The organism is Streptococcus sp. ZY171113, assembly GCF_057748235.1.
Window position 1 is genome coordinate 920,975 of the sequence record NZ_CM173243.1, and the last position, 57,671, is coordinate 978,645.

50 protein-coding genes, 1 tRNA gene, 2 pseudogenes and 1 other annotated feature (1 of these 54 cut by a window edge) are annotated in these 57,671 nt (G+C 48.6%); of the genes and pseudogenes, 47 read left to right on the plus strand and 6 right to left on the minus strand.

Annotation, left to right across the window (positions count from 1 at the left end; all coding sequences use genetic code 11):
- The first annotated feature begins 69 nt into the window (after positions 1 to 69).
- The 20 genes from AC3ARB_RS04285 (at position 70) to AC3ARB_RS04380 (ending at position 16,516) form a co-directional block, all read left to right on the plus strand.
- On the plus strand, positions 70 to 405 hold the full coding sequence (locus AC3ARB_RS04285; RefSeq protein ID WP_488321322.1) for a zinc ribbon domain-containing protein YjdM: 336 nt from the start codon (positions 70 to 72) through the stop codon (positions 403 to 405).
- 159 nt (positions 406 to 564) lie between these two features.
- Positions 565 to 1,206: an amino acid ABC transporter permease gene (locus AC3ARB_RS04290; protein ID WP_488321323.1), complete on the plus strand. Its 642-nt coding sequence runs from the start codon at positions 565 to 567 to the stop codon at positions 1,204 to 1,206.
- A 9-nt stretch (positions 1,207 to 1,215) separates the two neighbouring features.
- A complete protein-coding gene (locus AC3ARB_RS04295) occupies positions 1,216 to 1,845 on the plus strand; it encodes an amino acid ABC transporter ATP-binding protein (protein WP_488321324.1) in 630 nt (209 codons plus the stop codon).
- 11 nt (positions 1,846 to 1,856) lie between these two features.
- Positions 1,857 to 2,684, plus strand: coding sequence for an amino acid ABC transporter substrate-binding protein (locus AC3ARB_RS04300; protein ID WP_488321325.1), 828 nt, complete (start codon positions 1,857 to 1,859; stop codon positions 2,682 to 2,684).
- A gap of 86 nt (positions 2,685 to 2,770) precedes the next feature.
- Entirely contained in the window at positions 2,771 to 3,691 is a 921-nt protein-coding gene (locus AC3ARB_RS04305) for a bifunctional riboflavin kinase/FAD synthetase (protein ID WP_488321326.1), read from the plus strand.
- Positions 3,692 to 3,749: 58 nt separating this feature from the next.
- Complete coding sequence (locus AC3ARB_RS04310) at positions 3,750 to 4,163, plus strand: Spx/MgsR family RNA polymerase-binding regulatory protein (protein ID WP_488321327.1); 414 nt, start codon at positions 3,750 to 3,752, stop codon at positions 4,161 to 4,163.
- On the plus strand, positions 4,156 to 4,434 hold the full coding sequence (locus AC3ARB_RS04315; RefSeq protein WP_488321328.1) for a UPF0223 family protein: 279 nt from the start codon (positions 4,156 to 4,158) through the stop codon (positions 4,432 to 4,434). Before AC3ARB_RS04310 ends, AC3ARB_RS04315 begins: the two co-directional genes overlap by 8 nt.
- Positions 4,424 to 5,185 carry an inositol monophosphatase family protein gene (locus AC3ARB_RS04320; RefSeq protein ID WP_488321329.1) on the plus strand — a complete coding sequence of 254 codons (762 nt, stop codon included), beginning with the start codon at positions 4,424 to 4,426 and terminating at the stop codon, positions 5,183 to 5,185. The genes AC3ARB_RS04315 and AC3ARB_RS04320 overlap by 11 nt, the downstream gene beginning before the upstream one ends.
- A gap of 68 nt (positions 5,186 to 5,253) precedes the next feature.
- Positions 5,254 to 6,564: an RsmF rRNA methyltransferase first C-terminal domain-containing protein gene (locus AC3ARB_RS04325; RefSeq protein ID WP_488321330.1), complete on the plus strand. Its 1,311-nt coding sequence runs from the start codon at positions 5,254 to 5,256 to the stop codon at positions 6,562 to 6,564.
- Positions 6,565 to 6,637: 73 nt separating this feature from the next.
- Positions 6,638 to 7,504 (plus strand): phosphate ABC transporter substrate-binding protein PstS family protein, encoded by an 867-nt coding sequence (locus tag AC3ARB_RS04330; RefSeq protein WP_488321331.1) that lies wholly within the window; start codon positions 6,638 to 6,640, stop codon positions 7,502 to 7,504.
- 11 nt (positions 7,505 to 7,515) lie between these two features.
- Entirely contained in the window at positions 7,516 to 8,451 is a 936-nt protein-coding gene (gene pstC / locus AC3ARB_RS04335; RefSeq protein ID WP_488321332.1) for a phosphate ABC transporter permease subunit PstC, read from the plus strand.
- Entirely contained in the window at positions 8,441 to 9,328 is an 888-nt protein-coding gene (pstA, locus tag AC3ARB_RS04340; protein WP_488321333.1) for a phosphate ABC transporter permease PstA, read from the plus strand. Before pstC ends, pstA begins: the two co-directional genes overlap by 11 nt.
- 62 nt (positions 9,329 to 9,390) lie before the next feature.
- On the plus strand, positions 9,391 to 10,194 hold the full coding sequence (gene pstB / locus AC3ARB_RS04345; RefSeq protein WP_488321334.1) for a phosphate ABC transporter ATP-binding protein PstB: 804 nt from the start codon (positions 9,391 to 9,393) through the stop codon (positions 10,192 to 10,194).
- A gap of 9 nt (positions 10,195 to 10,203) precedes the next feature.
- Positions 10,204 to 10,962 carry a phosphate ABC transporter ATP-binding protein PstB gene (gene pstB, locus AC3ARB_RS04350; protein ID WP_488321335.1) on the plus strand — a complete coding sequence of 253 codons (759 nt, stop codon included), beginning with the start codon at positions 10,204 to 10,206 and terminating at the stop codon, positions 10,960 to 10,962.
- Between the two features lie 35 nt (positions 10,963 to 10,997).
- Positions 10,998 to 11,651, plus strand: coding sequence for a phosphate signaling complex protein PhoU (gene phoU, locus AC3ARB_RS04355; RefSeq protein ID WP_488321336.1), 654 nt, complete (start codon positions 10,998 to 11,000; stop codon positions 11,649 to 11,651).
- A gap of 66 nt (positions 11,652 to 11,717) precedes the next feature.
- Positions 11,718 to 12,221, plus strand: a complete 504-nt coding sequence (locus tag AC3ARB_RS04360; protein WP_488321337.1) for a GNAT family N-acetyltransferase — start codon at positions 11,718 to 11,720, stop codon at positions 12,219 to 12,221.
- Positions 12,222 to 12,333: 112 nt separating this feature from the next.
- A complete protein-coding gene (locus AC3ARB_RS04365; RefSeq protein ID WP_488321338.1) occupies positions 12,334 to 13,650 on the plus strand; it encodes an FAD-containing oxidoreductase in 1,317 nt (438 codons plus the stop codon).
- A gap of 52 nt (positions 13,651 to 13,702) precedes the next feature.
- On the plus strand, positions 13,703 to 14,350 hold the full coding sequence (locus AC3ARB_RS04370; RefSeq protein ID WP_488321530.1) for a GNAT family N-acetyltransferase: 648 nt from the start codon (positions 13,703 to 13,705) through the stop codon (positions 14,348 to 14,350).
- Positions 14,351 to 14,431: 81 nt separating this feature from the next.
- On the plus strand, positions 14,432 to 16,000 hold the full coding sequence (gene cls / locus AC3ARB_RS04375; protein ID WP_488321339.1) for a cardiolipin synthase: 1,569 nt from the start codon (positions 14,432 to 14,434) through the stop codon (positions 15,998 to 16,000).
- A gap of 9 nt (positions 16,001 to 16,009) precedes the next feature.
- Positions 16,010 to 16,516 carry a hypothetical protein gene (locus AC3ARB_RS04380; protein WP_488321340.1) on the plus strand — a complete coding sequence of 169 codons (507 nt, stop codon included), beginning with the start codon at positions 16,010 to 16,012 and terminating at the stop codon, positions 16,514 to 16,516.
- 264 nt (positions 16,517 to 16,780) lie between these two features.
- Here AC3ARB_RS04380 and AC3ARB_RS04385 read toward each other — a convergent pair whose 3' ends face one another.
- Positions 16,781 to 21,487 carry a S8 family serine peptidase gene (locus AC3ARB_RS04385; protein ID WP_488321341.1) on the minus strand — a complete coding sequence of 1,569 codons (4,707 nt, stop codon included), beginning with the start codon at positions 21,485 to 21,487 and terminating at the stop codon, positions 16,781 to 16,783.
- A 192-nt stretch (positions 21,488 to 21,679) separates the two neighbouring features.
- Here AC3ARB_RS04385 and AC3ARB_RS04390 point away from each other — a divergent pair, with 192 nt between their 5' ends.
- The 21 genes from AC3ARB_RS04390 (at position 21,680) to AC3ARB_RS04490 (ending at position 37,739) form a co-directional block, all read left to right on the plus strand.
- Positions 21,680 to 22,756, plus strand: a complete 1,077-nt coding sequence (locus tag AC3ARB_RS04390) for an aspartate-semialdehyde dehydrogenase (RefSeq protein WP_488321342.1) — start codon at positions 21,680 to 21,682, stop codon at positions 22,754 to 22,756.
- Positions 22,757 to 23,046: 290 nt separating this feature from the next.
- Positions 23,047 to 23,418 carry an ACT domain-containing protein gene (locus tag AC3ARB_RS04395; RefSeq protein WP_488321343.1) on the plus strand — a complete coding sequence of 124 codons (372 nt, stop codon included), beginning with the start codon at positions 23,047 to 23,049 and terminating at the stop codon, positions 23,416 to 23,418.
- A gap of 90 nt (positions 23,419 to 23,508) precedes the next feature.
- A complete protein-coding gene (locus AC3ARB_RS04400) occupies positions 23,509 to 23,688 on the plus strand; it encodes a hypothetical protein (protein WP_488321344.1) in 180 nt (59 codons plus the stop codon).
- A 34-nt stretch (positions 23,689 to 23,722) separates the two neighbouring features.
- A complete protein-coding gene (gene dapA / locus AC3ARB_RS04405) occupies positions 23,723 to 24,658 on the plus strand; it encodes a 4-hydroxy-tetrahydrodipicolinate synthase (RefSeq protein ID WP_488321345.1) in 936 nt (311 codons plus the stop codon).
- Between the two features lie 61 nt (positions 24,659 to 24,719).
- Positions 24,720 to 25,226 carry a GNAT family N-acetyltransferase gene (locus tag AC3ARB_RS04410; protein ID WP_488321346.1) on the plus strand — a complete coding sequence of 169 codons (507 nt, stop codon included), beginning with the start codon at positions 24,720 to 24,722 and terminating at the stop codon, positions 25,224 to 25,226.
- 104 nt (positions 25,227 to 25,330) lie between these two features.
- Entirely contained in the window at positions 25,331 to 25,669 is a 339-nt protein-coding gene (locus AC3ARB_RS04415; RefSeq protein ID WP_488321347.1) for an ATP cone domain-containing protein, read from the plus strand.
- 101 nt (positions 25,670 to 25,770) lie between these two features.
- Positions 25,771 to 25,842, plus strand: a tRNA-Arg gene (locus tag AC3ARB_RS04420).
- A 115-nt stretch (positions 25,843 to 25,957) separates the two neighbouring features.
- Positions 25,958 to 27,151 carry a CapA family protein gene (locus tag AC3ARB_RS04425; protein ID WP_488321348.1) on the plus strand — a complete coding sequence of 398 codons (1,194 nt, stop codon included), beginning with the start codon at positions 25,958 to 25,960 and terminating at the stop codon, positions 27,149 to 27,151.
- A complete protein-coding gene (locus tag AC3ARB_RS04430) occupies positions 27,145 to 27,690 on the plus strand; it encodes a GNAT family N-acetyltransferase (RefSeq protein ID WP_488321349.1) in 546 nt (181 codons plus the stop codon). The genes AC3ARB_RS04425 and AC3ARB_RS04430 overlap by 7 nt, the downstream gene beginning before the upstream one ends.
- A gap of 53 nt (positions 27,691 to 27,743) precedes the next feature.
- Positions 27,744 to 27,815: a sequence feature (ribosomal protein L21 leader region), on the plus strand.
- A 34-nt stretch (positions 27,816 to 27,849) separates the two neighbouring features.
- A complete protein-coding gene (gene rplU, locus AC3ARB_RS04435) occupies positions 27,850 to 28,164 on the plus strand; it encodes a 50S ribosomal protein L21 (protein WP_488321350.1) in 315 nt (104 codons plus the stop codon).
- Positions 28,165 to 28,197: 33 nt separating this feature from the next.
- The gene (rpmA, locus tag AC3ARB_RS04440) at positions 28,198 to 28,488 is read left to right on the plus strand and encodes a 50S ribosomal protein L27 (protein ID WP_488321351.1); all 291 of its coding nucleotides are present in this window, start codon (positions 28,198 to 28,200) and stop codon (positions 28,486 to 28,488) included.
- Positions 28,489 to 28,541: 53 nt separating this feature from the next.
- On the plus strand, positions 28,542 to 28,985 hold the full coding sequence (locus AC3ARB_RS04445; protein ID WP_488321352.1) for a hypothetical protein: 444 nt from the start codon (positions 28,542 to 28,544) through the stop codon (positions 28,983 to 28,985).
- Positions 28,986 to 29,116: 131 nt separating this feature from the next.
- Complete coding sequence (gene rpsU, locus AC3ARB_RS04450) at positions 29,117 to 29,293, plus strand: 30S ribosomal protein S21 (RefSeq protein ID WP_488321353.1); 177 nt, start codon at positions 29,117 to 29,119, stop codon at positions 29,291 to 29,293.
- A 70-nt stretch (positions 29,294 to 29,363) separates the two neighbouring features.
- A complete protein-coding gene (locus tag AC3ARB_RS04455; RefSeq protein WP_488321354.1) occupies positions 29,364 to 30,608 on the plus strand; it encodes a bifunctional folylpolyglutamate synthase/dihydrofolate synthase in 1,245 nt (414 codons plus the stop codon).
- A gap of 74 nt (positions 30,609 to 30,682) precedes the next feature.
- Positions 30,683 to 31,585, plus strand: coding sequence for a UDP-N-acetylmuramate dehydrogenase (gene murB / locus AC3ARB_RS04460; protein ID WP_488321355.1), 903 nt, complete (start codon positions 30,683 to 30,685; stop codon positions 31,583 to 31,585).
- A gap of 64 nt (positions 31,586 to 31,649) precedes the next feature.
- Entirely contained in the window at positions 31,650 to 32,804 is a 1,155-nt protein-coding gene (locus tag AC3ARB_RS04465; RefSeq protein WP_488321356.1) for an ABC transporter ATP-binding protein, read from the plus strand.
- Positions 32,788 to 33,582, plus strand: coding sequence for an ABC transporter permease (locus AC3ARB_RS04470; RefSeq protein ID WP_488321357.1), 795 nt, complete (start codon positions 32,788 to 32,790; stop codon positions 33,580 to 33,582). Before AC3ARB_RS04465 ends, AC3ARB_RS04470 begins: the two co-directional genes overlap by 17 nt.
- A gap of 1 nt (position 33,583) precedes the next feature.
- Positions 33,584 to 34,360, plus strand: a complete 777-nt coding sequence (locus AC3ARB_RS04475) for an ABC transporter permease (RefSeq protein ID WP_488321358.1) — start codon at positions 33,584 to 33,586, stop codon at positions 34,358 to 34,360.
- Positions 34,353 to 35,423, plus strand: a complete 1,071-nt coding sequence (locus tag AC3ARB_RS04480; protein WP_488321359.1) for an ABC transporter substrate-binding protein — start codon at positions 34,353 to 34,355, stop codon at positions 35,421 to 35,423. Before AC3ARB_RS04475 ends, AC3ARB_RS04480 begins: the two co-directional genes overlap by 8 nt.
- A 115-nt stretch (positions 35,424 to 35,538) precedes the next feature.
- Positions 35,539 to 36,915: an ATP-binding cassette domain-containing protein gene (locus AC3ARB_RS04485; protein WP_488321360.1), complete on the plus strand. Its 1,377-nt coding sequence runs from the start codon at positions 35,539 to 35,541 to the stop codon at positions 36,913 to 36,915.
- Between the two features lie 116 nt (positions 36,916 to 37,031).
- Complete coding sequence (locus tag AC3ARB_RS04490) at positions 37,032 to 37,739, plus strand: CPBP family glutamic-type intramembrane protease (protein WP_488321361.1); 708 nt, start codon at positions 37,032 to 37,034, stop codon at positions 37,737 to 37,739.
- Positions 37,740 to 37,773: 34 nt separating this feature from the next.
- On the opposite strand, the gene AC3ARB_RS04495 is transcribed toward AC3ARB_RS04490, so the two are convergent.
- Together AC3ARB_RS04495 and sppA are read right to left on the minus strand one after the other, a co-directional pair.
- A complete protein-coding gene (locus AC3ARB_RS04495; RefSeq protein ID WP_488321362.1) occupies positions 37,774 to 38,274 on the minus strand; it encodes an RDD family protein in 501 nt (166 codons plus the stop codon).
- Position 38,275: 1 nt separating this feature from the next.
- Positions 38,276 to 39,292, minus strand: coding sequence for a signal peptide peptidase SppA (sppA, locus tag AC3ARB_RS04500; RefSeq protein ID WP_488321363.1), 1,017 nt, complete (start codon positions 39,290 to 39,292; stop codon positions 38,276 to 38,278).
- A gap of 126 nt (positions 39,293 to 39,418) precedes the next feature.
- Between sppA and AC3ARB_RS04505 the strand changes: the two genes are divergently transcribed.
- From AC3ARB_RS04505 to AC3ARB_RS04515, 3 genes are all read left to right on the plus strand, one after another.
- Positions 39,419 to 39,784, plus strand: coding sequence for a ribosomal maturation YjgA family protein (locus AC3ARB_RS04505; protein WP_488321364.1), 366 nt, complete (start codon positions 39,419 to 39,421; stop codon positions 39,782 to 39,784).
- A 3-nt stretch (positions 39,785 to 39,787) separates the two neighbouring features.
- Positions 39,788 to 40,423, plus strand: a complete 636-nt coding sequence (locus AC3ARB_RS04510; protein WP_488321365.1) for an SGNH/GDSL hydrolase family protein — start codon at positions 39,788 to 39,790, stop codon at positions 40,421 to 40,423.
- 651 nt (positions 40,424 to 41,074) lie between these two features.
- Positions 41,075 to 52,798, plus strand: a complete 11,724-nt coding sequence (locus tag AC3ARB_RS04515) for a YSIRK-type signal peptide-containing protein (RefSeq protein WP_488321366.1) — start codon at positions 41,075 to 41,077, stop codon at positions 52,796 to 52,798.
- 170 nt (positions 52,799 to 52,968) lie between these two features.
- Here AC3ARB_RS04515 and AC3ARB_RS04520 read toward each other — a convergent pair.
- A pseudogene (locus tag AC3ARB_RS04520) lies at positions 52,969 to 54,411 on the minus strand (transposase).
- A 73-nt stretch (positions 54,412 to 54,484) separates the two neighbouring features.
- Positions 54,485 to 54,631 (minus strand): annotated as a pseudogene (locus AC3ARB_RS04525) (transposase); the annotation flags it as partial.
- A gap of 193 nt (positions 54,632 to 54,824) precedes the next feature.
- Between AC3ARB_RS04525 and AC3ARB_RS04530 the strand changes: the two are divergent.
- From AC3ARB_RS04530 to radC, 3 genes are all read left to right on the plus strand, one after another.
- The gene (locus tag AC3ARB_RS04530) at positions 54,825 to 55,643 is read left to right on the plus strand and encodes a Cof-type HAD-IIB family hydrolase (protein WP_488321367.1); all 819 of its coding nucleotides are present in this window, start codon (positions 54,825 to 54,827) and stop codon (positions 55,641 to 55,643) included.
- A gap of 81 nt (positions 55,644 to 55,724) precedes the next feature.
- The gene (locus AC3ARB_RS04535; protein WP_488321368.1) at positions 55,725 to 56,840 is read left to right on the plus strand and encodes an AI-2E family transporter; all 1,116 of its coding nucleotides are present in this window, start codon (positions 55,725 to 55,727) and stop codon (positions 56,838 to 56,840) included.
- Between the two features lie 42 nt (positions 56,841 to 56,882).
- Positions 56,883 to 57,566 carry a RadC family protein gene (radC, locus tag AC3ARB_RS04540; protein WP_488321369.1) on the plus strand — a complete coding sequence of 228 codons (684 nt, stop codon included), beginning with the start codon at positions 56,883 to 56,885 and terminating at the stop codon, positions 57,564 to 57,566.
- A 37-nt stretch (positions 57,567 to 57,603) separates the two neighbouring features.
- On the opposite strand, the gene AC3ARB_RS04545 is transcribed toward radC, so the two are convergent.
- Positions 57,604 to 57,671: the 3' portion of a gamma-glutamyl-gamma-aminobutyrate hydrolase family protein gene (locus AC3ARB_RS04545; RefSeq protein ID WP_488321370.1), read on the minus strand. Its footprint extends 628 nt past the window's final position; the window shows 68 of its 696 coding nt (coding positions 629-696); the start codon falls outside the window, past its right edge; its stop codon occupies positions 57,604 to 57,606.

Sequence of the window (57,671 nt, forward strand, 5' to 3'; positions counted from 1 at the left end):
CTTTTTTAACTTGTCAAGCTCTGCCATTTCCCCTATAATAAAAGGGAAACTAGCGAAAAGGAGTGCAAGATGTCATTGCCAAATTGCCCACAATGTGGGTCAGAATACGTTTATGAAGACGGTAGCCTCTTGGTCTGCCCAGAATGTGCCTATGAGTGGTCACCGAGCGATAGCTCAGCAGAAGACGAGGGCCTGGTGGTCGTAGATAGCAACGGCACCCGCCTGGCTGACGGCGATACGGTGACGGTTATCAAGGATTTGAAAGTTAAGGGAGCTCCTAAGGACATCAAGCAGGGAACTCGGGTAAAAAACATCCGCCTGGTTGAGGGAGACCATAACATTGACTGTAAGATTGATGGTTTTGGAGCCATGAAACTCAAGAGCGAGTTTGTTAAGAAAATCTAGGTCAAGAGCCTGCCAGTTGGCGGGCTTTTTGCTTACTGAGGTTGCGACAGGAGTAGTGGTGTGATTTTTTCAGAAAATTTTCGAGATTGTCGTTAAAATCTTGGCAAAATTCGGCAGTTTCTGATATAATAGACCGCAAACTATCATTTTGGAGGCGTTATGGCTTATCTTTTGGAGGTCCTGCCCAGCCTGTTAGCAGGGGCCTGGGTGTCCTTGCAGGTGTTTTTCCTGGTTATTATGTTGTCCCTGCCATTGGGGGCTCTGATTGCCTTTGTGATGCGGGCCAACATCAAACTGGTTAATTGGCTCTTTAATATTTACATTTGGATTATGCGGGGAACGCCCCTGCTCTTGCAGTTGATTTTCTTCTATTATGTTTTGCCAAGCGTTGGCATCACCTTTGACCGAATGCCAGCTGCGATTTTGGCCTTTACCATGAACTATGCAGCCTATTTTGCGGAGATTTTCCGTGGCGGTATCGGGGCTATTCCCAAGGGCCAATACGAGGCAGCTAAGGTCTTGAATTTCAGTCGTTTTCAGACCATCCGCTATATCATCTTGCCCCAAGTGGTCAAGGTGGTTTTGCCTAGCATCTTCAATGAAGTCATTAACCTGGTTAAGGACTCGTCTCTGGTGTACGTTTTGGGGGTGGGCGACCTGCTTTTAGCTTCCAAAACAGCTGCCAACCGTGATGCCAGTCTGCTTCCCATGTTTATCGCTGGAGGCATCTACCTCTTGCTGATTGGTGGCGTGACCATCTTGTCCCGCTATGTTGAAAAGAAATTTGACTATTACAAATAGGAGGTTGCTATGTTAGAACTCAGAAATATCAGTAAAACCTATGGTAATAAGCAGATTTTTGATCAGTTTAACCTGACGGTAGAAGAAGGTAAGGTCCTGTCCTTGGTAGGGCCATCAGGTGGTGGAAAAACAACCCTCTTGCGGATGTTGGCAGGCCTGGAGCCGCTGGATAGTGGAGAGATTATCTATAACGGCCAGTCGGTGCCCATTGACCATTTGGAGAACCAGCACTTGTTGGGTTTTGTCTTCCAAGATTTCCAACTTTTCCCACACCTATCTGTCTTGGAAAACTTGGTGCTCTCCCCTATCAAGACCATGGGCATGGCCAAAACTGAGGCAGAAGCCAAGGCCAAGGAGCTTTTGGCCAAGCTGGAGTTGACAGAACAGGTCAGCTCTTACCCCCACTCCCTCTCTGGTGGTCAAAAACAAAGGGTCGCCCTGGCTCGGGCCATGATGATTGACCCAAAAATCATCGGCTATGATGAACCGACCTCAGCTCTTGACCCGACCCTGCGTCAAGAGGTGGAGAAGTTGATTTTATTTAACAAATCCCAAGGGGTTACCCAGATTGTGGTGACCCACGACCTGCAATTTGCAGAAAACATTTCAGATACCATTTTGAAAATCAATCCTAAATAAAGGAGTTAAGCATGAAAAAAATTGCACTTAGCCTTTTAGCGATCATGACAGGCTTAGTCCTAGTTGCCTGCGGCAGCAAATCGGCGACTTCAGAAGACCAGTGGGCCACTTATGACAGCAAAAAGGAAATTACCATCGGTTTTGATGAGACCTTTGTGCCCATGGGCTTCAAGGAAAAATCAGGTCAATACGCTGGTTTTGACATTGACCTGGCCACAGCTGTTTTTGACCAGTATGGCATTGCCATCAACTGGCAGCCCATCAACTGGGATTTGAAGGAGACCGAGCTCAACAACGGCAAGATTGACCTGATTTGGAACGGCTACACCATGACCGAGGAGCGGGCTAAAAAAGTCCTCTTTACAGCTCCCTACATGGCCAACGAGCAGGTTCTGGTGGTTAAAAAGAGTTCTGGTGTGACCAGCTTTGCGGACATGGCTGGTAAGACTCTGGGGGCTCAGTCTGGTTCTGCGGGTTACGATGCCTTTACCAACAAGCCTGAGGTCCTCAAGGATCTGGTCAAGGACAATGACGCGACCCAGTACGAAACCTTTACCCAGGCCCTGATTGACCTCAAAGCTGACCGGATTGACGGCGTTTTGATTGACCGGGTTTACGCCAACTACTACCTGACAGAAGAAGGGGAGTTGGATAACTACACCATCGTTAAGAGCGAGTTTGACGGTGAAAACTTTGCGGTCGGTGCTCGCCAGAGCGACAAAACCTTGGTTGACAAAATCAACGCGGCCTTCCAGCAACTCTACAAGGATGGCAAGTTCCAAGAGATTTCTAACAAGTGGTTCGGCGAAGACGTGGCCACTGAGGACATCAAAAACTAACTATTTTAACAGCCTGGGACGTCCCAGGCTGTTTTTTAGCAAACTTTTTCACATGCAATTTATTGGATTTATGCTAAAATACTAGCATGAAGATTTTTACCATAAGAGATTACAAGGATTTAGTGGCTGGGGACCCTGTGGTTTTGGTCCTGGGCTACTTCGATGCCCTTCACTTGGGCCACAAGGCCCTTTTCGACCGAGCTAGGGCAATAGCAGAGCAGAAAAACTTGAAAGTAGCTGTTTTGACCTTCCATGAATCCCCAAAACTGGCCTTTACTCGCTTTACACCAGACCTCTTGCTCCATTTGACCTCTCCAGACAAGCGTTACGAAAAATTTGCAGCCTACGGTGTCGACGAGCTATATTTGACGGATTTTACCAGCGATTTTGCCAAGACCAGTTCTGATGACTTCATTGATCGTTATGTTCTCGGACTCAATACCCAGGCCATCGTGGTCGGGTTTGACTACCATTTTGGTCATAACAAGACCAATGCAGATTATCTGGCTCGCAACTGCCAGTTTGAGGTGGTCACGGTGGCTGAAGTTCAGGATGATGCTGAGAAAATTTCCTCGACCCGCATCCGTCGTGCGGTCAGCAAGGGGCATATTGAGACCGTTAACCGCCTCTTGGGCTATGAATTTTCAACCCGAGGCATCGTGGTGCACGGGGATGCCCGTGGTCGGACCATCGGATTTCCGACGGCCAACCTGGCTCCCATTGACCGAACCTTTTTGCCAGCTGACGGGGTCTATGTGGCGGATGTCATTGTCCGAGGGCAACGCTACCGGTCCATGACCAGTGTCGGTAAAAATGTGACTTTCGATGGCAAGGAGTTGCGACTGGAAGCCCACCTCTTTGATTTTAATGGGGACATCTATGGCGAGACCATCGAAATCCTCTGGTTGAGCAAGATTCGGGACATGGTCAAGTTCAAAAACATTGACCAACTGGCCAAACAACTAGAAATCGACAAAAAAATCTCAAAAACTTGGAAAAAAGGCTAGAAATCCGAGCAAAAAACTTGTATAATAGAATTAAGTATGTTAAAGGAGGGGGCAACCAATGATTACTTTATTCTTATCACCGAGTTGTACCAGTTGCCGAAAAGCTAGAGCTTGGTTGCAAAAGCACAAGGTGCCATTTCAAGAACATAACATCATCACCAACCCCCTAAGTCGTGCTGAATTGATGACGATTTTGTCCTTCACTGAAAATGGGACAGAGGACATCATTTCAACTCGATCCAAGATTTTCCAGAAATTGGATGTTGATGTGGAGGATTTACCGATTTCAGAGCTCTTGACCTTGATTACGAAAAATCCTAATCTTCTGCGTCGTCCGATTATCATGGACAAGAAGCGGATGCAGATCGGTTTCAACGAAGATGAAATTCGTGCCTTTTTGTCCCGTGATTACCGCAAGCAAGAATTAAAACAGGCCACCATTAGAGCGGAGATTGATAAGTATTATGAGTAAAGCCTATTCATACCCCCTAGACCTGTCTTGGAGCACTGAGGAGTTGACCGCAGTGCTTCATTTTTTGGGTCAAGTCGAGGAGGCCTACGAGGGTCAGGTATCTGCCCAAAAGCTGCTGGACAGCTATGCCATTTACAAAACCATCGTCAAAAGCAAGAGTCAGGAAAAGCAAATCGACCGTGAGTTTGAGCAAGTCAGTGGCTACTCAACCTATCGGGCGGTTCAGGCGGCTCGGCAGGCAGAGAGGGGTGTGGTGCGACTTGGACGCTAAGTTTGCCTTCGCCAAAGACCTGATTCGTGAGGCTGGTGCCTTGATTAAGGACCAGCTAGTCACTCGTTTCGAGGTCGAGGTCAAGTCTGATCCTAGAGACCTGGTGACCAACGTGGACAAGCTCAGTCAGGCTTTTTTGGTGGAGCAAATCCGTGCGGCCTACCCGACTGACCGATTTTTGGCTGAAGAGGAAGGGCTTCAATCGCCCTTGACCGATGGTGCTGTTTGGGTCATTGACCCCATCGATGGGACGGTCAATTTCATCACCCAAAAGCGGGATTTCGCTGTTATCCTAGCCTACTTTGAAGATGGGGTGGGGCGTTTTGGCCTTATTTATGACGTGATGGCTGATCAGCTCTATTGTGGTGGGCCTGGTTTAGGCGTGACCTGCAACGGTCATCCCTTGCCACAAGCAACAGACCGACCTCTTGACCAGTCTTTGGTGGCTTGCAACACCCGCCTTTACGCCCAAAATGCCTATGGGCTGGCGACTTATTTTAATCAGTCCTTGGGCATTCGAAACTACGGCTGTGCTGGCCTCAGCCTGGCTCGGGTTCTGTCAGGCCAGCTCTTTGCCTACGCTTCCAAGCTCTGCCCCTGGGATTACCTGGCTGCCAGCATCATGGGCCAGGAGCTGGGTTATGACCTTTTAACTCTGGACTTGACCGCTCCTGACGGCCACAGTCGCCAGGACATCATCGCCTTTCCTCGGACTTTTTTAGGGGAAATAGCCGAGCAGCTGAGCAAGTGAGACCATCTCCCTAGTGTTTCAAGCTAGGGAGTTTGCTTTTGCCTGTCAAGGTGTAGTATAATAGACCTATGTTATTACCAAGTGAGTTTAGTGACAAATACCGAGATATACTGGGGCAAGATGCCCAAGATTTTCTAGCCAGTTTTGACCAGCCAGCCGTGTCTGGTTTTCGGGTCAATCCCTTGAAGGAAGGCCAGAAAGACTTTCCTAATCCCATTCCTAACACCCCTTGGGGGCATTATGGCAAGGTGTCAGGCAAGTCAGCTGACCATGTGACTGGTCTGGTTTATTCCCAAGAGCCAGCTGCCCAGATGGTGGCCCAGGTGGCTGGGATTGAACCTGGCATGCGGGTCCTGGATTTAGCGGCCGCACCGGGCGGCAAGTCCACCCATGCCCTGGCCTACCTCAATAACACGGGCCTTCTGGTCAGCAACGAGATTTCCACCAAGCGGAGCAAGGTCCTGGTGGAGAACATCGAACGGTTTGGGGCCAGAAACGTGGTGGTGACCAATGAATCAGCCGACCGCTTAGTCAAGACCTTTAAGAGCTATTTTGATATCATCATCTTTGATGGGCCATGTTCTGGAGAGGGCATGTTCCGTAAGGACCCAGATGCCTGCCAATACTGGAATACCGACTACCCAACCTCTTGTGCCAGCTTGCAGCGGGAGATTTTAGAAGATGCTTTGACCATGTTGGCACCTGGTGGGACCTTGGTTTATTCAACCTGCACCTGGTCGCCTGAGGAAAACGAGGGCGTGGTGGCCTGGTTACTAGAGACCTATGACCATTTGGAACTGGTTGACATTCCCAAGGTAAATGGTATGGTTGCTGGGATTGGTCAGCCTGAAACGGCTCGGATGTATCCCCATTTGTTTGAGGGGGAGGGCCAGTTTGTGGCCAGGTTGCGTGATACCAGAGAACCCAACCGTCGGTTGGTCAAGCCTGCCAAGTCCAATCTGACTAAGGCTGAACTGACTCTCTGGCAGAGCTTTGCCAAGGAGCACCTCTTGGTGGATTTGGACGGGGTCTTGCAGACTTTCGGAGACCAGCTCTATCTTTTACCAGCTGATTTGCCAGCCCTGCAGGGTTTGAAAATCGCCCGCAATGGTCTCCACCTAGGCACCTTTAAGAAGAACCGTTTTGAACCCAGCTTTGCTATTGGGCTTGCCCTAAAACCTAGTGAGGTTAGGCAGTCTATCGAGCTGAGTGAAGACCAGTTTAGGGCTTATGTGAGTGGCTCGACGGTGAGTCTTGGCGAGAGCCTGAGCACGGGCTGGTACCTGCTGACGGTGGGCGGCAATGGTCTGGGCTTTGCCAAGGTGGTCGGAGACACGATCAAAAACCACTTCCCGAAAGGTTTACGGTTCAATAGTTAATCCTATACAAGTGGGACGAACTGTTATATAATGGAAATGAGGCGGTTAACGCCAAAATGAAAGGAAAACAATTGTGAAAAAATCATCATTGTTCATCAAGGCGACAGCAGTGGCCCTTTTAGGTCTGAGCCTGTCAGCCTGTGCCAGCTGGATTGACCGTGGGGAATCCATTACTGCAGTAGGGTCAACGGCCCTGCAGCCGCTGGTTGAAGCAGCTGCGGACGAGTTTGGTTCGACCAATCTGGGTAAGACCATCAACGTTCAAGGTGGCGGTTCGGGTACTGGCCTGTCTCAGGTTCAGTCAGGAGCGGTTCAAATCGGCAACAGCGACTTGTTTGCCGAGGAAAAAGACGGGATTGATGCCAGTGCCTTGGTTGACCACCAGGTGGCCGTTGCAGGTTTGGCAGTCATTGTCAACAAGGAAGTGACGGTGACCGATTTGACCACCGAGCAACTCCGCAAGATTTTTACTGGCGAATACAGCAACTGGAAAGAAGTGGGTGGCAAGGATTTGCCAATTTCCATCATCAACCGGGCATCTAGTTCTGGTTCTCGGGCAACCTTTGACAGTGTCATCATGGATGGTCAGGCAGCCAAGCAGAGCCAGGAACAGGATTCTAACGGGATGGTTCGTTCCATCGTGTCTCAGACGCCAGGAGCTATTTCCTATCTTGGTTTTGCCTACATTGACGATAGTGTTAAGCAGTTGAGTCTCAACGGCTTTGCGGCGACCACTGAGAATGTGGCCACCAATGCTTGGCCCCTCTGGTCCTACGAGCACATGTACACCAAGGGTGAGCCGACTGGTTTGACCAAGGAATTCTTAGATTACATGATGACCGAGGATGTCCAAGAGGGCATCGTGGTAACGACTGGTTACATCCCAATCGCTGAAATGCAGGTGGTTAAGGATGCTGACGGTAACGTGAGTCCAAAATAAAAGGAGACGTTGTGAAAAATCAAGAACTCGCAAAAAAATTGCTATCCCCGTCTAAGAACTCTCGTTTGGAGAAGTTTGGACGGTCTATCACCTTTGCCTGCTTGGCCCTGATTGTCTTTATCGTCTTTATGATTTTGATTTTCGTGGCCCAAAAAGGCCTGTCAACCTTCTTTGTTGATGGCATTAACCCCATTGATTTCCTCTTTGGTAAGGAGTGGCAACCTGGGGTCAAGGGGGACAATGGTAAGCCCCTCATGGGTGCTCTGCCAATGATTTCAGGCTCCTTCATCGTGACCATCTTGTCGGCCACCATTGCCACCCCATTTGCCATCGGTGCGGCGGTCTTTATGACTGAGATTTCGCCCAAGTACGGGGCCAAGATTCTCCAACCAGTTATCGAGCTTTTGGTGGGTATCCCGTCGGTTGTTTACGGCTTTATCGGTCTGCAAGTGGTCGTGCCTTTCGTCCGCTCCATCTTTGGCGGCACAGGCTTTGGTATCCTGTCAGGGATTTTCGTCCTCTTCGTCATGATTTTGCCGACCGTGACCTTTATGACCATCGACAGCCTCAAGGCGGTGCCTCGTCACTATAAGGAAGCTAGTCTTGCCATGGGGGCAACTCGCTGGCAGACCATCTGGCGGGTTATCCTCAATGCGGCCCGTCCAGGGATTTTCACGGCGGTTATCTTCGGCATGGCTCGCGCTTTCGGTGAAGCCTTGGCCATCCAGATGGTTGTGGGTAACTCAGCTGTTATCCCAACCTCTCTGACCACACCAGCTGCTACCCTGACCTCCGTCTTGACCATGGGTATCGGTAACACGGTTATGGGCACGGTTCAGAACAATGTCCTCTGGTCTCTGGCTTTGGTGCTCTTGGTCATGAGTTTGGCCTTCAACATGCTGATGAAATTGATTACAAGAGAGGGTAAGAAAAACTATGCACGCTAAACAGGTTAACAAGCTGGCGACAGGGATTCTCTACACCATCGCTGGCATCATCGTCACAATCTTGGCATCGCTCTTGCTCTTTATCTTGGTGCGGGGGCTGCCACACGTTAGCTGGAACTTCCTGACTGGCAAATCATCGTCTTATCAAGCAGGCGGTGGTATCGGGATTCAGCTCTATAACTCCTTTTTCCTTCTGGTCGTGACCCTGATCATCTCTATCCCCCTGTCAATGGGAGCTGGGATTTACTTGGCTGAATACGCTAAGAAGGGGCCTTTGACCAACTTTATCCGGACCTGTATCGAAATCCTGTCTTCCCTGCCATCAGTTGTTGTTGGTTTGTTCGGTTATTTGATTTTCGTGGTTCAGTTTGAGTACGGGTTTTCCATCATTTCTGGTGCCTTGGCCCTGACCGTTTTCAACCTGCCGCAGATGACACGGACGGTTGAAGATAGCTTGCGAAATGTCCACCATACCCAGCGGGAAGCTGGTTTGGCCCTGGGTCTGTCTCGCTGGGAATCGGTCATCCACGTGGTTATCCCAGAAGCCCTGCCTGGTATCGTGACGGGTATCGTCTTGGCCTCTGGTCGTATCTTTGGTGAGGCGGCAGCTCTCATCTACACGGCGGGTCAGTCAGCCCCAGCCCTGGACTGGAACAACTGGAACGTCTTGAGTGTTACCAGCCCTATTTCCATCTTCCGTCAGGCTGAAACCCTGGCCGTTCACATCTGGAAGGTTAACAGCGAAGGAACCATCCCTGACGCGGTTCAGGTATCAGCTGGTAGTGCGGCAGTGCTCTTGATTTTCATCTTGATTTTCAACCTCTCTGCCCGCCATATCGGTAAGACCCTTTATAAGAAACTGACCTCAGCGGAGTAAGCAGCTCTGCTATTTCCCAAAAGAAAAAGGGGAAGCCCTTTGACACAAAACAAGGAGTAGCCATGGCTAACTATAACTGGAACGAACGCCATATCATCACCTTTGACCCTGCGACCATTGCCCTTGAAACCAAGGATTTGCATGTCTATTATGGGGGCAAGGAAGCCATCAAGGGCATTGATATGCAGTTTGAAAAGAATAAAATTACGGCCCTCATCGGACCGTCTGGTTGCGGCAAATCGACCTATCTGCGTAGCCTCAACCGCATGAATGATACCATTGACATCGCCAAGGTAACGGGTGAAATCCTCTATGAGGGCATCGACGTTAACCGCAAGGACATGAACGTTTATGAGGTGCGTAAGCACATCGGGATGGTCTTTCAGCGGCCCAACCCCTTTGCCAAGTCCATTTACAACAACATCACCTTCCCGCATGAGCGGGCTGGGGTCAAGGACAAAAAAATCTTAGATGAGATTGTTGAGACCTCGCTCAAACAGGCGGCCCTTTGGGACCAGGTCAAGGACGACCTGCACAAGTCGGCCCTGCGGTTGTCAGGTGGTCAGCAGCAGAAGCTCTGTATTGCTAGAGCTATCTCGGTTAAGCCAGACATCTTGCTCATGGACGAGCCAGCAGCCTCTCTTGACCCCATTGCGACCATGCAGTTGGAGGAGACCATGATGGAGTTGAAGAAGAACTACACCATCATCATCGTGACCCACAACATGCAACAGGCGGCTCGGGCTAGCGATTACACGGCCTTCTTCTACCTGGGCGATTTGATTGAATACGACAAGACAGCAAATGTCTTCCAAAATGCCCAGTTGCAGTCCACACGTGACTATGTTACGGGCCGTTTTGGATAGGAGGGCAGCATGACCAATTCTATTTTAACCATCAACGACTTATCGGTGTATTTCGGCAAGAAAAAAGCCATGAACAGTGTGTCCATGGACTTCAAGGCCAATGACATCACAGCCCTTATCGGCCCGTCTGGTTCGGGTAAATCCACCTTGCTTAGGGCCATCAACCGCATGCACGACCTCAACCCTGAGGCAACGGTAACGGGCTCTGTGACCTATAACGGTCATAACGTTTATAGCCCACGAACCGATACGGTTGAGCTCCGCAAGGAAATCGGCATGGTTTTCCAGCAACCCAACCCCTTCCCCATGTCCATCTACGAGAACGTGGTTTATGGCCTTCGCCTCAACGGCATCAAGGACCAGGCTGTGCTAGATGAAGCGGTGGAACGGTCCCTGCGAGGGGCTTCCATCTGGGACGAGGTCAAGGATCGCCTGCATGATTCGGCCCTTGGTCTGTCAGGTGGTCAGCAGCAGCGGGTCTGTGTGGCTCGGGTTCTGGCCACCAGTCCAAAAATCATCTTGCTGGATGAACCAACGTCAGCCCTTGACCCGATTTCAGCGGGCAAGATTGAGGACACCCTTTATGGTCTGAAAGAGAACTACACCCTGCTTTTGGTGACGCGTTCCATGCAGCAGGCCTCTCGGATTTCTGACCGCACGGGCTTTTTCTTGGACGGCGAGCTGATTGAGTTCGGACTGACCAAGGAGCTCTTCTTGGGGCCTAAGGACCAGCGGACTGAGGACTACATCACTGGTAAGTTTGGCTAAGCCAACTGCCACGAGTTATAGAAAAGAGGTAGCGTATGTTACGTTCACAATTTGATGACGAATTAGCAAAATTGCACAACCAATTCTACGCCATGGGGACAGAAGTTTTGACCCAAATCAACAAGACGGTTCGGGCCTTTGTTAGCCACGACCGCGAATTGGCTAAAGAAGTGATTGAGGCCGATGAGGTGGTCAATAACTTTGAGACCAAACTGGAGAAGAAGTCTCTGGAAATCATTGCCCTCCAGCAACCCGTTTCCCACGACCTGCGGACCGTAATCACGGTGCTCAAGGCCTCAAGCGATGTGGAACGGATGGGTGACCACGCGTCAGCCATTGCCAAAGCCACTATCCGCATGAAAGGCGAGGAGCGTATCCCTGAGGTCGAGGCAGAAATCAAGAAGATGGGCAAGGCCGTCAAGTACATGGTTGAGGAGGCCCTTGAGGTTTACATGACCGGTGACGAGGAGAAGGCCTACGAGATTGCGGCCAAGGATGAAGCCATCGACCACATGTTCAAGGACATTCAAGCTCTTGCAGTTGAGCGAATCCGTGAGCACCCAGATACAGTCTTGGCTGGTAAGGAATACTTCCAGGTCTTGATTTACCTGGAGCGTATTGGTGACTACGCCAAGAACGTCTGCGAATGGGTGGTTTACCTGAAAACGGGTAAGATTATTGAGTTGTAAGATAAAAAGCCAGGGGAACCTGGTTTTTTTGCTGACAAATTTCAGTGTTCTTGCTAAAATAGTTTTATGATTATTAGACCCGTAACCCCAAATGACGCGGCGGCCATCGCTGCCATCTACGCCCCCTATGTGACCGACACCGCCATCACCTTTGAGATTGAGGTTCCGACAGCGGCCGACTTTGTCCAGCGGATTGCCACCATCACCAGCACCCACCCCTTTTTGGTGGCTGAGGATGCGGACGGGACTGTCGTCGGCTACGCCTACGCCAGCCCCTACAAGGGCCGAGCTGCCTATGACTGGACGGTTGAAGTGTCCATTTACATTGACCAGACCGTCCGCAGTCAGGGCATGGGCACAGCCCTCTACGATGCCTTGGAAGACCAGTTGATTGAGGCTGGGATGGTTAATTTCTTGGCCTGCATCGCTCTTCCTAATGACCCTTCGATTACTTTTCATACCAAGCGAGGTTATGAGCAGGTCGCCCATTTCAAGGGTGTCGGCTACAAATTTGACCGCTGGCATGACATCGTCTGGATGCAGAAACGGGTTGCGCCTGCAAGTGACTAACTCTAGAAAATCAGACTGCGGTCTGATTTTTTAGTCCCGTAGCGAAATTCTGACAAGCCTTTTAAAATTTGCTAGACTAATGTAAGAAGATTAAAAAATGGAGGTTGTCAAAATGACACATTACGACTTATTGGTGATTGGTTTTGGTAAGGCCGGCAAGACCCTGGCGGGTAAATTGTCGGCGGCTGGCAAAAAAGTTGCCCTGGTTGAGCGGGATGCGGCCATGTACGGCGGCACCTGCATCAACATCGGCTGTATTCCGACCAAGACCCTGATTGTGGCGGCGGAGAAAAACTTGGCCTTTGACCAGGTCATGGCCCAAAAAGAGACAGTTGTCGGCCGCCTGCGGGGCAAGAACGAGGCCGTCCTCAAGGGAGCTGGCGTGACCCTCTACAATGCTCAAGCTCGTTTTATCTCTAACACGGTGGTTGAGCTAGCAGCTGGTGAGGACCGTGAGGAAGTGACGGCTGACCTCATCGTCATCAACACAGGTGCTGTGACCAACAGCCTGCCGATTCCTGGCCTCTTGGACAGCGATAAGGTCTATGACAGCACGGGTATCCAAAGCCTGACCGAGCGTCCTGACCGCCTGGCCATCATTGGTGGCGGCAACATCGGCCTGGAGTTCGCTAGCCTCTACACCAAGCTGGGTAGCCAGGTGACCGTCTTTGAGGCTGCGCCAGCCATTCTCGGCAGAGACGAGCCAGAGGTCGCCAAACTGGCCCAAACCTACCTGGAGGAAGACGGCGTGACCTTTAAGCTGGGCGTGGCTATTTCGGCTGTCGCCAATAGCGGAGCAGAGGTCGTGATCAGTGCTGATGGCGAGGATTATGCCTTTGATGCGGTTCTCCATGCTACTGGTCGCAAGCCAGCCATCAACGGCCTGGGCTTGGAAAACACCGACATCCAGTTGACCGAGCGTGGGGCAATCCAAGTGGACGACTACTGTGAAACCACCGTGCCAGGTATCTATGCTGTCGGTGACGTCAATGGTGGCCCACAGTTCACCTACACCTCGCTGGATGATTTCCGCATTGTTTTTGGCAAGCTGACTGGCAATGGCGACTACAAACGCAGCGACCGTGGCCAGATTCCAACAACCGTCTTCATCGAACCAGCCCTGTCACGGGTCGGCCTGACGGAAAAAGAAGCCATCGAGCAAGGTTACGAGGTGGTGACTAACCAGCTCCCTGTGGCTAACATGCCGCGTGCCCATGTTAACAATGACCTGCGTGGCCTTTACAAGGTGGTTGTCGATAAGAACACCAGCCTGATTCTGGGAGCAAGTCTCTTGGGCACTGGTTCTCAGGAAATCATCAACCTGATCACCATGGCCATCGACAACAAGATTCCTTACACCTACATCAAGAACCAGCTCTTCACCCACCCAACCATGGCTGAAAACCTCAACGACGTCTTTAATTTCTAAGAGTCAGAAATCGCTTGCCCAGCAGGCGATTTTTTGCTATCATGAAGTCATGATTACGATTATTCCTTACACACCCGAATACGAAAAAGCCTGGGTTTACACCAAGGCTTTGGCCTATCTTTTTTCTGATTTCTTTGATGACAATAGCAGAGCTAAGGACAGTTTTCCATCAGATGTTTATGAAGACACCATTGAGCTGATTGCCCTAGAGGGTGACCAGCTGGTTGGCTTACTGGACATCGCCATTTATAACAGAGACTATAGCCGGTCTTACAAGTACCATCCTGCTGAGAAGGTTGCCTACTTTGCTAATCTGGCAGTTCACCCTGACCACCAAGGCAAGGGCATCGCTGGTCGTTTGTTTGAAGAGGCTGAGCGGTTACTCAGAGAAAAAGGGGTCCAAGCGCTAGCCATTTTTACCCGAGGCGGAGAAGCAGCCAACCACCTCTACCAGAAGTGGGGCTGCAAACTGGTCTGCCGGAACTGGCTAGTGGTGGGCATCCCTAAGGCAGAAGAGGGGGACTTTGTTTTTCAGGTCAAGCTGGACGAACAGCGGCTAGCCTTTGTTAAACCTGATGGGGAAGAGCAGCCCTACTACCTGCGGGAAGGCACCTATGTAGTGGCCAAGGAAGACCATTTGGCCCTCTTTGACATCGACCAGGTCTATGAGGAGCGAACTTATATCAAGGTTTATCGTTAAGTGATAAAGTGCGAGACCGCTGGCAAAAGCCAGCGGTTTTGTGGTATAATGAATTAACCTTGAGGAAGGAAAGGTGTGGCGATGAGTAGTAAGAAATTAAAAGCCGTTCGTCTCTTGAAGAAGGGCAATATGCTGAGGGCTATTTTTAGTCGGGCTACCCTTCTAATCATCTTGATTGGCCTGCAGGTTTGGTTTTTGACGGCCTTTTATGGTTGGTTCAGCCAGTACCAGGTGCATTTTCAGGTGGTGGAGGTCCTCTTTATCATCGGGTCAATCATTTACCTCATCAATAGTCGGATGGACAGCACCTCAAAAATCACCTGGCTCATGCTAATCATGCTGTCCCCCCTCTTTGGCTCTCTCTTTTTGCTTTACAGCAAGACGGATGTGGGCTATCGTTTTTTGAAAAAACGCCTGTCTGAGGTGGTGACCAAGACTTCTGGGCATTTGGCTCAAGATCAGGCTGTCTTGGCTGACTTAAAAGCTCAGAAAAGCTCTGCCCTTAATCTGGTTAGCTACTTCCAGCGACACGAGAACAAGTTTCCAGCCTATGCTGATACGGCGGTCACCTATTTCCCGTCAGGGGAGGAAAAGTTCGCTGCCATGAAAGCGGCTCTGCTTGAGGCCAAACGCTTCATCTTTTTGGAGTATTTCATCATCGATGAGGGGGAGATGTGGGGCGAGATTTTGGCCATCTTGCAGCAGAAGGTTCAGGAAGGTGTGGAGGTTCGGGTTCTCTACGATGGCATGAACGAGTTGTCCACCCTCTCCTTTGACTATGCCGAACGCTTGGAGAAACTTGGGATTCAGGCTCGGGCTTTTGCCCCCATTCGTCCCTTTATCTCGACCTATTACAACTACCGCGACCACCGTAAGATCTTGGTCATTGACGGCCAGGTGGCCTTTAACGGTGGCGTCAACCTGGCGGACGAGTACATCAATCGGATTGACCGCTTCGGCCATTGGAAGGACACGGCCATCAAGTTGGAGGGCCCTGCCGTGGATAGCTTCACCGTTTTGTTTTGGCAAATGTGGACCAGTATGGGAAGGGATGAAGACCTGAGTCCCTACCTTGGCTTAGCCAGTCCCCAAGAAGGGGCCAGAGGCTTGGTCATCCCTTACGGGGATTCGCCCCTAGACCATGACCAGATGGGGAAGAATGTCTACATTGACCTGCTCAATCAGGCCAGGGATTACGTCTATATCATGACCCCCTACCTGATTTTGGACAGTGAGCTGGAACACGCCCTCACCTTTGCGGCTGAGCGTGGCGTCACCGTTAAACTCATCATGCCAGGCATTCCTGACAAGAAAATCCCTTATGCTCTAGCCAAGACCTACTACTCCAACCTCATGGCTTCGGGGGTTGAGATTTACGAGTACAGCCCTGGTTTCAACCACTCCAAGGTCTTTGTCTCGGACGACAAGCGGGCTGTTGTCGGTACCATTAACCTGGACTACCGCAGCCTCTACCACCATTTCGAATGTGCGACCTACCTTTACCAAGTTGACGCCATTTCAGAGATTGCTGACGACGCCTTAGCGACTTTAGCCCTCTGTCATAAAGTGACCGAACTGGATCTGGAAGGTCGAAACCTGATGACCAAACTGACTGGCCTCTTGGCCAAAATCATTGCACCGCTATTATAGGAGGAAGAGATGTCATTGTTTGCAAAATTGTTTAAGAAAAATCAGGCTGCTGTTGATAAAGAGCAGGCAGCTCTTGTTGAAGATTTAGAAAAAGCCGCCTTTTGGGCAGCCGATAACCTAGAGGGATCAGGCTACCTGGCTGATTATAGTTTAGAGAGTTTGAAAGATTTGGACCGCTTTTTTGATGAGGAGCGACAAGGCCTGCTGGCTGAACATGAGGACAAGGGGATTATTTTGTTTACCCTGGGTGCTTATTTTGGTCAAGTAGCCATCAAGACCTATGGTGGGCAATGGGAAGCAGATGACCAAGACCCTCAGGTAGAATTGCATGTGGCTGTTCGTTTGACGACTGGCCAACGCTTTTTACCTGTCCAGGCCTGCATTCGTCGCTACAAACGGGCAGACAGCCAGTCCCTGTCTCAGTTTTTGGCTGGGTTAGTTCATGAAGCTGGCCACCAAAAACGCCAAGAAGAAGCAGGTGAACAGGCCCTTGAACAAGCTCTTGATTTGGATTAACTGAGCATTAGACTTTACAAAAAGTCGGCTTTTCGGTAGAATAAAACCATGCGATGAGCCGAATTTAGCCTCTGGCTAAGTTTACGCTAGGGAGGTCAGACCAGTTTGACTGGTCACGCAAGGAGCGGACCTTGAACACTTGTTGTGAACCCTGTGTTCTCATATCAGCTGATATGCCCTGTCCCCCTAGGGGGACTTTTTTGTTTTCAGTTATTAAAAATTCCCTTGGACCATAGGTTCAAGGGAATTGTGTTAGCTTAGGGCTTAGTTGTCTGTCTTGCGTTTGAAGGTCAAGATGGCCATTAAACCAAGTCCCAGGCCCAGCAGGCTGAGGAGGTGAGTGGTTTTCTCACCAGTTGCTGGCAGGGTTCGTGGGCGACTAGCCTGGCTAGAAGTTGGTGTCTCAGGGCTAGACTTGCTTGGGCTGACTGGAGATGTCAGGCCTTTACGAGTAGTGGTTGCTGCACCAGCCTGAGGCTTGCTCAGAAGAGTTTGAGTTGGTGTCTCAGGGCTAGACTTGCTAGTGCTGATAGGTGATGACATGTCCTTACCTGCACCAATCGCTGAATTAGCTTGTGATTGGCTCAGAAGAGTTGGTCTTGCACCTGTAGTTGGTTTGGTCTCAGTTTTGCCAGTTTCAGTCACCAGAGGGAAGACAGGCAGGTCATCAGCTGTTTCAGCAGCCCCATTCTTGCTCTGGTCACCTTTGGCAGTTTGTGGGAAATCAGCCTTGTCAGTAGGGTCAGTTCCCAGTGTCAGCTCTTCTTCAGAAGAGAAACCATCGCCGTCATGGTCAGCAGTAGGGACAAAGACAGGCAGGTCATCAGCTGTTTCAGCAGCCCCGTTCTTGCTCTGGTCACCTTTGGCAGTTTGTGGGAAATCAGCTTTATCAGTAGGGTCAGTTCCCAGTGTCAGCTCTTCTTCAGAAGAGAAACCATCGCCGTCATGGTCAGCAGTAGGGTCAAAGACAGGCAGGTCGTCAGCTGTTTCAGCAGCTCCGTTCTTGTCTTCTACGTCACCTTTAGCTGTTTGAGGGAAGTCGTTGGCGTCAAGTGGGTTGTGACCCAGGTTGAGTTCTTCTTCAGAAGAGAAACCATCACCGTCATGGTCAGCAGTAGAGTCAAAGATTGGCAGGTCATCAGCTATTTCAGCAGCTCCGCCATTTTCCTCAACATCGCCCTTGGCCCAAAGTCCCAAATCCTTGCGGTTGGTTCCATCAGGGACAATGCTGTAAGGGAAATCGTTTTCCGTCGCATGGTAGCCCTCCGGCAACTCAATGGCAATGGTGTAGTCACCTGTTACAATGTTTTTCTCAAAGATATCCTTGGTGTAGCGGCCTTGAGGGAGTTCAATCTTCTTGCCGTCCTTGTCAACCAGGTAAATCTTGGTGCCAACAGGTGGCTCGGTGTCAAAGTCAATGGTGAAAGCTTCACGTTTGAGAACTTGAACCTTGAAGCTGATTGCTTCGAGTGAGTTTTCTTCGGTGACGGTGAAGGTCTTGATACGCTCGTCAATCAGGTAGGCATTCTCCTCGTCGTGGAGGAAGAGTTCCACAGTGTAGGTGCCAAATGGCAGGATATGGTGGGTTGCTCCGCCACCAACTGAGGTGAGGTCGTGTACCAAATCGCCATCCTCGTTGCGAATCATGTAGCGAAGGTCCAGTTCAACCCAGTTGTCTGTTTCAGGATCGAGCAGACCAAATTGAACCATCGCCGACTCGTTACCGATTGGAAGAAACTCGGTAATGTTGGCCGCCAATTGAATACCAGCCAGGTTTTCAATGCGGTACCAGAAGGCGGAGAGGTTAAGCTCCTTGCCGTTTTCATCGTGGGTTGGTAAAGTGTAAACACCGTTTTCATCGGCTTCGATGTAAACCCGTTTCTCGTTGGAGTGGATGGTTTGACGACCAGAACCGTCTTCGCTTTCTGTTGAGCGTTCCGCAACTGGGATGGTGTAGTAAACACGCTCACGGTAGATGGCTGGCCCACCGTTGGCAATGCTTGGACGTGGTTTGAAGGTTCGAGCTTCTTCGTCAATGATGGCAGTTGTGGCCGCTGGACGAATGCTGTTAAGCTCGATGTTGAACGTCATTTCTTGCTCTTTAGCACCTGGTACGCGAGGGGAGTAAGTTACCACATAAACGTATTTGCCATCAGGCAGGATGTTTTTAGACTGGTCTTTACCGTCCCAGAAGGTTTCCAAAACAGCGGTAGCCTTAGCATTGCTTGGGTCGTTACCGTAGTGGTTTTTGCTACCAGAAACAGGGGTGCTCTTCCAAAGAGGGCTTGTTCGCTCAGTGTCATCAGCTCGATAAACAGTGGCAACCAAATCTTTGAAACTACGCAAGAAGACACCGCGGAACATGAGGCCGTCATGGGTATTGTCAGCGTTGCTTGGTGACAAAATCAGGTAAGGTTGACCATTTTCGTCACGTTTCAGGACAAAGTTTCCATCCTTATCTTCGTAGGTTCCAGCAATTTTTGGAACCTCAGGAAGGTAAGCTCCTTTTTCATGGTCCCAAATGGCTTCTGAGAAGAGAAGGGAGGTAAAAGGACGTTCTTCACTAAAAGGAAGTTCATCTGTTACTGCATCTTCAGCTTTGTCGTAGTAAAATGGCAGGTCACCATTGTTGATATCAAAGTCATAAACTGGTTTTTCGATGACTGGCAGGTTCTGGAATTCCCCACGGAAACCAACAAATGGAATGCTGACCAAATCACCGCCGTCAACCGCATCAAGGAAGCGGACAAAGCCTTCCAAGAAGTAGCCGTTGACCATGAGCTTGGACAATTCTTCGGCAAAAGTAGAAGCGTCCAAGGTGATTGGGATAGTAAGGCTAGAGTTAGCTTCAACAGTCACTTGGCTACCCTCTACCTTAGCCAGTTCACGTGGTTTGAGGGTGAAGCGACCATCCTCAACACCGTCAGTATTGAGGTGGGTGACGTAGGTAACAGTTTTTGCTTGATTGGAGATGTTATGGAGACGGACAGCAAAGCTAAAGGTATCTGCAACATTTCCAAGGGTAATACTAGAGAGGTCATCTAAACCAGTGACAATCAGGTCAGAGTGAATAGCATTATAGGTATCGGCAATACCAGCACCTTGACGACGTGGTGAGGTGTAGGCCTTGGTGTCCTCGTTGATGTGTGGGAGGGCTGTACTCATGAGGAGTTGTTTGAGGCGGGTTTGGAGCTCAGCTGGCGTCAACTCCGGCCACTTGTCTTTGAGGGCCTGTTTCATGAGGGCAACCACACCTGCGATGTGCGGTGAGGCCATGCTGGTACCGCTGCTTGAACCGTAGGTATTGTCGTTGTAAGAAGAGAAAATCTCCCCACCAGGAGCGGTCACATCAGGTTTCAACTCACCATCGATTGAAAGACCCCAGCTGGTGAAGTCAGCCATCTGACCAGCATCTGGGTTTTCAGCCACTTCGAAGCTACCGCTAAATTTAATTTTGTAGGTGCCCGTTCCAGCCTTGGCAGCCAATTCATCACCGAACTCCTTGGCGATGAAAACAGAAGGGAAAATAGCAGTTTCTGAACCAGGAATGGTCATGGTGAAGAGTTGGGTCTGGGTCACATTGTTAAAGACCACAGCACCAGCTGCACCAGCCTTCATGGCATTGGCAACCTTATCAGAGAAGTTGATTTCTCCGCGTTGAATCAGGGCAATCTTACCTTTGAGTTCCTTGCCTTCAAAGTCTTCTTCTTTACCAAGGTTAACGTAAACATAGTCGTATTCCTTGCCTGTTTGGAAATCTCGTTTGCTGTTTGAACCACGAGTAAAGGCAACATTACCATTGTTGAACGCCTCCATGCCCTCCATACCGACGATGTTGAGTACCTCGCGGGTCACATGGGTGTTGTTGTAGGCGGCAACAGCGATGCCATCACGGGCGGTCGCAGGAGAAGCGACAACACCAAAGTCAGGGTTGCTGGCGTAAGGGTGGGTTTGGCCACCAAAGTTGTAGTCGTTACCAGCAGCCATAACCACCGTAACCCCATTGGCACGAGCAGCTGAAATGGCACGGGTCAAATGGTCGCCGACATTGATGAGGGAACCGTTAGGGCTACCCAAACTCAGGTTGATGGTATCAGCTCCCAGTTTCACCGCATCTTCAATGGCACGAACATAGAGGAGGTCTTGGGTACCGCCACCACGCACATCTGAGAAGACCCGCATGAACATGAGCTGGGCTTCAGGAGCCACACCATAGATGTAGTTACCGCTGGCATCAGGTTTAGATGGGTTGCCGACAGCTGTACCAGACACGTGCATGCCGTGGGATTTGGCATTGCTTTCCTTGAGGTCGTCGTTGACATCGGTGTAGTTGTAGGCAAAAATCAGCTTGTCATTGTACCATTGGCCATAGGAGATGCCCACCTCAGCCTTTTTAGCCTCCATTTCTTCTTGGGACTTGAATTTTGCTGTTTCGACATTTGTCAGCTGGAGCACGTCATGCTCCACATCGATACCAGAGTCGATAACCGCAACGACGGTGCCCTGCCCCTTGTAGTTTTCGTCCCAAACCTTTGGCACATTGATGATGGTGTTGCTCTCCACACCATAAGGTTTGGCGGTTTGCTCGGACGAGGCGGTGTTAGCAGCTGTATTGCTATCGGTCAATGGCTGAGCGAAAGCAAAAACTGGCGAAGCTGAGCTTGTTTCAGCTGGGTGATTGTTCTCAGTATTTTCGGCTGACGCAGATGACGGAGTTTCAGTAGCCTTAGCAGCTTCTGAACCAGAATCGTCAGTTGCTGTTGTATCAGATGATGATTCTGTAAGTTCTGCCATCGGTTCAGTTGCCGAGTTAGTAGTAGACTCAACAGCTGTCGTCTGAGGGAGCGTGTCTTGTACAGACTGTGTAGTAGTATCCGCAGCAACAGTGACGCTGTTGAGGGACAAACCAAACAGTGTTGTCAAAATCATCGGTCCCCAGAGCTTAACTGGTGAAGGTTTGTGATGACGCATTGTCAATCCTCCTTTTTCGAAATCCCATATCCTAAATGATTGGGTTGATACAATTGTCGCACAATTCTCTATTTTCTGCAAGCAGTTTTTTAAGAAAAGTTTAAGAATGGTTTGTTTTTAATCTATTTTCTTTTCAAATTTTCTGAAAAATAGTATAATGGGAGCATTAAAAAGAAATGAACGAGGTAACTCATGGGCTATACAGTAGCAGTAGTCGGTGCCACAGGTGCCGTTGGAACACAGATGATCAAGATGTTGGAGGAATCAAGCCTTCCAATTGACCACATTAAACTCTTGTCGTCAGCTCGTTCAGCTGGCAAGGTCTTGTCTTACAAAGGACAAGAGGTGACGGTTGAATTGACCATGGAAGACAGCTTTGAAGGGGTGGACATTGCCCTCTTCTCAGCTGGTGGTTCAACTTCAGCCAAGTTTGCTCCGTATGCTGTTAAGGCTGGTGCCGTTGTGGTGGACAACACGTCATACTTCCGCATGAATCCTGATGTGCCTCTGGTTGTTCCTGAGGTTAACGCGGATGCCATGGACAGCCACAAGGGCATTATTGCCTGCCCTAACTGTTCAACCATTCAGATGATGGTAGCCTTGGAGCCCATCCGTCGCAACTGGGGCTTGGATCGGGTCCTGATTTCGACTTATCAGGCGGTTTCTGGTGCTGGAGCGCAAGCCATTGAGGAAACCAAGACTCAGCTTCGCCAAGTCTTGGTTGACGGCCTAGACCCTAAAGACGTGACGGCCAATATCCTGCCATCAGGTGGCGATAAGAAGCACTACCCGATTGCCTTTAACGCCTTGCCACAAATCGACCTCTTCACGGACAATGGCTACACTTATGAAGAGATGAAGATGACTAAGGAAACCAAGAAAATCATGGGAGACGATAGCATTAAAGTGTCAGCGACCTGTGTGCGGATTCCTGTCCTGTCAGGTCACTCAGAGTCGGTTTACATCGAGACCAAAGAGGTGGCGGACATCGCTGCGGTTAAGGAAGCCATCGCTAACTTCCCAGGTGCGGTTCTTGAGGACGATGTGGCCAACCAGGTTTACCCGCAGGCCATCAACGCTGTTGGCAGCCGTGATACTTTTGTCGGACGTGTTCGTCGCGACCTGGATATCGAAAACGGGATCCACATGTGGGTGGTCTCTGACAACCTGCTTAAGGGTGCAGCCTGGAACTCGGTGCAGATTGCTGAGAGCCTGCACCAGCGTGGCTTGGTGCGTGCGACCCAAGACCTGGTTTTTGAGTTGAAATGAGAGTGGGACAAAAATCGATAACCCGAAGGGTTCGATTTTGTCGTCCCGCCTCCGCACAGTTGAGTAGGACTTTAAAAGCTGATAACATCAGCGCCTTAAAGTCCACTCAACCACTGCGTTTTGCTTTTCTGATTAAATAACATTGAAAAGTTAGACCTTTTGCTCCAGCCTTGCTCTGAGGAGTTGAGCGAGCTTGGTGTCTTGCTCCCAGAAGATTCTGACAAAAGTCTAGCCAGGGCGAGCCATTTGCCTAGGCTAGCTTTTCTTGCATATGAGAGGGTTTAGATAAGATGGACATTAAAGTGATTGCTGGCGATTTTGCCATTTGTAAGGTGGCTGATTTTTCTCAGGTCAACTGGGACAGTCCCTACTGTTTTCCAGGTAAAACAGACCAGGAAAATTCCTTGGTCTGCTTGGTGGATGCTGTCCCAGCCAACGCCAGTCATGTTGATGAGGGCTGGTCGGCTTTTCGAGTGGAAGGGGAGCTTGATTTTTCCTTGGTCGGCATCTTGGCCAAGCTTTCTGGTCTCCTTGCCCAGGCTGGCATCTCGATTTTTGCCCTGTCAACCTACAATACCGACTATATCCTAGTCAAGCAGGATAGGTTTCAAGAGGCCCTTGACCTCTTGGCCGAAGCTGGTTACAAGATTATCAGCAACTAGTCGTTTTAGTCTTTGTCACAGAGGTTGGGCAAGCCCGATTAGCTAGCTGACGTTTATTATCGTAAGGAGACGTTTCTAAAGGAGGTTATTATGACCAAAAAATGGTGGTTTTATCTTTTGCATTTTGCCGTTGCGGTTGTGATTGTGGGTCTCTATGCCCTGATTAGCAACCAATTTTTCGGTGGCAGCAAGGACTGGATTGATGTGTTTGGAACGGCTGGTCTGGCCACCCTGATTTCCCTTGCCATCAATCATTTTCGTAAGAACTGACAAGCAGTAGTAAGATGTCTTAGGAGGAAAAATCATGTCTATTGATCAATTAAGAAATGCTAAAATTATTACAGCTCTGGTGACCCCATTTCATGAGGATGGGTCTATCAATTTTGAGGCCCTGCCAGCCCTGATTGAACACCTGCTGGCTCACCACACCGATGCCATCTTGCTGGCGGGGACAACGGCGGAAAGCCCGACCCTGACCCATGCCGAGGAGTTGGAGCTCTTTGCGGCGGTTCAGAAGATTGTCCAAGGCCGAGTACCTTTGATTGCTGGGGTCGGAACCAACGATACCCGAGATTCCATCGAATTTGCCAAGGAAGTGGCAAAGTTTGGTGGTTTTGCGGCTGGACTTGCCATTGCTCCCTACTACAATAAGCCCTCTCAGGAAGGCCTTTACCAGCACTTCAAGGCCATTGCTGACGCCTCTGACTTGCCCATCATCATCTACAACATTCCTGGGCGGGTAGTAGTTGAGATCACCCCTGAAACCATGCTCCGCTTGGCTGAACACCCTAACATCATCGGGGTTAAGGAGTGTACAACCCTGGCCAACGTGGCCTACCTGATTGAGAACCGCCCTGACGACTTCCTCATCTACACGGGTGAGGACGGGGATGCCTTCCACGCCATGAACCTGGGGGCGGACGGGGTGATTTCCGTGGCATCTCACACCAACGGTGATGAGATGCATGCCATGTTTGAGGCCATTGAACGTAACGACATCAAGGCTGCGGCCGCTATCCAACGCCAGTTTATTCCTAAGGTCAATGCCCTCTTTAGCTACCCGAGTCCTGCCCCTGTCAAGGCTGTTCTCAACTACCTGGGCTTCAAGGTTGGTCCCCTCCGCCTGCCCCTGGTCGCAGCACCAGCAGAAGATGCCAAACGCATCATCAAGGTCGTGGTGGACGGCGACTACGAGGCCACCAAGGCGACCGTTACTGGCGTTATTCGGCCTAAGTACTAGGATTTTTTATGACCATAGCAGAGCAGTCAGACGGCTGCTCTTTTGCTAGAGAGGATTTCTCATGACCATCACCACCCGTTTTGTCAGCCCAGCTGACGCGTCAGCCATTTGCGACATTTGCTCATCCGCCTGGCGGGTGACCTACACGGACCTCAATACACCTGCCTACATCGACCAAGTCATCGGAGACTTTTACAACCTGGACCGAGTGACCAGAGAATGCTCCACTAGTGACCAAAACTGGCACGGTTATATGGTTGCCGAACTGGACGGACAAGTCCTTGGAGCCATCGGTGGCGGTGTCAGTAGCGACAGCTTGGGCCATATCTATGTCCTCTATGTTCACCCAGACCACAAGGGCAAGGGACTGGGGCGAGCCCTGGTTGACTTTCTGACCGACCACCAGAAAAGGACCTATGGCATCAGCCAGCAACAGGTCACTGTCGCCCAAAACAATCAGATGGGCATTCCCTTTTACGAACGCATGGGCTTTGTCAACCAAGGTCTGATTTCAAATTGGTATCAGGCAGACGGCAAGGACAACCTGACCTTTGAACGGGAGGTATGAGTGATTCTTGAAATTCCATGAAAGTTTTAGCAAAAATCTCTTGACAAAGTGACTAAACTGTTAGATAATATAAGAAAGAAAACACTTTCAAAAGGAGGTTTGCCATGCAAATTATCAAACGTAACGGTCAATTGGCTGATTTTGACCCAGAAAAGATTTACCAGGCTATTATCAAGGCTGCTCAGACAGTTTATGTCATTGATGACGCCTGGCGGGAAAAGCTGGCGGAAGTGACCAAAAAAGTGGTCATTGATCTCCACGAGGCCAAGGTGGAGCGGTCGACCATCTCCATGATTCAGTCCATGGTGGAGTATCGTCTCATGGAGGCTGGGCACCTTAACATTGCTGAGCATTACATCGCCTATCGTCTCCAGCGTGACCTGGAACGCAACGGCTATGGTGATACCATCAGTGTCCACCTCAAATTTGAGCATATCCGCTAGGTTTCAATCACCTGATAGTTAGTTGTGTATTGGACATGTGATAAAAAATTTTTTCCTAAGTATTTTCAAATGACTAAAAATGTGTTATACTTAGGAAGTAGCCAGCCTTAGTGTAATGGATATCACGTAAGATTCCGGTTCTTGAGATAGGGGTTCGATTCCCTTAGGCTGGAGTGTTTCCCCCTGCTTGCAGGGGGATTTTTACTTTCCCCCAGTTTGAGAAAGTCTTTCCCTGTTTGCTCGTTCATTTTATCAAAGTATGTTATAATTAGGGAAAAGGAGCTGTTTATGAACCAATCACAGAAAAATATCATCTCTCTTTATTTAACAACTATTGGTTTGTTAGGTTTAGTTCTCATGAGTTGGTGGCCTTATCTGACCCTACAACCCCAGACAGTTGTAGAGGAGCAATCTCAGGAAACGCCTGTTGTTCAGACGGCACGAGTGGTGGCCAATGGTGATTTACTCTACCATGACCGCCTCTACACCAGTGCCCTTTACCAACATGGTGCTTATCATCTACATGACCATTACGCCTACGTCAGGGATTGGATTACAGGTGCAGATTTGGCTATTGGAGATTTCGAGGGCACCATTAACCCAGATATGCCCCTGGGTGGCTATCCCCTTTTTAATGCCCCAGTAGAGGCTGCTCATGCCATCAAAGAAGCCGGTTATGACGTGGTTGATTTGGCCCATAACCATATCTTAGACACCTACTTGGAGGGTGCCCTTAGCACCCATCGCATTTTTAGCGATTTGGGCATTAGCCCTATCGGGCTTTATGCCAATAGCCGAGCAGAGGACGGCCTCGTCATCAAAGAGGTTAACGGGATTAAGATTGCCATTTTAGGCTATGCTTATGGTTTCAATGGCATGGAAGCAACCCTGACCGATGAGGAATACAACCGCCACCTGTCTGACCTCAATGAGGAAAAGATGCAGGCGGAGATTGAACGAGCAGAAGCAGAAGCTGATGTCACCATCGTCATGCCACAGATGGGAGTCGAGTACGCCCTCGAACCGACCGAAGAACAGGTTGCCCTTTACCATAAGATGGTGGACTGGGGAGCCGACGTGGTCTTCGGTGGCCACCCTCATGTCCCAGAACCATCAGAAACCCTGGAAAAAGATGGCGACAAGAAGTTCATCATCTATTCCATGGGTAACTTCCTGTCCGATCAACGCTTGGAGACGGTGGATGACATCTGGACCGAGCGTGGGGTGCTCATGGATGTGACCTTTGAAAAAACTGGCGACAAGACCATTGTCAAGACCGTTCAAGCTCACCCAACCCTGGTTTGGGCAACGGGACTTGGAGCCTATGGGGTGGAGGGCTACGAGTATTTTGATTACCGGGTTATTGTTTTGGAGGACTTTATCGAAGGTGGCCGCTACCGAGACCAGCTGCCCGAACACATGCTGGAGCGGGTGGACACGGCCTATCAAGAGATTACCCAGCTGGTGAATGTCCAATGGTAAGGCTGATTTCCAAACCCGTCCTGCCCTTTTCCCAGGCTTCTCGTGACGTCAAGCAACTCTACCATGCCGCCTTTCCAGCTGAAGAACGGCCACCTTATGCCTTGTCCGTTCTCTTTTCCCTCCAGCCAGCCATTGACTTCCGAGCCTACTACGACGGCCCTGCCTTTATCGGCTTTGCCATCACGGAGCGGACGACGACCGCCCTCTTTGTCTTTCTCTTTGCCATTGCGGAGGACCAGCGGTCCCGTGGCTATGGGTCGGCCATTTTAGGAGAAATAGCAGAGCAGGCAACTGGTCTGCCCCAGGTCCTCTGCATTGAGCCCATGGACGCGTCAGCCCCTAACTACGCCCAACGTCAGCAACGCCTAGCTTTCTACCAGAAGAACGGCTATGTCCAGCAGCACCGCTATTTCCAAGAACTAACTGAAACCTATGAAATCCTAGCCACACCAGGGACTATCGACTATGAACAGTTGGACAAGGAGCTCAACCGCCTGTCGCTAGGGCTCTTACGAATAAAAATCGAGAAAAAAGACTAAAATCCTTGCCAAATCCCACCAGCTGTGGTAAAATAGGACTGTTGACTAGATGCACACCTGTGCAACCGCACGACTAGCGTTCCAAGTGGCCCAGCCCACGCTACAAGGCGAGTCTTCACACGGGGATTTCCCCAACCATATTTTTATAGGAGGTGCACTATGAGCACATACGCAATCATCAAAACTGGTGGTAAGCAAGTTAAAGTTGAAGCCGGTCAAGCCATCTACGTAGAGAAACTTGACATCGAAGCAGGACAAGACGTGACCTTTGACCAGGTTGTTCTTGTTGGCGGTGAGAAAACCATCCTTGGTGCTCCACTGGTAGCTGGCGCTACTGTTGTGGGTACTGTCGAAAAACAAGGCAAGCAAAAGAAAGTTGTTACTTTCAAATACAAGCCTAAAAAAGGTAGCCACCGTAAACAAGGTCACCGTCAACCTTACACTAAAGTTGTTATCAAAGCGATCAACGCTTAATAATAACCTGATCACGAAAGAGAGGACATTCTTATGTTGAAAAATCTTGAAAACTTGTTCTTGCTGGCCCACAAAAAAGGTGGGGGTTCAACGTCAAACGGACGTGACTCACAAGCAAAACGCCTTGGTGCTAAAGCTGCTGATGGCCAAACCGTAACTGGTGGCTCAATCCTTTACCGTCAACGCGGAACTCACATCCACCCAGGTCTTAACGTTGGCCGTGGTGGCGATGACACCCTCTACGCTAAAGTAGAAGGCGTTGTGCGTTTCGAGCGTAAAGGCCGCGATAAGAAACAAGTTTCTGTTTACCCAATCGCTAAGTAAGCTTGAGAAAACATCGACTGCGGTCGGTGTTTTTTGCTAAGAAAGGAAAGAAGATGCGTTTGATTGCGAAAGGTTGCGGTATCTTGTTGCTTGTGGTGGTGTCCATCTGCTTAGGGGTTATTATGGTGTTTGTATCTCATCAGAAGTCCAAGGATAAGCAGGATTGGGAGGAGTATCGTCCTTATATCGTCCAAGAGTCTGCCCTCTATATCTATAATCATTATGAAGGGGTTGAACGATTGGAATATAGCGATTTTTTGGTTGGCTCTTTTGGGTTAGGCAGTCATACCTATAATGTTGATATTTTGGTTAATAAGGACCATGAATTTAGTCTAGGTATGCTTTGGGATCGTGAGGTTTATGAGTCTGGGGCCATCTGGGCCTATGAAAATAGGGACCATCCGATTGCTAATTTACCGAGGAAAGACAAGCCGACCAGTTTTACAGAATTACCTGATTCGGTGATTTTGATCGATAAGACCGCTAAAGCCCAGTAAGGTCACCAGTAAAAGGTAAGCTGTTGTTAAAAATGTTAAAAACTAAAGGTTTTCTCTTGACTGCTCTGCTATTATCCTGTATAATACTAAAGAACGTGAAAATGTTACATTATCTTGAGGAGGTGAAAAATATGTCAAAAACAGTTGTACGCAAGAATGAATCGCTTGATGATGCGCTCCGTCGCTTCAAACGTGCGGTTGTTAAAGCTGGTACCCTTCAAGAGGCGCGTAAACGTGAACACTATGAAAAACCTTCTGTGAAACGCAAACGCAAATCAGAAGCAGCTCGTAAACGCAAGAAATTCTAATCTTGACCGAGCAATACTAGTTAAAAAGAGTTGGGGTTTCTCCCAACTTTTTTTATGAAGAGGAGTTTTTATGGTAAATTTTCAAGAGGCCTTTGACTGGTTGACCACGAGTTTAACCTTCGGCATCAATCCAGGTCTGGAGCGGGTCCAGTGGATTCTGCATGAGTTGGGCAATCCCCAGGACAAGATTAAAGGCATTCATGTGGTGGGGACCAATGGCAAGGGATCGACAGTTAACTACCTCCGTCACATCTTTCAGGAGGCGGGTTATGAGGTGGGGACCTTTACCTCACCGTCCATCATGGATTTTCGAGAGCGGATTTCCGTCAACGGCCAGATGATTTCTAAGAGCGACTTTGTGGAGGCAGTCCAGCTGCTCAAACCTGTGGTGGCTCGAATGGAAGCAGAAACTGACTTCGGACCTGCGACGGAGTTTGAGCTGATCACCCTCATCATGTTCCTTTACTTTGGTCACTTGCGGCCAGTGGACTTGGTGGTGGTTGAAGCTGGTCTGGGAGGCCGTTACGACTCGACTAATGTTTTCACCCCTCTGGCCCTTATCTGCACCTCCATCGGCTTGGACCACCAGAATTTCTTAGGCGACACCCATTTGGCTATTGCTGGGGAGAAAATCGGGGTCCTTAAACCTGGTGTGCCCTTGATTTTCTCAGAAAATCGGCCTGAGGTGCGTCAGCTATTTTACCAAACTGCTGAAAGCCTAGGGTCGCCCGTCTATGAGCGGGGTCAGGACTTTGACCTTGAGGCGGGTACCTTCCGTCATGGGGAGTTTGAGCTGACCGACCTGACTCTGGCCATGCCTGGTCGCCACCAGGAGTCAAACGCTAGTCTGGCCATCATGGCCAGTTTGCTGATTAAGGACGCCTTTCCTGCCTTGACCTTGGACCACTTCAAGGCGGCTCTCGTCAAGAGTTACTGGCTGGGGCGGACTGAGTTTATCAGGCCCAACCTCATGCTGGACGGGGCTCATAACGACGAGAGCGTGGCGGTTTTGGTGGACGTCCTCAAGACCCACTATGCCGACCGTCGCCTCCACCTGCTCTTTGCGGCCATTGACACCAAGCCTGTGGCCTCCATGCTGGCCCAGCTCAGGATTTTCCCTGACGTTAGCGTAACCAGTTTTGACTACCCCAACGCCTATGCCCTAGCTGCCTACCCCGAGGGCTTTCCTCGGGTGGCTTCTTTTGAAGAATGGCTGACGCAGGCAGATGACGCCGATGAGGCCGACCTCTTTGTGGTGACAGGGTCCCTTTATTTCATCGGCCAGGTTAGACGCTATCTGCTGGCAGAATCCTAGCCACTTGACCAAAATTTTGCTATAATAGTAGTGCTGGTAGAATCAGCAGAATGACTAGAAAAGAACGAATTGACATGACAGAAACACTGAAAGAGGCTTGGGCGGGGATTGACATCCGCTTTGACGAGCCTCTCAAAGATTACACTTACACTAAGGTCGGGGGCCGAGTGGACTACCTGGCCTTCCCTCGCAACAAGATGGAACTGGAACGCCTGGTCCGTGTGGCCAACGAGCAGGCTATTCCCTGGCTGGTTTTGGGCAATGCCAGTAACCTGATTGTCCGTGACGGCGGTATCCGTGGCCTGGTCATCATGTTTGACAAGCTCAACACGGTGACCGTCAATGGCTATGTGATTGAAGCAGAAGCCGGGGCCAACCTGATTGAGACCACCCAGGTGGCTCGTTTCCACAGCCTGACTGGTTTTGAATTTGCCTGCGGTATCCCAGGGAGTGTCGGCGGAGCGGTCTTTATGAACGCTGGTGCCTACGGTGGCGAAGTGGCTCACATTCTCCTATCCGTCAAGGTCATGACCAGAGAGGGTGACTTTAAGACCCTTGAGGCTAGGGACCTGCGGTTCGGTTACCGTCACTCTGCCCTCCAAGAGACAGGGGATGTGGTGGTATCAGCCAAATTTGCCCTCAAACCAGGTGACCACACCCAGATTAGTCAGGAAATGGACCGCTTGACCCGCCTGCGGGAGCTCAAACAACCCTTGGAATACCCATCTTGTGGTTCGGTTTTCAAACGCCCGCCAGGCCTTTTTGCAGGTCCGCTTATTGAGGCCGCAGGCCTCAAAGGCCACCGTATCGGTGGGGTTGAGGTCTCAGAGAAACATGCTGGCTTTATGGTCAATGTGGCAGGCGGAACAGCCCAAGACTACGAAGACTTGATTGCCCACGTGCAGGAGGTGGTTAAAACCAACTCAGGTATTGACCTGGAAACCGAGGTTCGGATTATCGGTGACCAATTGATTTAGAAACAGAAACTTGGTTGGGGACAAGCCCCAACCTTACTTAGATTAAACGGAGGAAGATTAGGAATTGACCAAACCCATCATCGCCTTTAAGAATGTCACCAAGACTTTCGAGGACAGCGGCACCCAGGTGCTGAAAAATATCAACTTTGAGCTGGAAGAGGGTAAGTTTTACACCCTCTTGGGGGCTTCAGGTTCAGGTAAATCAACCATTCTCAACATCATCGCTGGGCTTTTGGACGCCAGCACGGGTGATGTTTATTTGGATGGGAAGCGGATTAACGATGTACCCATCAACAAGCGGGACGTTCATACCGTCTTTCAGAACTACGCCCTTTTCCCTCACATGACCGTTTTTGAAAATGTGGCCTTCCCCTTGACCTTGAAGAAGGTGGATAAGGCTGAAATTGCTCGTCGGGTGCAAGAAGCCTTGAAAATGGTTCGTTTGGAAGGCTTTGAGAAGCGGCCGATTCAAAAACTGTCTGGTGGTCAACGCCAGCGGGTGGCCATTGCTCGTGCCATCATCAACCAGCCTCGAGTGGTTCTCTTGGATGAGCCTTTGTCTGCTCTTGACCTCAAGTTGCGGACAGAGATGCAGTATGAACTGCGAGAGCTCCAGCAGCGTCTGGGCATTACCTTTGTCTTTGTGACCCACGACCAGGAAGAAGCTCTGGCCATGAGCGACTGGATTTTCGTCATGAATGATGGTCAGATTGTCCAGTCTGGTACCCCTGTGGACATTTACGATGAGCCCATTAACAATTTTGTAGCGACCTTTATCGGAGAGTCCAACATTCTGCCTGCTGTCATGATTGAAGACTACTTGGTGGAATTTAACGGCAAACGTTTTGAAGCGGTTGATGGTGGTATGCGGCCAAACGAGGCGGTTGAAGTGGTTATTCGCCCAGAAGACCTGCGGATTACCCTGCCAGAAGAGGGCAAGCTCCAGGTTAAGGTGGATACCCAGCTTTTCCGAGGGGTGCACTATGAAATCATCGCCTATGACGATTTGGGCAATGAGTGGATGATTCACTCCACCCGTAAGGCAATTGTTGGCGAGGTTATCGGCCTGGACTTTGAACCTGAAGACATCCACATCATGCGTCTCAACGAGACCGAAGAAGAGTTTGACGCCCGTATCGAAGAGTATGTGGAAGTGGAGGAAGTGGAAGATGGCCTGATTAATGCCATCGAGGAGGAGCGTCATGAAGAAAAGCTCTAGTTGGCTCTCCCTGCCCTACTACCTCTGGCTCTTGCTCTTTGTTCTGGCACCTGTGACCTTAATTATGGGCCAGTCCCTCTTTGACATCGAAGGCAAGCTGACCCTGGCCAATTACCAGACTTTTTTCAGCAGCCAGACCTACCTTAAGATGGGCTTTAATTCCATTCTTTACGCGGGCATCATCACCCTGGTCACCCTCCTTGTGGCCTACCCGCTGGCCTTGATTTTGACCCAGCTCAAGCACAAGCAACTCTGGCTCATGCTGGTTATCCTGCCCACTTGGGTTAATCTTTTGTTAAAAGCTTACGCTTTTATGGGGATTTTCGGTCAGCAGGGCGGGGTTAACGGCTTTTTGACCTTTATGGGCCTAGCTCCCCAGCAAATCCTTTTTACGGATTTCTCTTTTATCTTTGTGGCCAGCTACATCGAGCTGCCCTTCATGATTTTACCCATTTTCAATGCCTTGGATGACATTGACAAGAACCTGATCAATGCCAGTCGAGACCTGGGAGCTACGGAAAGTCAGACCTTTACCAAGGTGACCTTTCCCCTCTCCCTTAACGGGGTTCGGTCAGGTGTCCAATCGGTCTTTATCCCAAGTCTGTCGCTCTTTATGCTGACACGTCTGATTGGGGGCAACCGTGTCATTACTCTGGGAACGGCCATTGAACAGCATTTCTTGACCACGGAGAATCGTGGCATGGGGTCAACCATCGGGGTAGTGCTGATTGCGGCCATGATTTTGACCATGTGGCTGACCAAGGAGAGGAGAAAATAAGATGAAAAAATTTGCAAAATTCTACCTGGCCTTGGTCTTTATTATCCTTTATGCCCCAATTTTTTACCTGATTGCCTACTCTTTTAATGAGGGAGGGGATATGAATGGGTTTACGGGCTTTACCCTGGAACACTACGGGGCCATGTTTGGTGACAGCCGCCTCATGTTGATTTTGGTCGAGACCTTTTTCCTGGCCTTCTTGAGTGCCCTTTTGGCAACGGTGATTGGGACCCTTGGAGCCATCAGCATCTACCAGGCCCGTCAAAAATACCAGACGGCCCTCTTGTCAGCCAACAATGTGCTGATGGTGGCTCCTGATGTCATGATTGGTGCTAGCTTTCTCTTGCTCTTTACGGTGCTGGGCTTCCAGCTGGGCATGGTATCTGTCCTGCTCAGTCATGTGGCCTTCTCTATCCCTATCGTGGTCCTCATGGTCTTGCCAAGGCTGAAAGAGATGAACGCTGACATGATTAACGCCGCTTATGACCTGGGAGCGACCCGTTGGCAGATGTTGCGGTCGGTCATGTTGCCTTACTTGACCCCTGGTATTATTGCAGGTTACTTTATGGCCTTTACCTACTCGTTGGACGACTTTGCGGTGACCTTTTTCCTGACGGGTAACGGGTTTTCGACCCTGTCGGTGGAGATTTACTCGCGGGCCCGCCAGGGGATTTCCCTGGACATCAATGCCCTGTCTACCATTGTCTTTCTCTTTAGTATCCTTTTGGTGATTGGTTACTACTTTATTTCTCAGGACAAGGAGGGCAAGCATGCGTAGATTATACTCGTTTTTGGCTGGGGTTCTAGCCATCGTTGCTCTGCTATTTGCCACAAGCGTCATCATGAAAAAAGCCAGCGATAGCGGCTCTAGCAACAAGTTGGTCATCTACAACTGGGGCGACTACATCGACCCTGAGCTTTTGACCCAGTTCACGGAGGAGACGGGCATCAAGGTCCAGTATGAGACCTTTGACAGCAATGAAGCCATGTACACCAAAATCAAGCAGGGCGGCACGACCTATGACATCGCCGTGCCCAGCGACTACATGATTGACAAGATGCGTCAGGAAGACCTCTTGGTCAAGCTGGACAAGTCCAAGCTGGTGGGCTTTGAGAACATTGGTCAGGAGTTTTTGGCCAAGTCTTTTGATGAGACCAACGATTACTCCATCCCTTATTTCTGGGGGACAGTGGGGATTGTTTACAACACGACCATGTTGGAGACCGCCCCTGAGCATTGGGAGGACCTCTGGCGACCAGACTACAAGAACCAGGTTATGCTCTTTGACGGGGCCCGTGAGGTCATGGGCTTTGGCCTCAATAGTTTGGGTTATAGCCTTAACTCTAAGGAGATGGCAGAGCTGGCAACTGTTGAAGAGCACCTCACCCAGTTGACCCCAAACATCAAGGCCATCGTGGCCGACGAGATGAAGGGCTACCTGATTCAAGGAGACGCTGCCATTGGGGTTACCTTCTCAGGTGAAGCCAGTGAGATGCTGGATGCTAACGAGGACTTGGTCTATGTGGTGCCAAGTGAAGGCTCCAACCTCTGGTTTGACAACCTGGTCATTCCCAAGACCGTCAAGCATACCGAGGAGGCTTATGCCTTTATCAACTTCATGTTGCGACCAGAAATTGCAGCTCAAAATGCCGAGTACATCGGCTATGCCACCCCAAACACCAAGGCTAAGGAACTCTTGCCAGAGGAGATTACCTCTGATGAGGCTTTCTATCCTAACGATGAAACCATTGCCAAGTTGGAAGTCTATGACAACCTAGGCAAGGAATGGACAGGTATCTACAACGACCTCTTCTTGCAGTTTAAGATGTATCGGAAGTAAATAGAGATGAGAAGACTAGGATTTGTTTCCTAGTCTTTTTCTGTCAGATTAATGCCTTAAAAACATTTACATATAGTGATGATAATGATAGAATGAAAGTAGAGGAGGTCATGCCATGAGCATCATGATACTGAATCAACTGAGATTAGAATTTGGTGACAAACTACTATTTGAAACAGAACGATTGACCATTGAATCTGGTGATGTCATTGGTTTGATTGGTAAAAATGGTGCTGGTAAAACCTGTCTTTTACGGCTCTTGGCTGGGCAGTTAGAGGGTTTTTCAGGTCAAGTTCTAGGTCAGGCCCACTGCTTGTTTAATGAAGTCACCTTAACGGAGGATGTGGTTAGGAGTGGTGGTGAAGTAGCCATTGCCAGTTTTTTGTCGACCTTGTACCAGCCAGCTGACCTATTTTTATTGGACGAACCGACGACTTTTTTAGATGCTAAACATGTTGATAAGGTCATTAAAACCATTAGACGATCACCAGCCGCTTTTTGTATAGCCACTCATGACCGGACCTTACTGTCAGCACTAGCGACCAAAATTTGGGTGATTGAACAAGGAAAAATCAAGTCTTATACTTGTTCTTATCCTGACTACCTCAAGGAGCGTGAGCTTGAAGCAGCTCAGTATGCTGCTGATGTGAAACAATATGCCAAGGAAAAGAAGAAACTCAAGCAATCCGTTCAAAGCATGAAAGAAAAAACGGACCAGAAAAATGGCAAGCCACGGAAACTGAGTGGATCAGAATACCGATTGCCCGGGACCAAGACAGCCATAGCCAGTAAGCAGAAAAAATTACAAAAGGCAATTACTCAGCAGGAAAATCGATTGGAGCAGTTAAAAGCTCCTGAACGTGTGACCGATGACTATGACGTGTCTTTTCTGAGTCGAGTTAGCCAACGTCCTAAACGCCAAATCCTGATTCCTGCTCATCAGGCGGTTGTTGAAGGAAGAACACTCTGGAAAATTCCTAGCCAGACCCTGAGAAGTGGTGACAAACTAGGTATTTATGGACCTAATGGCTCTGGCAAAACCACTTATCTGACTTATCTGCTTAGTCAGGTGTCGCCAGCTTATAAGGTGGGTTATTTTAAGCAGAACCAATTTTATTTTAAAGATGAGGAAGTGACTGTTTATGACGCAGTCATGGCAGAAGCGGGGCAGGAATTCGAAGAGAGCCAGATTAGGACACTTTTGGCTCTCTTGGATTTTAGGAGAGAAAAAGTCTTCCGGAAAATCAAGCAACTCAGCAGGGGTGAACGGGTTAAGGTTTCCCTTCTTACCTTACTGGTTAGTGATTTGGATGTTTTGGTTTTGGATGAAATCACGAACTTTTTGGACTTGAAAACCTTGGAAGCTGTTGAAAAGGTTCTTGTTAATTTTCCAGGTATTTTAGTCTTTGTCAGTCACGACAGAACATTTTTGAAACAGGTCGCAAGGGCGTTTTTGCCTATTGGTGACGACAAGAGTAGTGATTGGGCCTAATCATAGAAGATTACTTTCCTAATCAGGCTTGCCTATTCAAAACGTTCAAGGTCTTGACAAGATTTTGGCCAGGTGATAAACTAATCCTAAGAAATCTCAGGTGAAGGATTTTTGATATGAAGCGATTACAATACTTAGCCTGGTGGGATGTCTTGGTTCTAACCCTTATCTTGTTTGGTCAACCCATCTGGCTCTCAACAGAGCTTTACCTAACAGGAGAAGCAGCAGGGACAGCAGTCAGCACAGAACTCACAGCCAATCAAGATTATTACATGATTATGGTTCAGGGGGGAACTCTACTCCTGGCTTTTGCCTACCTTTGGCTTCGAAAATTTAACTTCAGGCAGTGGCTATTCAAGATTGACCTCAAATCGACCGCCCAAGCCATTGGTCTCTTTGTAGCCTTTTCAGCCTTGATGGAAGTCCTTTTTTGGTTTTTCTCTCCTGATTATGCCAGCTATTTCCTGGAGTCTCACCTGGATATTCCTGGTGGTTTTGCCTACTTTCTCTCCCAGGTTAGCCTGTCACGGGTCCTTTATGCCCTGCTCAACGGCTTTTATGAGGAGGTTTATTTCATTGGCCTAGCCCTGTCAGTCAAACCTGAGCACCGTCGCTGGTCCTGGCTCTTTTCCCTCCTGGTGCGGATTGCCTTTCACACCTATCAGGGCCTCCTATCAGCCTTGGGCATCGGCCTGATTTTGGGCATCGGCTACTACCTCTGGTACGAGAAACTGGGCAAGAAGAACCTTTACCCCATTTTCCTCTCCCATGCCATCGCTGATGTTTGGGGGCTTAACCTCTTGATTTACTTATTTGTTCAATAAAACTAGCCCTCCGAACCATCGGAGAGCTAGTTTTTTAATGGTGACCAGGAAAAACCAATTCGGTTTCCTTGGCCTTGTCAAAGTAGGCCATCTGCCGCAGGTCTAGGACTGCCGTGTCACAGAGAATGTCCAAGAGGTGCTGGCGTTGAGGGGTAACAATGAGAATCAGGGCCAAAAATGGGGCGAAGTAGAGAATGGTGCGGCCGGCCAATTCCCTCAGGAGCAGGGTCTGGCGGTCCAGTTGGCCGGTCGTGATGTTGACCACCTTCAAGCCAAGTAAGAATTTGCCAACGGTTTGACCATCAAGGACCAGACTGGTTCCGACAAAGTAGGACAGAAAGAGGGCCAGTTTAATCAGCTCGTACCACCAGCTACCTGCTGCTAAGTCTGGGCTTACCAGACGGTGGACGGTTAGGTTGAGGAGGATTTTACTGGCTGCCCCGATGAGGAGGCTATCAATCAGAAAGGCCCCATAGCGTTTCCAAAAACCGCCAAAGCAGGGCTTATGCCATTGGGAAAGGGGGAGTTGGGTCATCTTAGCGACCTCCTTCCATGCGGTACTCTAAACTCATGTTATCCAGGGACTGGATTTTCTCGATGGCTTGGTTGAGCTGGCCAGCTGGTGTGCTGGCTTGGTCCAAGCCCAGCTTGCCCAGAATGCTTGGGAAGTATTTGCCAAAGCCCAGGTCGCTTGGCTGGTAGCTGAAGACTTGGGCCCCTTCAAGGCCGTTTTCAGCCATGAGGTCGGCTAGGGCATCTGATTCGTAGCCCAGCTGGTCAATGAGCCCCAAGTTCTTGGCCTGTTGGCCGCTGTAAATCCGACCATCAGCCAGCTTGCGGACAGCCTCTTCCGACAGGCCTCGTCCCTCGACAACCACATCGACAAAGCGTTGGTAGGATTCGTCAATGTAGGTCTGGAGGACCTGGCGTTCTTCCTCCGTCGCGTCCCGTGACCCAGACATGATGTCTTTCATGGCACCAGACTTATAGACGACTGGTTTGACGCCCAGCTTGTCAAGGAGACCGGCCGTATTGTAGCCGCTCATGATGACGCCAATAGAACCGGTAATGGTTTCTTGAGAGCCGTAAACCTTGTCGCCCAACATGGCCAGGTAGTAGCCACCGCTGGCAGCTGTACTGCCCATGGAGGCATAGACAGGCAGATCAGTTTCGGCCTGAACCGCCTTCATGCGGTCGTAGAGTTCACGAGTGGCATAAACCCCACCACCAGGTGAATCGATGGACAGCAAAACGGCCTTGATGGTCTTGTCTTCTTTAATCTTATCAATGGAAGCTAGAAGATGGTCGTGTTGGTAGGTAGCACTCTCTTGGCCGATAACCCCCTCGATAGGGATAACGAGGACACGATTCTGCGTGTCACCATCTTGGATAATGTCCTCGGTCATTTGGTTAGCCAGATTAAAGAGCTGATTAAAGGTGGCCTTGTTCTGGTTGACCAGCTGGGCCTCATCGACTTGTGGGGTCTTGCTAAAGAGGGAACCAACCAGCACCAAACCAGCTAAACCAATCACAATTGCATGTTTCTTTTCCATAAGGAGACTCCTTTGTCTTGTTTTTCTTTATGATAACATGAAATTGTATGGTCGTCAAGTTGTTTTATTAAAATAGAACAACTTTTTTTGCCTCTTCTTCAAGGAGACTTATGGTATAATAAGGCTATGAAAGCAAGAACTGTCGTTTATTTGGGCCTGCTTGGTCTGACCATCTTTTTAGGTCTCTTGTCCCGTATGTTTCCTGCCCTGCCAGCTCAGACAGGGGATGCCCTCTGGGCCATCATGATTTACTGGGGCTTTCGGGTGCTGGCTCGCTCGCCCAAAGAGGCTGCGGTCCTGACCCTGATCATTTCTTACTTGGTCGAGTTTTCCCAGCTCTTGACCTGGCCTTGGCTGGTGGCTTTTAGAAGCACTCTGATTGGCCATTTGCTCTTGGGCCAGGGCTTCCTCTGGTCTGACCTCTTGGCTTATAGCCTTGGGGTGGTTCTTGCTGCTGCCTGCGACAGCTATTTTTCCAAAACGAAAGGATAAGCCATGATTAGTCCACAAGTTGACGCCTACTACGAGAAACTCCGCGAGGGCCGCCGTCAGGCCTACCGCCGCCAGAACGCCCAAACTCTAGTTTACCCCGAGCTCATTTTTGTGGGCGACTCCATCACCGAGTGGTTTGATGTTGAGAAATGGCTGACGCTGACCAGAACATGGGCCAACCGGGGCATTGCCGCCTCCAACAGCCAGCATGTTCTGGACCATGTCGATGTGCTGGTTTTTGGGGCCTCGGTCAGAGAAGTGGTGCTCCTGATTGGAACAAACGACTTGGGCTATTCCCTGCCGCTGGCGCAGACCATGGACAACGTCCAACAGATTATCGAGACCATCAAGGCTGATTATCCCCTGGTGACCATCCACCTGCTAGAAGTCCTGCCAGTCAACGAGTCCGGCCAGTTTGCTGAGACCGTTGATGTTCGTACCAATGCCAATATCCAGGCCCTTAACCAGGCCTATGCGGACCTGGCAGACCAGTATGACTATGTCAATCTGGTCCCGACCTACCAGGCTTTTTTGGATGACCAGGGCCAGTTGGCTGTCGAGTTAACCAAGGACGGCCTCCACCTGTCTGACCAAGGTTATGCGGTCTTGTCTGAGATTCTTGGAGAGGTGGTGCGGTAGGTGGGTGCGGCAACTCAATTTTATCCTGTAACAGAGCTTGAGATACAAGAAGCAGAGGCAAATCTTTGATTTTCATTGCCAGAGGATTTTGAAAAGAGCCCCTTATAATGGACAGTATAAATACTGTTCTTAATAAGGTGGTTCTTTTTATCGACTAAAAACTCAGCAATCCCTACAACTTTCCTCGGAGTTTGAACGACCAGGTGGGCGTGTATTTCGCACTCAGTCGTTTTATCCCTAGTTAAACGTGCTCCAGTGCTTGAGTGCTGCAAGCTCTACAAGTTCCGACATCCTGTTCTATGAGCAACAAAAGTTAGGGAATTGCAACCTTGCGTTTTATGGCAGGAGGTCCAACGGTCAGCTAGGTTCATCATAAACCGAGAAAACCATCTATTATAATATATTCTTTAGTCAATCTATCATAGACGACACCTTGTCAGATTTCAATGACATGATGAGTCAGGAAAAAGACTTATTTTAAGGGAATTTTAAGCAAAAATAACATATATCAATATCAAAAAAAAAAAAAAATAAACGTCGTTATTTTTTATTTGTTTTTTCAAAGGAAATTTGTTAAACTAGTCATTGTATGATGGGATGTTTGTAAACTCCCACATAACGTTTTTAATATTTGGAAGGAGTTTTTCTTAAATGGAAACTAACAAGCGATTGCGTCGGGTAGACAAGCGTGATAAACGCGAGCGGTTCTCGATTCGTAAATTCAATGTTGGTGTTGCTTCGGTTGCCGTTGCCGCTTTTTGGTTGGTGACAGGTAGTCAGGCAGTAGCAGCTGAGCAAGTCTCAACAGCTACCACTGCTGAAGTAACAACCACAAGTACGACCACCAGCTCAGAGGAGGAGACGCCTGAAGCTGAGACGGAAACAGAAGGCGAGTCGGCCATTGCCCTTAAAACTGACGAGACGTCAGAGGTGACTAGCGAAGCGTCAGGACCAGCAGAAAAGGCTGTGGAAACTAAGGAAGCAAGTGAGCCAAGTGCTGAAACTGCTGAGGCTAAGACCGAGGAGGCTTCTAAAGAAGAGGCGAAACAAGACGAACTTAAAGTTGAGGAAACAGCACCTTCAACTGAGGCTAAGGATGAAGTTCCAGTTGCTGAATCCAGAGCAGCTCTGCCAACCCGTGATGTGGCCACAACATACCGAGTTCAGTACGTTGACGAAGAAACAGGTGAGCAAATCAAGCAACAAAACTATTCGGTTTCTGAGAAAAGCTCGACACCAGCTGGTCAACCGCACACTTTCAATATCACAGTTAAACTTGACTTGCCAGAAGGTTATGTGGCTGTAGGTGCAGCCAATAACGCGGGTACAGCTTTTGATGTGGTTAACAATGCCATCGCAGCGGCCATCGTAGAGCGTGATTCATCAACCCGTACCCTCAAGGTAACGGTTCGTCGTGAAAATGCTGCTGCCCCAGCACCAGAAACTGGTTCTGGTTTCCGTAGCACGGTTCCAGTGACAGATGCAACAGCTCGTCCAGCTAATCCAGCTCAGAAGATTACCGCAGGCGATGAAGCCAACAATGGTAAGGATCCTAAACAATTGGGTCAACAAATTTCATGGATCAACTTTGCTGACTCTGCTGCTTGGACTGGCTTGAACTCGCTCACTGCCCTGAATGTGGGGGCAACATATACCAAAGAGATTGCTCCAGGCTACATTGTCACAGCTAAAATCAAGGCTCTCCAAAACTTTGGTGCAACGGATACCTATAAGGATCGTGGTGGGCCAGTTATCGATACACAAAATATCGGTATCTCAACGAATGGTGCACAAGCAAATGCTAACCAACCCGTTAATCTCGTTGCCGTTCGTCAGAACCAGTGGGCAGTTGTTCGTAATATTCAGGGGGCAGATGGTTCAAGACCGTTTAACACCGGTACAGCAGCAACTGTTATTCGTTCGGCTAAGGATGGTGCCAACGTTGGTATTGTATTTGAATTATCAGCGACTTATAATGGCGAACCAACGAAACCATCTGTTATTACGGTAACAGGTGAGGAAGCTCACGCTGGTGAGGCGGAAATCTCGACGACAACAGGCGGAAATTGGGCACTGTTGGGTCTGTTCGGTGAAGGTGCTAACACGTACTCAACAGCGAATGCTGGAACCTTGACACCAACTTCACCAGCAGGTTTGACCGGCTATAATGGTTTTGGTCGTGAAGATACGGCTCGTGTGGCGACAATTTATAAAGACACTCCAGAAGTTGGTCGTGCTTACGCAAGTCCAGACCAAGTAACTGGTGGTCTAGGAAGCCAAGTTTTTGGTCCAGTACAAGGACAAGGACGAGCTAAAGCCTTTGTCGTATCCACAAACACAGATGAGCTGGGGGTTTACATTGCGTCAACAGGTCAGCAAGGTGTTATGGTTGGTTTTGTTTTCACCGATACGGGTGATGCACCAGCTTCTTATGGTGATGCCATTCACTTGTTGAGCACTGTTTCTTCTATCGATGGTACAGCGATTCAACAGCCACAATTGGGATCTATTAAAGCAGATACTGAAAAGTCAATTTCAGGTACAGCTTGGCGTAAAGACGACGAAGAGTTTACAGCTGATGAGGGCGTTCGCCAATTGATGGGTGAATTTACCGAACCTGGCAACAACTACACTTTGAAACGTGCTGACACTGGTGAATATAGCCTGAAAATTTTTGCAAATGCTAACGGTGCTGCTCCAGCCTACACACGTGGTTTTGTTGATTTTAACAATGATGGTGACTTTACTGATGAAGGTGAAGCGTCTGATATTGTTACTGTTAATGGCGATGGCAATAGCTACACCTTGACATGGAACACAACCAAACAAATCGTAGACACTAACATTCAGAAACTGGGTGTTCGTGTCCGTATTGCGACGAATGAGAATGACATTAAATTGCCAACAGGTACAGCTTACTCAGGTGAGGTTGAGGACTTCCAAACTCAGGTTATCCATCCACCTCGTGGTGAGCGTGAAGAAACATCAGGTGGTCCAGGTGAAACACAACGTGCGAAGATTGATTTTACAGCGTATGGTACCTTGTCTTATGATGACAGCAAGACCAACGCAATTGATACGACGGTTGATGTCAAAATCGTTGCTCCAGACGGTAGCCTTGTGTCAGAATACACTGAGCCAGGAGAAGGTAAGTATACAGTTGATGGTTCAGGAAATGTAACCTTTACCCCAGAACCAAGTTTTGTGAACAAAACAGCTAAGGGAGTTGCTTTACGTGCAACAGATAAAAACGGCTTAACAACTGGTTGGACAGCTGATGTACCTGAGAACCAACTTGGAGACAACAAAGTTGTGAATGTCAACGATGGCACGCATACTCTTGCGACAAAAACCATGGACTCAGTCTACATTCCACGTGTAACAGAGCCTATGGTTGATACGGTTGATAAGCGTACAGAAGGATTGCAGGGTCAGCCGCAGAGCGATACTCCTGAGTTTAAGCTGAACGATACAAGTTCAGAGACTGATTCAAATGCGACCTCTAAACGTGAAATCTCTGGTTACGCTCTTCAAGGTGCAGACGCTGAAGGTAAGGTTGTTGTTCCAAACCAAGGGACTTACACCATCGATTCAGCAACTGGTAAGGTAACCTTTACCCCACTACCAACCTTCACAGGAACTGCAACACCAGTAACGGTTGAAGCGACTATCAAGGTAACCAACGCTGATGGTACAAGTGCTGAATTGCCAGAAAAAGCGACAGCTACTTACACACCACGTGTTGAGCCAATCAAGCCAACAGCAGAACCAGCTCGTACAACTGACAAGCAAGGCGTGAAACAGTCAAGCGACGCTGACGCCCTCTTCAAAGAAGGTGATAAGGTTGCCCCTATCCAAAACGACACCATCACGCTTCTTGGTGCAGATGGCCAACCAACAAACCAACCAGTTCCAGCGACCATCGATGACCCAGAAAACCCAGGTCAGAAGAAAACCGTTGGTACTTACAGCCTTGTTAAGGGTGCAGATGGTCAGGTAACGGTTGAGTTCCAACCAAACCCAGACTTTGTTGGTACACCAGACCCAGTTAAACTGCGTGCAGCTGATAAGAACGGTACCACAGTTGACACAACTTACACGCCAACTGTAACGCCAATCACACCAACAGGCACACCAGACGAGACCACAGGTCTTCAAGGTCAACCACAAACGTCTGAACTTGTCTTTACACCTGGTGATGACTCAGCTCCGATTACCATCACAGAAGATCAACCAGCTAAGTTTATCGACCCAACAACTGGTAAGGAAACAGACGCTAAGGAATTGCCAGCCATGAAAGATGGTGAGCGAGTTGGTACTTACACTATTGATCCAACAACTGGTCAGGTAACCTTCCAACCAAATCCAACCTTTGTTGGTACAGCAGACCCAATCACTGTTCAGGTTAAGGACGCTAACGGCACTCCAGCGACAGCTAAGTACACGCCAACTGTAACCCCAGTTAAACCAACAGGCACACCAGACGAGACCACAGGTCTTCAAGGTCAACCACAAACGTCTGAACTTGTCTTTACACCTGGCGATGACTCAGCACCAATTACCATCACAGAAGATCAACCAGCTAAGTTTATCGACCCAGCAACTAAAGAAGAAACTAACGCTAAAGAATTGCCAGCCATGAAAGATGGTGAGCGAGTTGGTACCTACACCATCGATCCAGCTACAGGCCAGGTAACCTTCCAACCAAATCCAACCTTTGTTGGTACACCAGACCCAATCACTGTTCAGGTTAAGGATAAGAACGGCACACCAGCTAAAGCTGCGTACACACCAACTGTAACGCCAGTTAAACCAACAGCAGAACCAGCTCGTACAACTGATAAGCAAGGCGTGAAACAGTCAAGCGACGCTGACGCCCTCTTCAAAGAAGGTGATAAGGTTGCCCCTATCCAAAACGACACCATCACACTTCTTGGTGCAGATAATCAACCAACAGACCAACCAGTTCCAGCGACCATCGATGACCCAGAAAACCCAGGTCAGAAGAAAACAGTTGGTACTTACACTCTTGTTAAGGCTGCAGATGGTCAGGTAACGGTTGAGTTCCAACCAAACCCAGACTTCGTTGGTACAGCTGATCCAGTTAAACTGCGTGCAGCAGATAAGAACGGCACCACAGTTGACACAACTTACACGCCAACCGTAACGCCAATCACACCAACAGGCACACCAGACGAGACCACAGGTCTTCAAGGTCAACCACAAACGTCTGAACTTGCCTTTACACCTGGCGATGACTCAGCACCAATTACCATCACAGAAGCTCAGCCAGCTAAGTTTATCGACCCAACAACTGGTAAGGAAACCGACGCTAAGGAATTGCCAGCAACTAAAGATGGTAAGGAAGTTGGTAAGTACACTATTGACCCAACAACTGGTCAGGTAACCTTCCAACCAAATCCAGACTTTGTTGGTACACCAGACCCAATCACTGTTCAGGTTAAGGACTCAAACGGTACACCAGCTACAGCTAAGTACACGCCAACTGTAACGCCAGTTAAACCAACAGCAGAACCAGCTCGTACAACTGACAAGCAAGGTGTGAAACAGTCAAGCGACGCTGACGCCCTCTTCAAAGAAGGTGATAAGGTTGCCCCTATCCAAAACGACACCATCACGCTTCTTGGTGCCGACGGTAATCCAACAGACCAACCAGTTCCAGCGACCATCGATGACCCAGAAAACCCAGGTCAGAAGAAAACTGTTGGTACTTACAGCCTTGTTAAGGGTGAAGATGGTCAGGTAACGGTTGAGTTCCAACCAAACCCAGACTTTGTTGGTACAGCAGACCCAGTTAAACTGCGTGCAGCAGATAAGAACGGCACCACAGTTGACACAACTTACACGCCAACTGTAACGCCAATCACACCAACAGGCACACCAGACGAGACCACAGGTCTTCAAGGTCAACCACAAACGTCTGAACTTGCCTTTACACCTGGCGATGCGACAGCACCAATTACCATCACAGAAGCTCAGCCAGCTAAGTTTATCGACCCAGCAACTGGCGAAGAAACTGACGCTAAGGAATTGCCAGCAACTAAAGATGGTAAGGAAGTTGGTAAGTACACCATTGACCCAGCTACAGGCCAGGTAACCTTCCAACCAAATCCAACCTTTGTTGGTACACCAGACCCAATCACTGTTCAAGTTAAGGATAAGAACGGCACACCAGCTAAAGCTGCGTACACGCCAACTGTAACGCCAGTTAAACCAACAGCAGAACCAGCTCGTACAGAAGACAAGCAAGGTGAGCCACAAAACACTGACGCTAAAGCACTCTTCAAAGAAGGTGATAAGGTTGCCCCTATCCAAAACGACACCATCACGCTTCTTGGTGCCGACGGTAATCCAACAGACCAACCAGTTCCAGCGACCATCGATGACCCAGAAAACCCAGGTCAGAAGAAAACAGTTGGTACTTACAGCCTTGTTAAGGGTGAAGATGGTCAGGTAACGGTTGAGTTCCAACCAAACCCAGACTTTGTTGGTACAGCAGACCCAGTTAAACTGCGTGCAGCAGATAAGAACGGCACCACAGTTGACACAACTTACACGCCAACAGTTACTCCAGTTGCTCCAACAGCAGAACCAGCAACAACTGAAGACAAGCAAGGTGTGACTCAAAACACTGATGCTAAAGTTCTCTTCAAAGAAGGTGACGCGGTTGCTCCAATCGACAACAGCACCATCACTTTGGTTGACGCTGGCGGTAAAGAAGTCAAAGAATTGACTGTTCCAGGTGAGGGTACTTACACCCTTAAAGAAGACGGCACCATCGACTTCAAACCAGAACCAACCTTTACAGGTACAGCAACTCCAGTTACTGTTAAAGCTAAGGATGAAAACGGCACACCAGTTACAACAACTTACACGCCAAAAGTGACACCAGTTACCCCAACAGCTGAACCAGCTGAAACAACTGATGTTCAAGGTAAGAAACAAAACGGTACACCAACCTTTACAGAAGGTGATGCCGTTGCTCCAATCAATAAGGCCAGCCTTACTCTTGTTAACGCTCAAGGTGAAGAAGTTAAGGAAATCGTTGTTCCAGGCGAGGGTACTTACACGCTTAAAGAAGATGGCAGTGTTGATTTCCAACCAGAGCCAACCTTTACAGGCCGTGCTAAGGGTGTAACCGTTAAGGCTAAAGACACCAACGGTACCCCGGTTACAACCACCTACACGCCAACTGTAACCCCAGTAAGGCCAACAGCTGAACCAGCTGAAACGACTGACAAGCAAGGTGTGAAACAAACTGGTAAACCTGAGTTCAAGGCTGGTAACGACGCTGTTCCAATGAATGACACTGTTCCAGCAACCTTCGAAGATGGCACAACAGAGAAAGTTGTTCCAGGTGAGGGAACTTACACAGTTGCTCCAGACGGCACAGTAACCTTCACACCAGAGAAGACCTTCACAGGTCGTGCTAAGGGTGTAACGGTTAAACGAGTTGACACCAACGGTACGCCAGCGACAGCGACTTACACGCCAACCGTAACCCCAGTAAGGCCAACAGCTGAACCAGCTGAAACAACTGATGTTCAAGGTAAGAAACAAAACGGTACACCAACCTTTACAGAAGGTGATGCCGTTGCTCCAATCAATAAGGACAGCCTTACTCTTGTTAACGCTCAAGGTGAAGAAGTTAAGGAAGTCGTTGTTCCAGGCGAAGGTACTTACACGCTTAAAGAAGATGGCAGTGTTGATTTCCAACCAGAACCAACCTTCACAGGCCGTGCTAAGGGTGTAACCGTTAAGGCTAAAGACACCAACGGTACCCCGGTTACAACCACCTACACGCCAACTGTAACCCCAGTAACGCCAACAGCAGAACCAGCTGAAACAACTGATATTCAAGGTGCTAAACAAACTGGTAAACCTGAGTTCAAGGCAGGTAACGACGCAACGCCAATCGACGAAAAAGTTCCAGCAACCTTCGAAGATGGTACAACTGAGAAAGTTGTTCCAGGTGAGGGAACTTACACAGTTGCCCCAGACGGCACAGTAACCTTCACACCAGAGAAGACCTTCACAGGTCGTGCCAAAGGTGTAACGGTTAAACGAGTTGACACCAACGGTACGCCAGCGACAGCAACCTACACGCCAACCGTAACCCCAGTAACACCAACAGGAGAGCCTAAGGAAACAACCGGTCCTCAGGGTGAAGAACAATCAGACAAGCCAGTCTTTAAGCCTGGTAATGAAGCTGTTCCAATGGACGACACTGTACCAGCAACCTTCGAAGATGGCACAACTGAGAAGACTGTTCCAGGCGAAGGTGTCTACACCGTTGCCCCAGACGGTACAGTAACCTTCTCACCAGAGAAGAACTTCACCGGTCGTGCTAAAGGTGTAACAGTTAAACGTGTTGACACTAACGGTACGCCAGCGACAGCGACTTACACGCCAACTGTAACGCCAGTTGTTCCAACAGGTACACCGGTTGAGACAACTGATCTTCAAGGTAAGACACAAACTGGTAAACCTGTCTTTGAACCAGGTGATGAGTCAACACCAATTGACTTGAAAGAGCCTGCAACCTTTGAAGATGGCACAACTGAAAAAGTTGTTCCAGGTGAAGGTACTTACACAGTTTCTCCAGACGGCGTTGTGACCTTCGTTCCTGAGAAAGACTTCACAGGTCGTGCCAAAGGTGTAACGGTTAAACGTGTTGATAACAACGGCACGCCAGTTACTGCGGATTACATCCCAACTGTAACGCCAGTAACACCTAAGGGTGAGCCAGAAACAACTAAAGATGTTCAAGGTAAACCACAATCTGCTAAGGTTGAGTTCACACCTGGTAACGAGGCTGTTCCAATGGACGACACTGTTCCAGCAACCTTCGAAGACGGCAAAACTGAAAAAGTTGTTCCAGGCGAAGGTACTTACACTGTTGCTCCAGACGGCACTGTAACCTTCACTCCAGAAGAGAACTTCACTGGTAAGGGCACAGGCGTGACTGTCGTTCGTCAAGACGTTAACGGCACCAAGGCCACTGCAACTTACACACCAGAAGTAACGCCTAAGACAACATCTTACGTTGATGAAGCAGGTAAGAGCTTGATTCCAACGGTTGATGGTACCTTCGACCCAGCGAAATTGGCGGACTACTACGTCAAAGAAACTAAGGTTGATGAAGCAACAGGTAACACCACTCACGTCTACGCTAAGAAGACAACCGAGCATGTCGCTGAGAATGGCACAGTTCTTAAACCTAAGGAAGACGGTACTAACCCAACTGAAACCTTTGACGGCTACTACGTCAAAGAGACTAAGGTTGATGAAAATGGTAACACCACTCACGTTTACGCTAAGAAGACAACTGAGTATGTGACTGAAGATGGTACTGTTCTCAAGCCTAAAGAAGACGGCACACTTGACCCATCAACCTTTGACGGCTACTACGTTAAAGAAACCAAGGTTGACGAGAAGGGTAACGTGACTCACGTTTACGCTCCAGTTCAAACGACTTACGTTGATGAAGCTGGTAAGCCAATCAAAGACCCAGCAAACGGTCAAGATCCAAACGCTCCAATCGAAGGCTACGAGATTGTGTCATCAGTGACAGACCCAGAAACTGGTAACGTTCGCAACGTTTACAAGAAAGTTCCTGTGACGACTTACGTTGATCTTGACGGTAAGGAAATTTCACCTGAGAAAGCTGGTTCTAACCCTAATGAACCAATCGAAGGCTACGAAATTGTTACAAGCGTAACCGACAAAGATGGTAATGTTCGTAACGTTTACAAGAAGACTGTAACGCCAACAACAACCTTCGTTGATGAAGCTGGTAACCCAATCAAGTCACCAGAAGAAGGTACCAACCCTAACGCTCCAGTTGAAGGTTACACTATTGTGTCATCAACAACTGACAAAGACGGCAATGTTCGTAACGTTTACCGTAAGGTTGTAACGCCAGTTACTCCAGTAACCACATTCGTTGACGAAAAAGGCAATACCCTTTCACCACAGAAAGATGGTTCTAAGTCTTCAGAAACTATCCCAGGTTACGAGTTGGTAACAACTGAGATTGCTGAGAATGGCGATGTGAAACACGTTTACCGTAAGGTTGAAACGCCAGCTACTCCAGTTACTACTTTCGTTGATGAAGCTGGTAACCCGATCAAGACACCAGAAGAAGGTCAGAAGACAGGTGTTCCTGTTGATGGCTACACCATCGTGTCAACAACGATTGACCCAGTTACAGGTAACGTGAAGAACGTTTATAAGAAAGTTGTTCCACCAACAACAACCTTCGTTGACGAGTCTGGTAACCCAATCAAGTCACCAGAAGAGGGTACTAACCCTAATGTTCCAGTTGAGGGATATGAGATTGTTTCAGTAACAACCGACAAAGATGGTAACGTGAAGAACGTTTACCGTAAGGTAACACCACCAAGCACAACTTACGTTGACGAGAACGGTAACCCAATTCAAGACCCAACAGAAGGTCAGCATCCAAACGCTCCAATCGAGGGCTACAAGGTTGTCTTGACGGTAACAGATGCCAAAGGCAATGTGGTTAACGTTTATAAGAAAGTTGTTCCACCAACAACCACTTATGTTGACGAGAATGGTAAGCAAATTCAAAACCCAACTCAAGGTCAAGATCCAAACGCTCCAATCGAGGGTTACGAGATTGTTTCAACGACAACAGATCCAGATGGTAATGTGGTTAACGTTTATAAGATGATTCCAACACCGAACACAACTTATGTAGATGAAGCAGGTAACACTATTTCACCTCGTAAGGACGGTCAGGATCCAAACGCTCCACTCCCTGGTTACGAAATCGTTTCAACTCGAACTGACGAGGCTGGCAATGTGGTCAATGTTTACCGTAAGATTGTAACACCAACAACGCCTTCAACCATCTTTGTTGATGTGAATGGAAACCCAATCAAGTCACCAGAAGAAGGTGCGAAACCAAACGTTCCAATCGAGGGCTACGAACTTGTTTCAAGTGTTCCAACACCAAATGGCGATGTGGTTAATACTTACAAGAAAGTTGTTAAGACCAACTATGTGGATGAAGCGGGCAACCCAATTCAAGACCCAACTCAAGGTCAAAATCCAAATGCTCCAATCTCAGGTTACGAGATTGTATCGACTGAGACGGATGCTGATGGCAATGTGAAGAACGTTTACCGCAAGGTAACACCGCCAAGCACAACTTACGTTGATGAGAACGGTAACCCAATTCAAGACCCAACTCAAGGTCAGAATCCGAATGCTCCAATCTCAGGCTACGAGCTTGTATCGACTGAGACGGATGCTAAGGGTAACGTGAAGAACGTTTACCGTAAGGTAACACCACCAAGCACAACTTACGTTGATGAGAACGGAAACCCAATTCAAGACCCAACTCAAGGTCAAAATCCGAATGCTCCAATCTCAGGCTACGAGATTGTATCGACTGAGACGGATGCTAAGGGTAATGTGAAGAACGTTTACCGCAAGGTAACGCCACCAAGCACAACTTACGTTGATGAGAACGGTAACCCAATTCAAGACCCAACTCAAGGTCAAGATCCAAACGCACTAATCCCAGGTTACGAGATTGTTTCAACCACAACTGATAAGGATGGCAACGTGATTAACGTTTACCGCAAGGTTAAGACCCCATCTAAACAAGTTGTGACCAGCTTCCTTGATGAAAATGGTCATCCAATTCAAGTAACAGAAGGTGGTAGCCATCCAAACGCACCAATCCCAGGTTACGAGATTGTTTCAACCACAACTGACAAGGATGGCAACGTGATTAACGTTTACCGCAAGGTTAAGACCCCAACTAAACAAGTTGTGACCAGCTTCCTTGATGAAAATGGTCATCCAATCCAAGTAACAGAAGGTGGTAGCCATCCAAACGCACCAATCCCAGGTTACGAGATTGTTTCAACCACAACTGACAAGGATGGTAACGTGATTAACGTTTACCGCAAGGTTAAGACCCCATCTAAACAAGTTGTGACCAGCTTCCTTGATGAAAATGGTCATCCAATCCAAGTAACAGAAGGTGGTAGCCATCCAAACGCACCAATCCCAGGTTATGAGATTGTTTCAACCACAACTGACAAGGATGGTAACGTGATTAACGTTTACCGCAAGGTTAAGACCCCAGCGAAGCCAGCTACTCCTGAAACATCAGTTAAGCCTGTGACACCTGCTCAGTCAGAAGCTCCAAAAGCTCCTGCCGCAGTTGCTCAGCCAGCTCCGAAAGCAGCTGAGAAAGTCGCTAAGGCTCTGCCAAGCACTGGTGATTCAAGCTCGCTTGCTACTCTTGTGGGCACTAGCCTCTTAACAACGGCTCTCGGCCTTGTAGCCCTGCGTCGTCGCAAGAAAAATTAAGTCTGAATAAGACAAAGAAGAGATGATCCTTGGATCATCTCTTTTTGGTTTTTAACACCTAGAGAGGACAAATTTTGGAGCCCACTGAAAAAATAAAAGCTTTATCGTCTACCTGAAACGAAAAAGAGGAATATATCTCATGATTGGGATAGATTCCTTTTTGCTTTTCCTTATTTTGGGTTTATTAGAGTTATAATCCTCTTCATATTAACCACGAGGATGGTTGTGGTTGCTTGTAACTCCATGTTGAAAAGACTTGATGCCCTAGCCACATCAAGACCGTGTCTCTGTTTAAGTTCCTCGTTTTTGGCTTCTATTTTGTAGCGAAGCTAAAATAGGGCGTTTCTTCAAACCTCTTCTGAAAGAGGTGCTCATCACTTTTAAGGGTTATGGAATACGTTTTAGACATAGCACCTTCTTTATAACAGCTCACTTTTGAAGGGCAGGTTTGACAGTGATTAATGTCAAAATAGTGGGTTTCCTGAGGGGTATATTTTTTCCTTGTTCTCCCTGTTTTTGCTTTCTTTATTGCTATATGCCCTTCAGGACAACCAAAGAGACCGACATTCTTGTTATAGAAAAACTCATCTTCCTTCCTACGACAGCCTTTTGAAACAGCTGGATGTCGCTTAACGACTAAATGCACTTTTTCTTTCTTGGTAAATTGACTATTATTCTTCCCAGAATATGCTTTATCTGCAACAATAGCTTCGATTGTTACAACATTTACTTTAGATTTGTGATACAATTCTTCTAAAACAGGGCCGTCACTTTTTTCACCAGACGTCACCACACAGGCTGTAATAAGCCGTTCATCTGTCATGGCTAAATGCTCTTTATACCCGTAAAAGAACGTATCCGCACTCTTATGACCAATTCTAGCCTCTTCTTTAATAGAGGGCTCCAAGTGCTCTAAATCATACTCCACAGCTTCTTTGAGATAATTAAGTTTTTGTGAGACAGCTGGTATTCCAGTCAATTCGTCATGGGTCTCAATGACCGATATTAATTCTTGAGTATAGCTTAACTCAGTTTCCAGTGTATCTTCTTTAGGCTTGCTAGGAAATTCTGCTTTGATCTCTTCAGAATATTGGTAGACGGTTTTTCGCAACGTTTTTGAACGTTCTCGGAGGATTTCCTGAGGTTTCTTATTATAATGAGCTTTTGGTATGACTAGCATCCACGATGAGAATCTTGCTTTTAATCAAATGGTGTTCAATCGCGATTTGCACGGACTTATTAATCAGTAAATCGAGCAGTTTCTCATCTTTAATCCGAAGTTTTCGGAATGTAGTCAATTAGGACGGTTCAATGACAAGGTCTTCAGGAGCTAGACCAAGAAAGTATTTGAAGGCCATTTCGGAAAAGGAGCGCTCCACCACATCCACATCAGATAGCTGATAGATGTCTTTTAACAAGAGATACTTGAACATCATGACTGGCGAATAGGCATGACGTCCAAAATCAAGACGGTAATTCTTTTCCAGCTCATCATAAATAAAGCTAAAATCACAAAGTTCCATTAACTGATGTAAAAAATGAATTTTAGGAAGCACAATATCATACAAAGTAGAATAGGCACTAATATCTAATGTCAACTGATTATCAAGCATGCCATCACCTCAACTTTAGTAAAGCAAAAAAAGCCATCAAACGATAACTTTTTCAGTGGGTTCCAAGACTTGTCTACTCTCTTTTTATGTTTATGGCAATGAAAATACGAGATTTAAAGTTTTCAAAGTTCCGAAAGCCAAAGGCATTTCGTTTAATGACCTTGATGAGATTGTTTGTCGCCCCAAGTTTACCGTTTGAGTAGGGCAGTTCTAGAGCGTTGTATAAAGATAAAAAAGTAGATTCATGTTTTAAAGAACGGGCAAGTCATATCCATGTGGTATGGCCATTATTATTGGCATAAAACTTTGATAATGTGATACAATATTAGCAGGGTAAAAGCAAGGGGTTAGGAAATTGTTAAAAGATGTAGGCAGCCCAATTGCACTTCCTTGAAAGGTAAACGGTTTCTTGTATGATAAAAGTGATTGCGACAGATATGGACGGGACTTTTTTGGACAGTAAGGGTCATTATGATCGGGAGCGGTTTGAGCAGGTCTTAGAGGATTTGGATGCGCGTGGTATCCAGTTTGTGGTGGCCAGCGGTAACAACATGGGCCGCTTGACCCTCATGTTTGAGGGCTTTTTAGACCGAATTTCCTTCGTGGCTGACAATGGGGCTCACGTCATCGACCGAGGTCAGGAGTTGGTTCGCCACACCATGCCTAGGGACTTGGTTCAGCAGTTTCTGGCCTATATCGGTGACAAGCAGGCGGCTTATCGGGTGTCCATTAGCACTGCAGAAGCGTTTTATCTGCTGGAGGCGACTGATTTTCCTGCTACATTTTCTGGGATTGAAGAGGAGCAGTTGGCCCTTTTCTTATCACGGATTAAGCGCCTCAAGACTTTTGATGACCTGCCTGATGAACCGATTTTGAAGATGGGCATGCTCTTGCCTGAAGAGGACTGTGAGGCCATTTTAGCGGATTTCAATGCCAATTTCCCAGGCAACTTGACAGCTACCACCAGCGGCTACGGGTCGGTGGATGTGATTGAGACAGGTCTCCACAAGGCCTGGGGGCTCAAGCACCTGCTGGATAAGTGGGGAGTTGCTCCGCATGAGGTTATGGCTTTTGGTGATGGGGGTAATGATATTGAACTTCTGCAACTGGCTGCTCAGTCTTATGCCATGGCAAATGCACCCGAAGCAGTTAAAGTAGTGGCCAGATATGAGGCCCCAGATCATGACCAGGCAGGGGTTTTGGCTGTTTTGGACCAGTTTATCGGTCATTAGACCTGTCGGACACTTTTTTAGTTGTCCGATGTGTGAGGTCGTGTTATACTGGTTTTTAGTGATGTTGAAAGGACTGTTCAAGTGAACCTTAATAAATCTGTTTTTACAACCTTAGTCGCCAGTTTTCTGGTCTGTTTTCTGATTTGGACCTACTGGTCATCGACCGCTAATTTGGTTGAAACGGGCCTGACGGCAGCTCAGCCATTTTTCATCGGAGCAGGCATGGCCTACATCATCAATATCGTGATGGCAACCTACGAAGGGCTTTGGGATAAGCTTTTTGGGAGGAGAGGCGGGAAGCTGAAGCGGCCAGTTGCTCTCTTGCTGTCTTACCTGAGTTTTTTTCTCCTCTTGTTTACCGTTTTTAGTGTGATTTTGCCAGATGTAATTGCCAGTCTGAGGCAATTGTTGGTTGTTGATTGGGAGCAGTTGCAGTCTTCTTTGGAGCAGCTGCAGGAACAAGCCTGGCTCAAGGAGGTAATGGCTAAAACGGGTCAACAGGTGGACCTGAGCCAGCAGGTGGCCTCATATAGTCAGAAGTTTCTGAGCCAGCTGCTAGGTTTTTTGACCGGCTTGGTTACCTCCGCCAGCTCCATTGCCAATGCCTTGATGACTGTCTTCATCAGTTTGATTTTTTCCATCTATGTTCTTGCCAGTAAGGAAGAGTTGGGGCGGCAGTTCAGGCTCTTGCTTGACACTTTTGCGGGGCGATTTGCGGCTACGGTTTACTACTTGCTTGGGATTTTTGACCAGCGATTCCGTGGTTTCTTTGTTAGCCAGAGTTTGGAGGCTCTTATTTTAGCCACCTTAACAGCCATCGGGATGACGGTGCTGGGCTTGCCCTATGCAGCAACTATTAGCCTCTTGATTGCTTTAACGGCTATGATTCCTGTGGTGGGTGCCTATATTGGGGTGACAGTGGGAACGATTTTGATTCTGACCCAGTCGGTGAGAGAGGCTGTAATCTTTTTGATTTTTATCATTCTATTGCAGCAGCTTGAGGGCAATCTGATTTACCCTCGAGTGGTTGGCGGTTCTATTGGTCTTCCAGCTATTTGGGTTCTGGTTGCAATTTCTATCGGCGGTGCTCTGGCTGGTATTTTGGGCATGCTGGTTGCTGTTCCAGTGGCTGCAAGCTGTTACCAAATCTTGAAAGATATTGTCCATAAACGGGCGAAAAACAGTCAAAAATCATAAAAATCTCCCTCTTCTACGAATAAGTAGGTGGAGGGATTTTTTATGTATCACGTTGAATTGATGACTGAACCACTCTTGCCTCGTGAACGCTTGCTTGCCTGTGGAGCTGAACAACTCAGCAATCAGGAGTTACTGGCTATCATCTTGAGAACTGGCACTCGTCGAGAGTCGGTCTTGACCCTAGCTAATCAGTTTCTTGAGGGGTTAGGGAACATCGCTGAGCTGAAGGACTTGTCCATCCAGGAACTTCAAACCTTTCCAGGGATTGGTCAGGTCAAGGCTTTGGAACTCAAGGCCATGTTGGAATTTTCCAAGCGGGTTCATCAGGCTGAACAAACTCGGCTAGATCAGGTGGTATCAAGCATAGCCCTGGCTAAACGCATGATGGCTGAACTTGGTGATAAGAAGCAGGAGCACCTTGTTGCCCTTTACTTGGACAGTCAGAACAGGATTATTCACCAGCAGACGGTCTTTATTGGTAGTGTGAGGCGGTCGGTGGCTGAACCTAAGGAGATTCTCCACTATGCTTGCAAGACCTTAGCAACTTCTTTGGTTGTTATCCATAACCACCCATCTGGCTCCTGTCAACCTAGTCCGCAAGACATTAGTTTCACCACTAGCTTAAAGCGGTCTTGTGATGATTTGGGATTGGTCTTTTTGGATCATCTTATTGTAGGAAAGAAAACATATTATAGTTTTCGGGAAAAATCTGATTTGTTGGATTGAGCTGCTGAAAAAGCGAGGCCTGAGCCTCGCTTGCTGGTTAGAGGTGATTGACCACATAGTCAAAGAGCTTGAGGTCGTCTGGGCTGACCTGATGGATGAGTTCGG

Excerpts from the sequence above, each read along its gene's own strand:
- AC3ARB_RS04295 (WP_488321324.1), top strand. The coding sequence starts at position 1,216 with ATGTTAGAACTCAGAAATATCAGTAAAACCTATGGTAATAAGCAGATT.
- AC3ARB_RS04495 (WP_488321362.1), bottom strand. The coding sequence starts at position 38,274 with ATGACCCAACTCCCCCTTTCCCAATGGCATAAGCCCTGCTTTGGCGGT.
- AC3ARB_RS04505 (WP_488321364.1), top strand. The coding sequence starts at position 39,419 with ATGAAAGCAAGAACTGTCGTTTATTTGGGCCTGCTTGGTCTGACCATC.
- AC3ARB_RS04490 (WP_488321361.1), top strand. The coding sequence starts at position 37,032 with ATGAAGCGATTACAATACTTAGCCTGGTGGGATGTCTTGGTTCTAACC.
- AC3ARB_RS04430 (WP_488321349.1), top strand. The coding sequence starts at position 27,145 with ATGGTAAGGCTGATTTCCAAACCCGTCCTGCCCTTTTCCCAGGCTTCT.
- AC3ARB_RS04510 (WP_488321365.1), top strand. The coding sequence starts at position 39,788 with ATGATTAGTCCACAAGTTGACGCCTACTACGAGAAACTCCGCGAGGGC.
- pstB (WP_488321335.1), top strand. The coding sequence starts at position 10,204 with ATGACCAATTCTATTTTAACCATCAACGACTTATCGGTGTATTTCGGC.
- AC3ARB_RS04325 (WP_488321330.1), top strand. The coding sequence starts at position 5,254 with ATGTTATTACCAAGTGAGTTTAGTGACAAATACCGAGATATACTGGGG.
- AC3ARB_RS04380 (WP_488321340.1), top strand. The coding sequence starts at position 16,010 with ATGTCATTGTTTGCAAAATTGTTTAAGAAAAATCAGGCTGCTGTTGAT.
- AC3ARB_RS04410 (WP_488321346.1), top strand. The coding sequence starts at position 24,720 with ATGACCATCACCACCCGTTTTGTCAGCCCAGCTGACGCGTCAGCCATT.
- AC3ARB_RS04395 (WP_488321343.1), top strand. The coding sequence starts at position 23,047 with ATGGACATTAAAGTGATTGCTGGCGATTTTGCCATTTGTAAGGTGGCT.
- AC3ARB_RS04445 (WP_488321352.1), top strand. The coding sequence starts at position 28,542 with ATGCGTTTGATTGCGAAAGGTTGCGGTATCTTGTTGCTTGTGGTGGTG.
- AC3ARB_RS04480 (WP_488321359.1), top strand. The coding sequence starts at position 34,353 with ATGCGTAGATTATACTCGTTTTTGGCTGGGGTTCTAGCCATCGTTGCT.
- AC3ARB_RS04400 (WP_488321344.1), top strand. The coding sequence starts at position 23,509 with ATGACCAAAAAATGGTGGTTTTATCTTTTGCATTTTGCCGTTGCGGTT.
- AC3ARB_RS04515 (WP_488321366.1), top strand. The coding sequence starts at position 41,075 with ATGGAAACTAACAAGCGATTGCGTCGGGTAGACAAGCGTGATAAACGC.
- rpsU (WP_488321353.1), top strand. The coding sequence starts at position 29,117 with ATGTCAAAAACAGTTGTACGCAAGAATGAATCGCTTGATGATGCGCTC.
- rplU (WP_488321350.1), top strand. The coding sequence starts at position 27,850 with ATGAGCACATACGCAATCATCAAAACTGGTGGTAAGCAAGTTAAAGTT.
- AC3ARB_RS04475 (WP_488321358.1), top strand. The coding sequence starts at position 33,584 with ATGAAAAAATTTGCAAAATTCTACCTGGCCTTGGTCTTTATTATCCTT.
- AC3ARB_RS04415 (WP_488321347.1), top strand. The coding sequence starts at position 25,331 with ATGCAAATTATCAAACGTAACGGTCAATTGGCTGATTTTGACCCAGAA.
- AC3ARB_RS04390 (WP_488321342.1), top strand. The coding sequence starts at position 21,680 with ATGGGCTATACAGTAGCAGTAGTCGGTGCCACAGGTGCCGTTGGAACA.
- AC3ARB_RS04305 (WP_488321326.1), top strand. The coding sequence starts at position 2,771 with ATGAAGATTTTTACCATAAGAGATTACAAGGATTTAGTGGCTGGGGAC.
- AC3ARB_RS04470 (WP_488321357.1), top strand. The coding sequence starts at position 32,788 with ATGAAGAAAAGCTCTAGTTGGCTCTCCCTGCCCTACTACCTCTGGCTC.
- AC3ARB_RS04310 (WP_488321327.1), top strand. The coding sequence starts at position 3,750 with ATGATTACTTTATTCTTATCACCGAGTTGTACCAGTTGCCGAAAAGCT.
- rpmA (WP_488321351.1), top strand. The coding sequence starts at position 28,198 with ATGTTGAAAAATCTTGAAAACTTGTTCTTGCTGGCCCACAAAAAAGGT.
- AC3ARB_RS04485 (WP_488321360.1), top strand. The coding sequence starts at position 35,539 with ATGAGCATCATGATACTGAATCAACTGAGATTAGAATTTGGTGACAAA.
- cls (WP_488321339.1), top strand. The coding sequence starts at position 14,432 with ATGAGTAGTAAGAAATTAAAAGCCGTTCGTCTCTTGAAGAAGGGCAAT.
- AC3ARB_RS04290 (WP_488321323.1), top strand. The coding sequence starts at position 565 with ATGGCTTATCTTTTGGAGGTCCTGCCCAGCCTGTTAGCAGGGGCCTGG.
- AC3ARB_RS04285 (WP_488321322.1), top strand. The coding sequence starts at position 70 with ATGTCATTGCCAAATTGCCCACAATGTGGGTCAGAATACGTTTATGAA.
- AC3ARB_RS04365 (WP_488321338.1), top strand. The coding sequence starts at position 12,334 with ATGACACATTACGACTTATTGGTGATTGGTTTTGGTAAGGCCGGCAAG.
- AC3ARB_RS04530 (WP_488321367.1), top strand. The coding sequence starts at position 54,825 with ATGATAAAAGTGATTGCGACAGATATGGACGGGACTTTTTTGGACAGT.
- radC (WP_488321369.1), top strand. The coding sequence starts at position 56,883 with ATGTATCACGTTGAATTGATGACTGAACCACTCTTGCCTCGTGAACGC.
- dapA (WP_488321345.1), top strand. The coding sequence starts at position 23,723 with ATGTCTATTGATCAATTAAGAAATGCTAAAATTATTACAGCTCTGGTG.
- pstB (WP_488321334.1), top strand. The coding sequence starts at position 9,391 with ATGGCTAACTATAACTGGAACGAACGCCATATCATCACCTTTGACCCT.
- AC3ARB_RS04385 (WP_488321341.1), bottom strand. The coding sequence starts at position 21,487 with ATGCGTCATCACAAACCTTCACCAGTTAAGCTCTGGGGACCGATGATT.
- AC3ARB_RS04315 (WP_488321328.1), top strand. The coding sequence starts at position 4,156 with ATGAGTAAAGCCTATTCATACCCCCTAGACCTGTCTTGGAGCACTGAG.
- murB (WP_488321355.1), top strand. The coding sequence starts at position 30,683 with ATGACAGAAACACTGAAAGAGGCTTGGGCGGGGATTGACATCCGCTTT.
- AC3ARB_RS04425 (WP_488321348.1), top strand. The coding sequence starts at position 25,958 with ATGAACCAATCACAGAAAAATATCATCTCTCTTTATTTAACAACTATT.
- AC3ARB_RS04300 (WP_488321325.1), top strand. The coding sequence starts at position 1,857 with ATGAAAAAAATTGCACTTAGCCTTTTAGCGATCATGACAGGCTTAGTC.
- pstA (WP_488321333.1), top strand. The coding sequence starts at position 8,441 with ATGCACGCTAAACAGGTTAACAAGCTGGCGACAGGGATTCTCTACACC.
- sppA (WP_488321363.1), bottom strand. The coding sequence starts at position 39,292 with ATGGAAAAGAAACATGCAATTGTGATTGGTTTAGCTGGTTTGGTGCTG.
- AC3ARB_RS04360 (WP_488321337.1), top strand. The coding sequence starts at position 11,718 with ATGATTATTAGACCCGTAACCCCAAATGACGCGGCGGCCATCGCTGCC.
- phoU (WP_488321336.1), top strand. The coding sequence starts at position 10,998 with ATGTTACGTTCACAATTTGATGACGAATTAGCAAAATTGCACAACCAA.
- AC3ARB_RS04455 (WP_488321354.1), top strand. The coding sequence starts at position 29,364 with ATGGTAAATTTTCAAGAGGCCTTTGACTGGTTGACCACGAGTTTAACC.